Consider the following 57,671-nt stretch of genomic DNA (forward strand, 5'->3'; position numbering starts at 1 on the left):
AAATTATTTCAATTTATACTGCATAAAGAAAGCCACTAATGTTTTATTAGTGGCTTTCTTTATGCGCTCGATCTTAGTTTATCTCAAATCTCCTCATTATATTTCTGGTAATATCAGGAAGGAGAGCAGAAGGTATTGTTCCGCTTATTACTTCCCATTTATTATCAGGAGACCTGGATAAAGTTCCAAGATACATGTTATCTAAATCTACCCGGTAACTGTCTAACTGGCGAGTAACGTTCATTTCGTAAAAATCGCCCTTATCAAACAGGTCAACATAGATATTAAATGAATTTCTCTCTGATGCTTGCGTATTAACTGTCTGGCTGATCATAGTTCAATAACATAAACCGAAACAATTTTGTTCAGCAATCCAGGAAAAAACTACACAATTATTTAACCATTTCTTAATCAGGAGAACTTACTCTTAAGAGCTGCTAATTTACTTGCCATATCTGTTTCAGGGGCAGCTTTTCCTTTCTGCTGTTGATTTCGGCGATCGCCTTGTCTCTGCCTCTGAGCCCCCTGCTCTTCGTCCTTTTTCATTGACAATGAGATCCTCTTTCTGTTAACATCAACCTCTGTAACGGTCACTTCAACTTTTTGATGGACCTTAACTACCTCGTTTGCATCTTTCACGAAACGGTTGGCAAGCTGACTTAAATGAACAAGACCATCCTGATGCACACCGATATCGACAAATACACCGAAATTAGTAATATTGGTAACGATACCCGGAAGCTTCATTCCAACTCTCAAATCCGAGACTTCATTCACCCCCTCTGTAAAGGAGAAAGCCTCAAACTGCTCCCGTGGATCACGTCCGGGCTTCGCGAGCTCCTGAACAATATCTGTAAGTGTTGGCAAACCTACAGTTTCACTCACATATTTCTGCAACTGGATCCTCTTCCTTAAGCTTTCATCTTTAATAAGATCCTCAACCCTGCAATTAAGGTCCTTAGCCATTTGCTCAACAAGAGCGTAGCGCTCTGGGTGGACTGCACTCGAATCCAAAGGATGCTGAGCATTGCGTATCCTTAAAAACCCGGCGGCCTGTTCGAAAGCTTTTTCGCCTAACCGGGTAACTTTCTTAAGGTCGTGGCGACTACGAAATGCTCCGTTCTTATTTCGATATTCTACAATGTTCTGAGCAAGTTGAGGTCCCAATCCGGAGATGTAAGACAAGATCTGCTTCGATGCTGTGTTTAGCTCGACGCCAACAGCATTTACCGCGCTTATTACTGTATCATCCAAGGATGTTTGCAATTTATTTTGATCCACATCGTGCTGATATTGACCCACTCCGATAGATTTAGGGTCGATCTTCACTAATTCGGCAAGCGGATCCATGAGGCGGCGCCCAATAGACACAGCACCTCTTACAGTAATATCTTTATCAGGAAATTCTTCCCGGGCAACATCTGAAGCAGAATAAATGGAAGCTCCGCTTTCGTTCACCATAACCACCATAACTCCATTTAGATTCAATCCCCTTACAAAGGTTTCTGTTTCCCGACCAGCTGTACCATTCCCTATAGCAATTGCTTCTACACGATATTTATCAACCAGATGTGTTAAGGTTTTAGCCGCTTCGGCAACGCCTCCCGCACCATTATGAGGGTAAATATTTGTGTTCTCCAAAAGCTGTCCCTGCTCATCAAGACAAACAACTTTACAACCGGTTCTAAAACCCGGATCGATTGCCATTACACGTTTCTGTCCCATTGGTGCCGCTAGCAATAACTGCCTTGCGTTTTCAGCAAATACTTTAATCGCCTCGTCATCTGCTTTTCTTTTTGTAAGCAGACGCACTTCAGTTTCAATGGAAGGTTTTAACAGACGCTTATAAGCATCAGCAATAGCTAAACGGACCTGATCCGCCGATGCATTATTCCCTTTAACAAAAAGCCTGTCAATAATAGCTTTTGCCTCGTCTTCGGGAGGGCAAACATCAAGGGATAAAATTAATTCCTTTTCAGCCCTGCGCATCGCAAGGATCCGGTGAGAAGGAGCAGTTTTAATGGGTTCAGACCATTCGAAATAGTCTTTATATTTAATACCTTCTTCTTCTTTCCCTTCAATCACTTTTGACTCAAACTTTCCTTTCTCCAGGAACAATTCACGAATAGTACCGCGGCATTCTGCATTTTCAGTGATGAATTCAGCAATGATATCACGGGCTCCCGCCAATGCCTCTTCTTCTGAGTTAACACCTTTTTCAGCATCAATAAACTTAGCAGCTTCTGCCTGCAGGTCAATTTTGTTCTGTTCCAAAACCAGGTCGGCCAGAGGTTGCAGACCTTTTTCTCTCGCTGCCGTTGCACGCGTTTTACGCTTAGGACGATAAGGAAGATAGATATCTTCCAGTGCAGTCATTGTTTCAGCATCCTTAACCTGTTGTTCCAGGTCCGGTGTAAGTTTGCCCAGCTCGGTAAGGGATTTCAATATAGCCTCACGGCGTTTATCCAACTCACGTAATTGTTCTATCCTGTCGCGGATCCCAGCTACCTGTACCTCATCTAAACTTCCAGTCAATTCTTTACGGTAACGGGAGATAAAGGGAACTGTTGCACCTTCATCAAGTAACTCAACAGTTGTGCTTACCTGTTTTTCTGCAATTGAAAACTCTTCAGCAATTTTTTTGAAATGTGAGATCATGTCCTTCTCGTCTGTTTTCTAAAAGATTGCGAAGTTGAGGCTATAAAGTGAGAAATCAAAATCAGTTTTCTCTTTGTTATTCACATCTGGAAAGCGTTATTATGCGACCCTGAAAGAGGGGGTATACAAGATCAGAACCTGTCTATCCCAAGTTATCGGTTTGTTTATTATCTCCAACACTCTTCAAATATAGGTCTGCCGATCGGGCATTTTCTAACTTGCCATATTGCCGCTCGTGCCGGATCCCCTCATGCGGTCCAAAAGGATGTCCCCCGAAACCGTTTCGCATCATAGCAATAGCTTTTGACCACAACGGTTCCTTGTCCCTCGAAGCAAAAAGCTGCATGACAGACTGAGCTATTACAGGCACAGGTACCTCCATTCTCATAGCATCATTTACAAGCCAATTAACTTCTCCTGTATCCTCTATGTACGCTGGAATGGTATCATATCCACCTTCCCTCTTTAAAACTACCGCCATCAGTTCGATCAACCAGGACCGGATTACTGAACCGTGGTTCCAGGTCTCCAGGATTTCCAGCACATTTAATTCATCTTTATAATGATTGAGCAATTGCATGCCTTCGCCAATGGCCTGAAGCATTCCAAACTCAATTCCATTATGTACTAATTTCACGTAATGGCCCGAGCCTGGCCCACCAGCGTACACAAAACCTCCTTCAACCGAGAGGTCCTTAAGTATCGGCGTTACGACTTTTGCAGCTTCCTGCTCTCCCCCGATCATAAAACATGCTCCATGCCTTGCTCCATCCATTCCTCCACTTGTTCCGCAATCAATAAAATGAATTCCTTTTTCTTTCAAGTGTTTATGTCTCTTAATTGAATCCCCCCAATAAGAATTCCCCCCGTCTATTAAGATATCTCCTTCTTCAACAACTCCTGATAGTTGATCCAGGAGCATATCTACCACCTCACCAGCAGGTATATAGATGAAAACTATCCGTGGGGCGGGAAGTTGTCCAACGAAGTCCTCCAGAGAATTGCTGATCATTAAACCCTCTCGCTCCAAAAGATCTTTACCGGGATTTTTATCAAAACCTATAACATTATAACCTTTTTCTATCGCCTGAAGGGCAAGATTACCGCCCATTTTTCCTAATCCGATGATGCCAAAAGTAGTTTTACTCATAGATGTACGTTTGCAATAGAAATTGCGAAAAAGGAAAATGGTTTAGCTTATGTTGATTTCATACTTTCCAGTGATAAAAGATGAGGAAATAAAACGGCCGTAAGCTGAACTCACAAAAAGAGGATGAAGGCTGATTAGAGGCTCTTTGTGACTAATAAAGAAGCAGATGGATTTACACAAAAAAAGGGTCGCCTGCAAAGCAAACGACCCTTAGAGGAAAACAAATAAAAATTATTTATTGTACTCTTCCAGATTTTCTATCTTGTGATCTACCGATCACATAACCTGCGCCAGCGCCAACAAGACCGCCAATAATACCACCTCTGGCATCTTTTTTATCAACGATAACACCTGTCAGAGCTCCGGCACCTGCCCCAATTGCTGCACCTTTAGCTGCTGCACTCCATCCTTTTTTCTGAGGGGTTGTTGAATAGTAAGATTCAGAAACACCCTTAACATATGTACGTCTCGGAGCAGAATATGATGATGTACGACGGCTGCTACGTTCAGCTCTGTCTGCTGCTATAGACGCTAGCTGAGCTTGTTGTGTTGCCACTTGTGCTTGCTGAGCGGTTACTTTTTGTAAACTGTCAATTTTAAGACTATCACGCATAGCTTTTATAGTATACTCTAAAGCCTTAATCGAATCAGCCTTTCTATTTGCGTCGGCCGTCGTGTTCGTGTTGTTACTGCATGCTGCAAATACCGTTGTAGCGAATGCAAGAGCTACTGCTAATCTTCTCATAAGTGTATTGTGTTTTGTGTGTTTTCAAAAATTTCAACCTCTTAAGGCTGGATTACAATTACTAGAAAAAATAATGCCAAATTTTCTATTTCTTAATGCTTTCTTAATTAAGACTTATATATCCCCTGGGGGTTTAACGGTTTTTTTAATTTGAGCCAATAATTTGCGGAATTAATAAATCAGTTAATGGCTAACATTAATATTATGCATAAGAACATGAGATATTTCTTATGATCAAGGCAGGGAGCGAAACTCTGATAACTTATATTTGCGGTCTTTAAAATTAGAACTTATGTTAACCCACCACGTTTTATTCTGGCTTAAATCAGATATTACAGAAGAACAGAAAACTGCGTTCCGTGCAGGATTAGAGTCATTATCAAAGGTAGAAACGATTAAATCTATTTATATCGGAACACCTGCCCCTATTGAAAGACCTGTTGTTGATACTACTTATACATTCTCTTTAGTTATCGTATTTGAAGATCTGGCGGGCCATGATGTATATCAGGTTCACCCTATTCATAAGGCTTTCCTTGACGAGTTCAGGGTACTATTTGAGCGCGTAGTAATTTATGATGCTCAATAGATAAGAAATAAGGGACTGGAAAGGATATTTTATTCCTTTTTCCAGTCTCTTCTTAGTTCCATCCCATCAGCTTCATGGCACTAACGAATTCGGGATGAAGTGGAGCCTTTATATTTACTCTTTCCGAAGTGATTGGATGGTCAAATGCCTGAGACGAAGCATGTAACAACATAGTTGTCATATCCCAGGTTTCTTTAAAAAACTTGTTTTGTTTATTGCAACCATGAGTCCTGTCGCCAATTATAGGGTGAAACACATGGCTGAAATGTTTACGTAACTGGTGCATTCGTCCTGTGCGCGGACTGGCTTCTACTAATGAATACCTTGACGAAGGATGTTTTCCAAACGGAATATCTATCTCAGCTCTTTTAAGGGTAATATAAGAAGTGAACGCATCCTGAAGCGTCCCATTCTCTTTCTTTAGAGGATAATCGATCTCTTCCTGATCGGCCGTAAACCCGCGAACAATTGCCAGGTACTTCTTCTCCACTTTGTTTTCGGCAAACTGCTTTTGCATAAGGCTTTCAGCTTCCTTACTTAAGGCAAAAAGTAAAACTCCTCCCGTCTTTCTATCTATCCTATGCACCGGGTTTACCCACTTCCCTATCTGGTCCCTCAACAGTTGTAAAGCAAACTCTTCGACATCTCTTGCAATAGGAGAACGATGAACGAGAAGCCCGTGCGGTTTATTTATAGCCACGAGATACTCGTCCTGGAATACAACTTCCAACATTATTCGCTACTTTCAGGAAGAGCCTCCAATATCGTTGCAAGAAAATCAGGACGTTCCTCCAGGATCTGAAGCTGACTTTCGAGAGTTTTAACTTCTTCCTCTAATTTTTGAATATCGTCTCTTTTCGCTTTGATCTTTTGTTTGATAGATGTGATTACTATCTGAGCTCTTCCTTTTGCTTTTGCCATATATTGAATATTTTCCTGGTCAAAATTAGTTAAATTTTAACAGCCTGAAGTGGGAAATCGTAAAGTAGATTCAGCATAACAACACAACAAGTTGTGGCATTTTACTACAGCCCCTATACCTACTTCAAGGCTAATTTCTTTTCGGATGGACCGCTTAATTTCATGATAGCATACTTTATAAGTGGGAACATGCTACTAAATATAGATCTGAACACCCGCTTTCTAATCAAGTACCTTTTATACTCTCTAAAAAATGCGCCATTGCTGTTTGTTCTGTTGTTCACCAGAAAACGCTTGTCTGAAGGAAGATGCAGGAGGAAATGATTGTGATAGGCATTTATAGAATTTTGATAATGTTTGGGTTTAACGCTCCAAAAGCGGCCAATGATCATTAAAGCGCCGGCATCCAAAATTGATTCCGTCCTTTTCAATTTCTCAATAGCAATCGACGTGATCATCTCATCTCCCTGATGATGAAAACCCTGTATGTTTGCAAAATAAGCTTCTCTTATAGATGCAATCTCAGCATCCAGTTTTTTAAAGAATGAAGGTGGCCCAGCAATAAATTCCCCTCCCGCCCATAAGCCTAAAGATCTTTCCAACAGAAGCTTTTCTTTGTTTTCTATAATGTTCTTCAGCCCGTAGGCAGGTCCTACCTGACTTGTGATATCATAATATAATGGTATTCTCTTATCAATAGCCGTTCTCAGACTATAAGGGATATCGTTAACACAAACTACATCTGAATCGATCAGGCCAACGTACTCGTTATCCAGAGATGCCAGATAAGTAATCACCTCCAACTTAAAGTGGGCTGAGAAAAATTTGACCCCTGAAGGTACAACAGACTTGAATTGCAATTGGATAATGGGAAAAGGATAATCGGGCATCAGGTTTCGCAAATACTCCTCCTCGTTGGTGATCACATGTAAGTTTACACCTTGGTTTTTCAGGCCTTCAGCCAGTTGCCGGGCGCAAGACAGATAAAGTAAGATTTGTGACTTCAGGCTGGTTACAAAGTTGTTATGTATACTTTGTTCATTGCGTGACACATGAATTAAAGTAAATAATTCCATAGGAAAGCGCGACTTTACAGTTATATGAATAATCCTTGAATACTAAAAAAGCAAGCCTGGAAAAAATACCCCTAATCTTTCTAAACTTGAAAGCCTGAACTGATTCCACTCCCCCTCGTTGTTCCTGTTATAAGATGCTGGACTCAGGCCTCTAATAAGGTCTCAGACCTCTGATGTTACAACACACAATTTTTGAAGAAGTTTTTCTTCTAGTTAAATAATTATTGATTAATTGATTACCCCTTTATCCTGTAAATGTGAAATTTTGTTAAGAATCTCACGTTCATGATCTGGATAAAAATTCTAATCAATATCTTTATCCTCATTTAACCTTGCTCATGCTATACAAATATACTAAAGTTTTTTCCACCCTTCTGCTTATTTCTGCGTCCATCGTTTCTTATGCACAAAGTGATAGCATCGATCTAAACAGTATTATTGATAAGAAAGTGAAGATTTCGGCCGAAAGACCTGTCGAAAAAATCTATATGCATTTCGATAAGCCCTATTATGCAATAGGTGATACGATTTGGTTTAAAGCTTATTTAACAATGGACCAGCACGTTCCCTCAACATTAAGCAAAGTTGTGAATGTTGATTTTCTTACCGAAACGGATTCTGTTGCCAATAGTTTAAAGCTTGCTGTAAATAACAGTGTTGCTTCAGGTAGTATCATATTATCTCCACCTAATTATAAACAAGGTAATTATAGGATAAGGGCTTATACATCATGGATGTTCAACTTCAAAGACGACTATTTTTTCCATAAAAGTATAGTGGTTGGCGATGCGATCCAAAAGCAGCTTGCTACCAATATCAGTTTTTCTGAAGGGACCGAAAAAGGAGGAAAAGCAAATGCACGTATTATCTTCCGCAATGAGGATGGTAAACCTTATGCAAATAAGAAAGTAAATTGGAAAGTCAATTTAGGTTATGAAACGGTAAGCAAAGGAAGAGTTGAGACCGATGCCAATGGCTTTGCCACTATTTCTATACCTGAATACAAAAAGGGATCCCTACGTGAGGGCTCATTAGTGACCTCCATTGAAATTAATAATGCCCGGCAAATAAGTAGCACTTTCAAGCTGAATCCCGCTTACCCTAAGAACGATATACAGTTCTTGCCCGAAGGAGGACAGCTTTTAGAAGGCATTCCGAGCAGAGTTGCCTTCAAAGCAATTAAAGCAACAGGTCTGGGTATTGAGGTTAAAGGCAATGTGACCGACAATTCCGGAACTTCCATAACAGAGTTTAACTCACAACACCTGGGCATGGGAAGCCTTATTATTACCCCCGAAGCCGGTAAAACTTATACTGCTAATATTACCTATGCAGATGGATCCAGATCTTCATATCCTCTCCCTGCTGTGGTTAGTTCTGGCATCACAATCAAGCATACTCCAACACTTGATACCACCCTTAATTTTAGAATATACACCACTAGTAAGTTCCTTGATGCCAACAAGAATAAAACTTACTATGTAATTGGCCAGAATTCAGGCATTGTAATGTACGCGGCGAAATTGCGACTGATTAACCAGGTCACCTCTGTTGCAATCCCTACAAGTAAATTTGCTTCTGGTATCCTTCAGCTTTCTATCTTGTCTGCAGGTGGAGAACCATTGACAGAGCGACTGGCTTTTGTGTACCATAAGGACGAGCTCACACTAAAAATAAAAACAGATAAGCAAGTCTACGCCGGTAAACAAAAAGTAAATGCTACGATCAACACTACTGCCGATGGTAAACCGGTGGAAGGAAATCTTTCAGTATCGGTCATAGACGAAACTCGTGTCCCCATAGATGAAAGCTCAGAAACAACTATCTATAGTAGTTTATTGCTAAGTTCAGATCTTAGAGGATATATAGAGAAGCCTAATTACTACTTCAGCAACATCGATGAAAATAAGCTGGCTGACCTGGATGCGCTATTGTTGACGCAAGGATACAGGGGGTACACTTATAAAGAAGTAATCAGCAATACTATTCCAAAGGTAAACTTTCTTCCGGAGCAGGGGATCTCATTAAGCGGCACTCTAAGATATAATAATGGAATGCCCGTATCAAAAGGAAACATAAGACTTATCATCCCCGATAAAAGTTTCGGAGTCAGTGCTTTAACAACAGCAGAGGGAAGATTCAGATTTGACAATGTAGCTTTCACTGACTCATCAAAGATTACGATCAGTGCGGTGAATAATGTGAATTCAAAGAGCATGGTGATCACTATGGACGGCATACCTTATCCATCTATCGCTGCAAACATTAATGCACCAGATGGGATACTTAATATCGATAGTGCTCTGAACACCTACTTGCAGCACAGCAAAAGAGAACACTTCGATGGCAGGCTTTTGCAGGAAGTGGTGATCAAGGCGAAAGCCTACGAGAAAAAAACAAGCCATATGGATTATTCAGCTCTTGCTGGTTTAAGTATGATGCCTAACTCGCAGGTTTCCGGAGATAGATTCAAGGGTTGCAATAACTTCCTGCAATGCTTACAAGGTTCAGCTATGGGACTTACATTTATGAACAATGAATTTTACATTACCCGGGATTACAATGCGGGGAGACAAGTGCCTGTTCAAATATACGTAAGGGATATGCCTGTAGACGTGAACTTCCTTAATTCTATCAATCCGGCAGAAGTTGAGTCGGTAGAAATTTTCTATAATGATGGTGTGAGTGGCATAAACCGTAGAACCCAAACTAACGGAGTTGTGGTAGTTAACATGAAAGAAATTAAGAAAACTTCTATGTCAATCGCCCAGCTGAAAGAGCTGTTTCCAGACAGGAATACGCTGACTTATAAGCCTCAGGGCTACGCAAAAGTGAAGCAGTTCTATATTCCCAAATATGGTGTGAGTCCTTCAAGCCTTAGTAAGATGGACCTAAGAACAACTATTTATTGGAACCCTGCTGTAATTACGGATAAGGCTGGTAATGCTAATCTTGAATTTTTCAATTCTGATAACAAAGGAACATTCAAAGCTATCGTGGAAGGAATAGATAAAGACGGAAGAATTGGAAGGGCAGTTTACCGCTACACAGTCAAATAACTGGTATTTAAACACCTTAAAAAGAAGTTATATTTTCAAATTGACATGAAGGAGCCATAGGCTCCTTTTTTGTTTAGAACCACCAGCTCTTTTATCAACAGCCCCTTCTTCTTTTCGCATTTCCAATTATTTTTTTCACGCTGTGAAATTATTTTGAAATAAGTGGAACCGTAAATCGATATGAGAGTAAAAGACTTTAGCTGGAAAATCTAAAGATATAGCAGATACACCCTGTTGGTGGTAGGTAAACTCAGATCATTCTCCCAATTCCAGCCTGGGACGGTTTGTTTTGTACCTGCTGCCACAGGCCTCTGCTTATATAACCGCCCTCCTTTCTGATCTCTATTTCCTTAAAGGCTTACGAGCTTAGAAGATTGAGGGGACAGCTTTATAAAAGCGCCCCCCCAATGAGCTCCTTTAGTAGATATTACTGATGACTTGCTTTGATAGTAACAATTTTTGGTTTTGGAGGAGGAGCCATGCCAGGTCCAATATAAAAGCTGGTATGAGGTGGTTGGTTATAAGCCACATTCTGCCAGGCAATACTTAACCGATATTGCGGATCGTGCATAAAGGTATAAAAACGATTACGGGCAGGAATAGAAGTTGTGAAAATCCTTAGCTCTTTAGAATCTGCTGTCCGATAGATCACCTCCTCGCGCCAGTCCCCAAGGATATCGCCACTTAATACAGGGGTAGCTTTTGTTCCATTATTACTTAAACAATTATACTTCGAAGCATTTAGCAAGACCTCACTCTTTTGATTTTGATAATCCCACTTGCTTATGGTCGTAGAATTCAGGATCTCGCTTAAAAGATCACTGTCCCAGTAGATACCGAAATTGGCAGGAGGAGTTTCATCTGCTATTTTATTTCCTTTCGTGTCATACATGCCTGTGATTCCAGCTCCAGCTACCCACGACTCGAATCCTTTATACCTTGGATCGACATCTAATGAAAGTGCCCTTCCAGGCCCCTCACCATCCTCAGCCGCAGCAACTGAGGGTATTTTCCAGATGATCTCTCCAGTTTTAGCGTCCCTGAAGTTTGCCCCGGCATCGCCGAAACGTTCCTGAGTACCAAAAACTTCAAGGCCTGGACGGCTTGGATCAAGATCCGATACATGCAAAGCATCCGCATGCCCTATTCCTGTACTGTACAAACCTTTACCATTATCATCCAAAGTCATTTGACCATAAATTATTTCATCTTTTCCATCCCCATCCACGTCAGTAACTGTAAGATTATGATTTCCTTGCCCTCTGAAAATCCTGGTCGCTTCCGTCGCATCGCTATCAAAAACCCAGCGTTGCGTTAATTTCCCCGAACTGAAATCCCAGGCTGCCACTACAGTTCGAGTATAGTAGCCACGACACATTACAAGGCTCGGATGTACTCCATCCAGATAGGCTATCGCTGCCAAGAATCTGTCACCACGGTTTCCTCTACCATCACCCCAGATCGCCTTCATTTCCTCCGTACTGGGTTCCAATTTCGAGGGATGTCTAGCCGGTATATAGCCAACTGTATTTATCGCCGCTCCAGTGAGGCCATCGAATACAGTAAGATACTCTGGTCCTTTCAAAATATAACCCTGTTCATTCCGGTAATCTTTAGTCGAATCCCCAATTACACCTCCCTTCCCATCAATTGTTCCATCTGCAGTTTTACAGGCTATTTCAGCTCTCCCATCTCCATCAAGATCATACACCATAAATTGAGTATAATGGGCTCCCTCCCTTATATTCTTACCCAGATTTATCCTCCAGAGTAAACGGCCATCCAGCTTGTAAGCCTCTAAAATAGGAGGATCTGTTAAACCGGCATGAGAGTTATCGTGTCCACGACCGGTCTGGTGTAAAACAATCTCATACTCACCATCACCGTCCAAATCTGCTACAGAAGCATCGTTAGGCTGGTACCCGTCGGGCGTTTGTAAGGGTACAGAGAGATAAGGGCTTACTGGACCTGCCGCTTTTATTGTAAAGCCCTTACTGGTTTCAATTTCCTTTCCTTTTAAAACAGCCTTTACTAAGTAGGTTACAGCTCTAGTGCTGTCGACACTTTTATCAAGATAATCTGTTGTTACCCTAATAGGAGAGTTATTGAGTTTTTGGGCTCTTCCATTATTTAAGCTTCTATAGACATTGAAGCTAATATCAGGAGGATCAGTGGCCAGTAATCTCCACCCAACATATACATTTCCCCGACCCTGTTTAAGAGCAACCACTCCTCGACCGAGGCTTTCCATCTGCCGTTGTGCTATAGCTTTCCCAAAAATTACCGGGAGAACACTCAGCAGTAATACTTTAAAAGAAAAAAAGGATTTCATGAGTTCTAATTGGTGAGTTAAAATAAAGATCAAATCACCTTAACTCCATCCTGCCCTATCCTGACCATTTAACCCACGGGCCTTCTAAAGCTGCTCTGGCTGAGATATAGAATGATTATCTAAATTGGAGTAATGCAGTTGTTACAAAAAACTCTGTAAACAACTTATTACATTTTTAAAAAAAGCAAGAAAAAAATTGAGCCACTTGTTTAAGCAGGCTTTTTTGAAGTTGTTGCTAGGTAAGTTCAGGATGAAGTATTCCTGCTAATATACTTCCTACAATGGCCAGAACTACGTTCCACACCACCTCACTTATATTTAAGTTCAACAAAAAGTTTTTACCTGGTAAAATGCTGGATTAAATCTTATTTTGATTGCATATTTGAATAGGCTTTATGAATAGGGACAAAGAAGAATTGCGGCACCATACCTATACGATACCTCAGTTTGATATCCTTTCACTGAATGAAGTTTATATTCAGATACATAGCTCTGAAACCTTTTTAACTGGAAGGGATACTCTTAATCTTAGGCCAGAAGAAATTGACCTTGATCAGGCAACTTTCATTATTCACGAAGAATCTGAACATCCTGTAGTTGTTTCGGTAATAGTAATGCAAAAAGCTATGCAAATTTCCTGCACTTGCCCTTCCCAAGTGACAAAGCTTTGCCGGCATCAGTCCCGAGTATTGTACAACATTTGTAAACGTACTGATCTGAAGCTATTTTTCGATAAACTGGCAAGACAGGAGCGCCTTAGAAAATATGCAGAACAGTTCGGCTTAGAAAACGAGCAGGACCTCGATAAGTTCTTCGAACTGTTCTTTGAGAACGACAAAGCCCAGTTAAGGTCCAAAATAAAAGGCTTGTTGGCTGTAAACACGGACACCACGGATAAATTGCAATTGGAGTTGATGCAATCTGCAGATTCACGTAAAAAAGCGCGAATGGACAAAGAAGGACAACTTCTCGTGGTCATAAGACAACATAAATACTACAACTACCTGGTAATCCAATTGGCCCGGGCTGAATTTAATACTGTTGGAAATATTAAAAACCCCATTAAGATCCTTCGAGCGGTGGATTTTTTATGGCAGAGTGAAGACGTCCACGTGTCAAAGTTCTTTACAGCAATTCAATTGTTTGAGCATGGGCACCAGGAGGTCGATCAGGCATCGATAGAGGCACTAAAAATTGTATTAAAGAATCCTTTGGATTTGGCGATGTTCAGGCATGATCCTGCTATTTCTGATAACCTGAACATTAGGTCACTAAGTAAGATAGAACAAGTATCCACGGTAACAGATTGCCGCATATCTGTTACAAAGGAAGACCTTTTTTACAAGATCTCAGCACGGGTAATTCTAGACGATGTATCTACTCCTATCGAAGACCTCAGGATCAGATATAACTACTTCCTTGAATATGGTGAAAAATTATATTTGCCAACCAATCATAAAATCCTACAACTCATTTCTCTTTTTAGGCAATACGACTTCTGTATAAGTATAGCGGAGAGCAAGTATCAGGAATTCAGGAAAAGCTTCCTTTCAAAACTTGAAGATGAGATGGAAATTAATTACTCCTATCTTAAGCCTGCAACTCCAGCCCAATTGATAGAGAATGATCTTATAGAACCTCCTGCAAAACTTATCTATTTAACAGATTCCAATCCTTACGTGGAGATAGAACCTGTAATGAAATACGGAAAAGAAGAAATAGCTGTATTAAGCAGGAGATACATTTATAGCACTGGTTTAAAAGGCGAAGTATTTTCGGTTCAGAGGGACACAGAAGCAGAGCTTGCATTTGTTGCTGATATCGCCAAACAACATCCATTTTTCACCGAGCAGCTCGAGGACGGGCTTTCCTATTTTTACCTCCACAAGGAGCGTTTTTTAGATGAAAATTGGTTCCTGGAGGCATTTGAATCATGGAGAGAACAAGGCATTCAGATATTTGGCTTTAACAAACTTAATAATAACCTCTTAAACCCCAACAAAGCAAAGATACAGGTACAGGTTCTAAGTGGGTTAAATTGGTTCAACGTCAATTTAGAGGTGCGGTATGGGAAGAAAAAAGCTTCCCTTAAAAAAATAAAGAAGGCCATCAAAAATAAAAGCCGTTATATTGAACTGGACGACGGAAGTCTCGGAATTATTCCAGGAGAGTGGATTGAAAAGTTCAAAAGTTATTTTGAAACTGGAGAAATCATTGACGATGAATTTCAAATACCACGAACGAATTTCGCTGTTATTCGCCATCTTTTTGACAGTAATGTCCTTTCCAAAGATGTAAAGGCGGAGGTGGAGTTCCTTCAGGCCTCGTTTGCAGACTTCGAAACAATTGAAGAAGTTGAGCCTCCAAAAGAATTACAAGCCGAACTCCGGGATTATCAGAGACAGGGCTTGAACTGGCTTAATTTTCTGGACAATTTCAATTTTGGGGCCTGCCTTGCTGATGATATGGGTCTGGGTAAAACCATCCAGATCCTGGCTTTGCTGTTAATTCAGCGGCAGAAAAGAGACCATAATGTAAACCTCGTTGTTGTCCCAACGTCCCTCCTTTTCAACTGGAGCACCGAGATTGAAAAATTTGCTCCATCCCTGAGTGTTTATGTTTTGTATGGAAATAACAGAACCTATAATTTTCAGGAGTTTCTAAAGCACGAAATTATTCTTACCTCGTACGGAACTTTACTTTCAGACATCCGCTATATAAAAGATTTTGAGTTTAATTATGTGATCCTTGACGAATCACAGAACATTAAAAATCCAGAATCGCAACGTTATAAGGCATCAAGACTGCTAAGATCCAGGAACCGGGTAGCTCTAACCGGAACCCCTTTCGAAAACAACACGTATGACTTGTATGCCCAGCTCTCTTTTGCCTGCCCTGGATTGCTTGGAAGCAAGCAGTATTTCAGGGACGTATATTCAACTCCTATCGACAAGTTTAAAGATGCCAGGAGGTTACTTGAACTTCAAAACCTGATCAAACCTTTTATATTAAGAAGGACAAAAAAACAGGTAGCATCAGAACTGCCGGAAAAAACAGAAATGATTCTCTATTGCGAAATGAAAGACTCGCAACGCAGGGTTTATGAAAACTACGAACAGGAAATAAGAGATTATCTATCAGGAATCGATAGTGATGATGTATCCAAAAGTTCCATCCATGTTCTCCGCGGCCTGACGAGATTAAGGCAAATTTGTGATTCGCCTCTTCTACTTCGGGAACCAACCCTTACAGATCCGAGCTCTTCTAAGATAGACGCATTATTGGAGCAGATCGAAACCAAATCTAAAAAACACAAAATACTAGTGTTCTCGCAGTTTGTAAGCATGCTCGATCTGGTAAAGAATGAACTTGAAAAAAGACAGATAGGCTACACTTATTTAAGCGGAGCATCAAAAGACAGGCAAAAAGAAGTAAATAAGTTTCAGGAGGAAGAAGAGATCAGAGTTTTCCTGATCAGCCTTAAAGCCGGAGGAACAGGCTTGAATCTGACAAAGGCGGATTATGTTTATTTGCTTGACCCCTGGTGGAATCCTGCCACGGAAAATCAGGCTATAGATCGTATTTACAGAATAGGCCAGAAAAAAAATGTGGTTGCAGTGCGGATGATTTGCCCGAATACGGTGGAAGAAAAGATCCTTAAACTACAGGAAGGCAAGAATGACCTGGCCTCCCGGTTAATCCATTCAGACTCCTCTTTCTTCAAGTCACTTACCAAGGAAGACCTCATCGCCTTAGTCAGTTCTACTATTCCAGATAGTCTTCGCTAATTTGTATGGTGTAAAAACCCAGCTTCTGGTCTCTTAACCCTCAAGCTGGTCTCTTTAGTTTTGGCTGCCTCAGAATCCCTGATCATCTGCACTTGGACCATAACTACCTGGTATCGGAATATTTAAGAGTCTCAAAAATACTCCTAGCTGTGCCCGGTGATGTATAATTTGAGCAAGAGCCATCCGGATCACTTCATATTTCGTTGACCTGCTATACACTTGTTCACCTTCCCTCAAAACCCAAATTCCTTCAAGAGCAGGTTCATCTGCGCTTTGGAGGGCAGTATTTGCCTTTGCAAGAGAACTTTCAAAATAGTTTAATAAATCCTGGTTATTATTAATTTGTTCCTGCTTATAGGGATTGTTAGCAAAATCCAATTCCTCCGTTTTAAGGGTCATCTCTACCCATCCCGGCAATTCTGCAATGTGTGTGGCCAGACGGATAACAGTCATACTCTTCTCGTGTGGTTTCCAGCTGTACTTTTTCTCAGGAACCAGTGAGAGCATCTTCCGGGTTGTTTGAGCTTCCTGCTCTAATTCTTTAAGTAATTTCGCGATGATAGTTGACATGTTTTTCTAATTTATTAAACAAAGGTGAGGTGCTTTGATGACAGCCCTATGTCAGCAGCTATAAAAAATTCTATTTCAGGTAGTGAAAAGGATAGAGGAAAGCTACTTATTAGAAAAAGCATTAAGAGGCTAATTAAATCCCGGCTTCAATCACAGCACAACGGTATCTAACACAGCCTCTTCTTAGGTAGACCAGGGTCCGTAAACAGGCTTATGGATTAAGAATTAATTCCAATCCGAGGTACAAAGCTAACAAAATGGCTAAACACTCAAGTATTACCACAAGACTGGTAACACCGCTAACGAAAGTAGATGTTTTCATAGTATGACGTTTTAATAGTGGCGACAGATAGACGTCATAAAAATATAATAAAGTTTGCTTTTGTTTTAAATATTTTGCCGGTTGTAAAGGTATTTGAGATACCGGGAAAGATTAGCGCACTTATTAGCTACTAATACGGGCAGAAATGTATTCGGATTGATTTAGAAGATGATAAGGCGTTTTTCAAAAAAATTGGAGGCACAAATTTCAATTATTTTTGCGCCTCCGAACATTGCATATAAATACTGCTACAGAGGATATCCTAGGAAGAAAATCTTCTTCGATAACCCCACAGTACACCAAAGGTTGCAATAGCTCCAACTACAACAGCTCCGGTAATGATAAAAGGATTATTAACCCGCTTAGGGATATATTGTACACCGTTCCTATTTGCTCTTGCAGGTTCTCTCACATACCTTCCATAGTCAGGCACAGCTTCTTCTTTAAAATGCTGACTTAAGTTTTCAAGTGCCAGCTGTAAATCTTCAGCATACATAGGATAACCATGCCCGCTTGCAGCCACCTCAGGTTTTAAAGCAGCCAGCATTGTTACTGAACGTTCTGCGGCAATCCAATCGATCGTAAAATACTTGGGAGGTCCGGAAAGGACTTGCTTTTGAGTGATCACAGAAAATGCAGACTCCTGCTTAGTAGTCACAAAAGCATCAGCAGATATTAGCAGCTTATCATTTTCCCGATAAAATGCCACCTGACCAGGGGAATGCCCAGGGACATGGAGATACTTCCATTCTGTAAGTCCTGGAATTTCCTCTCCCTCAGCCAATGCATGAACTTTCCCGTCCAAATCTTTTGGTTCTTTTGGATACATCCATGACATAAGGCTCATTAGCCCTCCCCCAACCATTGGGTCTGGTGGTGGATAAGAGGATAAGCCTTTAAGGTACGGTAGCTCAAGTGTATGAGCGTATACTGGCACATCCCAAAAACCTAAAAGTTCTTCAAGAGCGCCTACATGATCAAAATGTCCATGGGTTAAAAGGATAGCGGCTGGTTTTGTGCCGGGTTCAAAAAGATGTTCTGCCAGTTTTCTGATTTTTTCTCCTGAACCTTTTAAGCCGGCATCAACAAGGTACCATACGTAATCACCCTCCACTTCTTCACAAATAATATAAATGTTAACAAACACGATCTTCATTCCCCAGACACCCGGAGCAACCTTAAAGTATTCAAGATCATCATATTTCATTTTCTTATAAGTGTGCTTTTCTGTCGTTTGCATATATCATAGTTTAGATGTTCTATTTAATTGTTGTTCTTAACAGCCTAACAGCAGCATTGTGTGCCTCAAGTTCAGGTATCGCAGCATCACAAAGCTTAATGAAATCGGGGTCCGTGTTTTTTTCCTGCGCCTTTCTGTACAAAGCAAGAAGCTTACGATGATTATCTGCAGTGAGATTGAGAAAAGACTTTTCAAAAAGAATTCCCTTCAATTTGAAAAGCTTAGCAATGTCGTCCTTATCATTATCCAACATCTCATTGCCTATAGTCAATTGCTTGCTTTCGCCTAGTTCTTTAAGTTGCTGATCAATCTTCTTATGGTATTCCAGGGATTTAATTGCAAATAGTTTAAGTTCCTGCCTTACCGGTCTGCCTTTGGCGAGCAAAGCCAATTGTAGCCCCATTTTATTTAATGCGGCAAGCTCACTTAAGTATTCAACTTGCGAAAAACCTCCTCCGGGATTAGTCAAGACTATTTGGGACGAGGCCCTAAAAACTCCTGTTGAGGAATTACCAATTTCCAAATCCCTGCTAAATCCGGAAAAGGCATAAAAAAGAAGCAGGATCGATAGGTATATATGATTGGACTTCATATGGGTGCCTGTTAGTAATTACAAGCACAATACGGGCCAATTTTTAATATTTTAACTTGAAAGATACTTCAAGATAATGATGGTATATAAAAAAGAGCCTTCTGGTGCAATAGAAGGCTCCTTTGCTGTAGTTATTTACTTTCCAGCAATTCCAGCTGCCAGACTATTTCGTCTTCCTTGATAGGATAAGGAACATCTGACCGAACATAATTGTAAACAGCATCGAACAGTCTTACATAATTACCTTTTAATGCTGTATTATATTGTGTTATAGCTGTTCCGTCAGCTTTTAATGTGCTGAGAATACCTTCCGAACCACTGGGCTCAAATCCGTAGTTTGGATCTGTAGGAAGAACTGACTTCTCCAACTGGGCTTCCTGAACATCCGTCCTTCTCTTAATAAAAGAACCTTTAGTACCATGAAGGACAAAAGCAGGAAGCGGATTAACTACCTGAAGATTTCCTGTTACAAACACATTCAAACCATTGGGATACTTTAAATGAAAATGAAAATAATCATCTACACGTGAATCTGGACGATAAATTCCTGTGGTTTTTACGAAAGATTCTGGTTTACCAAAAAGGCTGATTACCTGATCCAGCAAATGGGGCCCCAGGTCGTAACTTAATCCACTTGCAGGTAATGGTTCCTCTTTAAAGTATTTTGGACTTATTTCTTTTCTATACCGGTCGAAACGAAAATGAACTTCGATCAGTTCACCCAATCGTCCTTGTTCAATAACAGTCTTCACCGACTGAAAATCAGAATCCCACCGGCGGTTCTGGTAAACCATTATCTTTTTATCCTTCAACCTGGCCAACTCGAAGAGCTCTTTTGCTTGTTCAGAATTTGCTGCAAAAGGTTTTTCAACCAGAATATGCTTCCCTGCATTCAGTGCAAGCTTTGCATGCTCATAATGTAAATGGTTTGGAGTATTTACTATTACCAATTCAATCTCCTGGTCAGCAAGCAGGTCTTCCACTGAATCATAGCTCCTAATTCCATGGTATCTTTCTGCTGCTTTCTTTTTAGATCTTTCCGTTACGGCCCTTAATTCAAAGAGTTCACTGGTATGAACAAATGGAGCATGAAACACTCTTCCAGACATTCCATAAGATAAAATTCCGGTAACAATTGGTCTTTCCATTAAAATTGCTATTTAAAAAACAAAGGGACACTTTAGAGTATCCCTTTGCAGATGTAACGAATATGATTAATTCCTGTTTTCAGGTTATTTACAATTTTGCAGCGTATTTTATTCCACCTAATAAATGCTTAAGGAATTCAAGTTCTGTATAAGACTCTTCCGTATGTCCAAGTCCTGTATAAAAGACCCTTCCACCCTCAAAATCCTGATACCAGGCAATAGGATGCTCGGCGCCGTTCTTTCCACCTTCGTACGACTTCTCATCCAGATTGATCAATACTTTAATGCCTGAACTTATATCCTTGAAGTTATACCATTCATCTTTATGACTCCATGGATTGGGTAGTCCCTCTGTGGCTGAATGATTTCTGTTTACTATTTGAAGACTAGCTTGTTGTACCTTGGGATGCTGCGTAAAGTAAGCTCCAACCAGCTGTCCGTACCAGGGCCATTTATAAAAGCAATCTGTAGCAGCATGAATACCAACGAAGCCTCCCCCCTTATGGATATACTGTTTAAATGCTTCTTTCTGTGATTCATTCAACAAGTCTTCACCGGTAGGACTAAGGAAAATAATAGCGCTATATTTCTTTAGATTCTTTGAAGTAAACAATTCTCCACTTTCAGTAGTGTCTGCTATAAAATTATTCTCCTTTGCTAATTTCATAATTGCAGCTTTTCCGGCAGTAATACTCTTGTGCCGGAAACCTGCAGTTTTAGAAAAGACCAAAACTCTTGCCGGCTTCTTTAGTCCGCCGGCAAAAGCTATATTCTGAATAATTAGAAGAGACAGTATTAAAAGTATACGCATGATTTATGCTAAATTTCTACCTGCATTTACAATTCCGTAGACAGTACGGATGACCAGTTTACTAAGTACTGATCGCTGGTCATCAGATATTTCACCTTCATTTAGTTGCTGTAAGGCATAATGTTGAATCAAAACCAAAGGAAGCACAATTTTCTCACGTAAAGCAATAGAACGTCTTTCTACCGGATATTGCTCTAATAGCTCTGTTGTTCCGGTTAGTTCAAGAAGCAATGATTTTGTGAGATCATACTCTTCTTTCAAACGGTACCAGAAGGCTCCAAAGTCTTTATCTTTAGACAGGTGAGTAGTTATCCTGAAATCAGCCTTACTCATAGACATCATACAGTTATCCATCATCGTTTTAAACTGTCCTGATGTATTATAAAGTACTTTCACTTCTTCCCATACGCCATTCTCTTTTGCTGTTTTCAAAGCAGTACCTACTCCAAAAAAGCCCGGAATGTTTTGCTTCAACTGGCTCCATGCCGTTACAAAACTAATAGCACGAAGATCCTCCAGCTTCAACTCCCCCCCTGAATTACGTTTAACCGGGCGACTACTGATATTGATATGAGAAAGATGTTTTAATGGGCTTAGCTTCTCCAGGTATTTAAGGAACAGAGGATCCTCACGGAGATCCACGAATGCCTTATGGCTTGCAGAGGCCATAGATTCGATCAGATCTTTTTGCGATTGTGAAAATGTATTTTTATCGCTCTTATCCAATGCGTTAACTAGCCCCGCATTGATCATTTGTTCAATATTATGATGTGCTGTATCAAATGATCCATACTGACTACTGATTGTTTGCCCCTGGATAGTTAGCTGGATATTATCGTTTGCGATCTCCTTACCCATGGTAGCGTAGAAACGGTGTGTTTTACCACCACCACGAGCTGGAGGTCCACCCCGGCCGTCAAAGAACGCGAGTTGAATTCCGTATCTCCTTGCAAGAGAAGTCAGTTCTGCTTTTGCTTTGTAAATAGACCAATTAGCCATCAGGTAACCACCGTCTTTTGTACTATCGGAGAAACCAAGCATGATGATCTGCTTATTTCCTCTCTTCAGTAAATGCTCCTTGTAGAATGCGTTAGTGTACAAGGTTTCCATTACTGCTGAAGCAGAAGAAAGGTCTTGTACAGTCTCAAACAATGGCACAAAATCAATATTCAACTCATCCTTTTTCCATCCGCTCCATAGGAACAAGTTAATCAGTTGAAGAATGTCTGATGCTCGCTGGCAGTTACTTATGATAAAGCGATGGGATGCTTTTTCGCCTCCTGAATACTGCATCCGTTTCATTAAACGGATAGTTTGAAAAGTATCCTCCCCCAGACTATCATATCCCTCCGAAGGGACATCCTCCTCGTTAAATGTGATACTTTTCACCTTCTGGTCCTCATCCAACTCATCATATCCCTCTACTACAGGATTTTTAAGGAATGCACGAGCAGCCTGGTGAGCTTTACGAAGCACACGGCTATCCTGGCGAATATCCAATGAAGCAAAATAACACCCGAAGATCCGCACTTTACGGATCAGGTCATCAACATTATCAACAAAAAGGCTGTCGTGAGCACGTTGTAAAACTCCTTTAATTGCCTCCAGGTTTTCTAGTATTTCCTCCTGAAGGTCTACCGGATTTTCAACTCTGGTGAAACTGTTCTGATAGAAAAGCTCTTGAAGGCGAGCCATAAAGGATTCTACCCCTCTGAAAGTTATCCTGCGCTTTAAATCACGGAAGTCACGATAATAGCATCTGAAAATGATCTCTCTTAAAAGCTCTGATACTTCCTTGGTAATTTGGCAAGTAACGTTAGGATTTCCATCCCTGTCTCCTCCAGGCCAGAAGCCCAGCTCAATTAACTGATGCTGATTGAAAGAAATTCCTTCAAACTCATTTTCGACCTCTTTTTGTAGGGCCGAAATAACTTTATAAAATACGTTTTCTAAAAACCAAACTAAACTCGCAGCTTCATCAACTGGTGTAGGTTTACTCTTATTGAAGAACGGGGTTTTACCCAGCTGCTGCAATAATAGGTTGATTGTATTAATATCGTTCGTCTTTAAAGCGTCGGTAAGGTCTGTGATAATAGCTAAAACGCGACCTGGGTAAAACTGGGTAGGGTGCGCAGTTAAAACCAACCTTAAAGAAAACTCTTCAAGCTTCTTCTTGATCTCTGCTTTCATTTCAGGGTCTGATGCCGCTTGCTGAAGCAAAAACCCTAAGGCATTCTCCTCTGTACTATTGGTTTTGTTAAAAGCAGAGTCTTCAATCGCATCAAATAGTACAACCTGTCTTTCGATATACTGAATAAATCTGAAAAGAAGGTCTACCCTGTCTGAACTTTGTACATATTGCTCATATTGCCCAAAAAAACTTTCAATGATATCTGAAGGGGCAAGATTCTGCTTCACACCTTCTTCGCAGTGTGAAGTAAAAAATGGAAGTAAAGTTCCTGTGTGCTTTACTCTGTAAAACGGAAGTGTAAGGAACAAACTGTTGTACAGTTCAAATCTGGTTACAACTTCGCTCGCAAAAAGCGCTTCTTTCTGACTTAATTTCATTTAGTAATTGCTATGAGCTAATAGCTAACAAAAATAATAGCTTTAACGCGATACCAAAATTAATACGAAGGAAAAAGCCTCTTTTTTAAAAAATTCAGGATCACATTTTGATATTTTCTTAAAAATTAGCCTTTTTTTTGATAATACGTTCAGTCGGAATGCTTTCTGCGAGGAATAAAAATCTTTCTCTTGCTTTAGCTGCTAGTCTTTCTTGACTGCAACCTCTGGTTTTGCTGTCTCTGCGGTGAGCGGTTTATTTTCCACCGGAAGCGCCTTGGCTGGAACTTTTTCTTTCGCAAGTTCGATCTCCTTCTTCAATGCTTCATTATTCGCTAATAATGTATCTCCGGAAGACTTAAGTTCGCCAATAGTGGCATTCAATTTTTTGATCTCAGAATTCAGGCTATCAACAGAATTTGTTTTAGAAATAAGTTTAAGCGTAAGACTGTCTGACTTAGCTTCCAATCGTTTTACAAGCCCTCCGCTTACTTCCATTGAACCTTCAAGCTTAGCTACCTTTACCTCTAATTCGTGGATGTTAGCAGTCTTCCTGGCCAGGTCCTTTTGTAAGCTATCCACCTGGACAGTCATTTTCTCAATTACTTCTTTTTTGCTTTGGGCATTTGCTGTAACAGCTGTAAGTCCCAGAATAGGAAACACTAAACTTAATGCTCTTAACCTCTTCATGATCTTAACAAATTGATTTCTTATACTACCGATACGAAAAAAAATTGTTGTCAGTTTTTTTGAATATTTGTGTACTACTTCAAAGACAATCAACCACTTATCCTGCAGTGGCATGAATCTTGTCTCCTTATATGTAAAACAAGACTTATGGATTTTACAGGACACTTACTTGCCTTAGGAGAGGAAAAATTAAAAGTTGAGATTATGTATTTGCAGTTAAGGATCGAGAAGGCCCTGAAAGCAGAACTTTTTAATAAAGAAAGATTACTTAATGAGGCCAAAGAATTATTAGATGATATAAGCACAGAATATTTTACTTTTCTTGCAGCTCTCCAAATGAAACATCATTCAGCTGCTTAATAGTAAAACACTCTGTGTTTTACTATTAAGCTAAATGCTTATTCCTAAGTTTAAAAGGCTCTTTCCGGAAATAACAAAGCCGTAACAGATCAACTCCGTCACGGCTCATGTGGTATATAATACCTTGTGTTTAGCGACCTATCTCTAAACCTATTGCCTTTGCTATCATTGCCATCTTACTTAACCACGTTTTAAGCAATTGCTCTTTTCCTTTAGGATATTTGATGGTGAACAAGTACTCGCTCTTATCTCCCTTTAACGGAGTATTCAGAAAATCAAATGGGAGTGCGTTATCCAAATATTTACCAAAATTATGTTCTAATGCTAAGGACGCTCTTTTAATGTCTCCGGATTTCCAGTCTTCCTGCTCGTACATAAGCAACATTTCCTGCTCTGTACATCCAAAAATATCCGAAAAATCTGCTGCAGACAATCCTTGTGCATGAGCTACTTCTTTAACGATCTTACCAAAATGCATCACCTTTTCTTTACTTTTAAATCAACCTTTAAATTTGAGGTATTCCAATGTTGATTGAGGGATTGTACGATAATCAAGAGTAATAGTTACAATCAATTGGAATTTCAAAACTTATCATCTTACAATATTAGAAACGAAGATCTAACCTTTTAATTTTGTTACCTTATTGCGAAGAAGAATTTGATAAATATTCGACAATTGTAGCGATTTCTTTGTGAAGGGTGAGACCTACATATTAGTAAATCGGGTCCCACTGAGAAATAAAAATGCTAGGGGAATAAAAAAAAGCTTAATGTGGCTAAATAAAGGCAAAAAAGAAGCTGTCCTTACAAAGTAACAGCTTCTTTCATTTTGTAAATTACTTAATCTTTACGCGGGTCTTGTCTGACCTGTTCCCTTAATAAGCCATTTGTAACTTGTGAGCTCTTCCAGAGCCATTGGTCCCCGGGCATGTAGCTTTTGCGTACTAATCCCGATCTCAGCTCCCAATCCAAATTGGGCGCCATCTGTAAAAGCAGTAGAGGCATTTACGTATACCGCAGCAGCATCCACAGCAGCTAGAAACTTCTCTATATTTTGTTCTGTCTCAGAAATGATAGCCTCACTATGCTTTGAACTGTTCGTAGCAATATGATCCAGGGCCTCATCTAAATCCGCCACGGTTTTGATAGCCATTTTATAATCAAGGAACTCAATTCCATAATGCTCCTCGCTCGCCTGCTGTAAAAGCTCAGCAGGATAAACTTCTTTAAGAACGCCAAAAGATTGATTATCAGCAAAGATCTCCACCTTCGACTCAATCAAAGGTTTAACTATTTCTGAAAGATCTTGAAGGCGAGTTTTGTTGACCAGAAGACAGTCTAATGCATTACACACACTTACTCTACGGGTCTTGGAATTGTTTACAATAGCTCTTCCTTTCTCAAGATCACCACTTTCATCAAAATAGATATGAACAATACCCGCACCTGTTTCAATTACAGGAACCTTTGCATTTTGCCTTACAAAATTGATCAGCTGCTGGCTACCCCTCGGTATAATTACATCAACATATTGAATTGCTGTCAGCAATGCTTCGGTGGCTTTTCGATCTGGAGGTAAAAGGGTGGCTACAGATGTTTCAACCTGATGTTTCTGCAATACCTTGTGGATAACAGAAATGATCGCGTCATTGGAAAAAGAAGCATCACTACCACCTTTAAGGATCGCAACATTCCCTGTTTTCATACAAAGAGAGAAAACATCAAAAGTCACATTAGGGCGTGCTTCATAGATCACTCCAACAACGCCTAGTGGAACACTGATCTTTTTAAGATCCAAACCATTAGGTAATTCCTTCTCCGAAAGGACCTTATTTAGAGGAGATTTAAGACCGGCAATATTCTTTATATCAGTAGCAATATCAGCAATACGCTTTGCCGTCAATTTCAATCTGTCAAACTTCGGATCTTCTACACTCATGCGTTCAAGATCCTTTTGATTCTCAATCAGAAGGAAATCAGTATTTTCAATGGCAGCTTCTGCTACGTCGATTAAAATTTGATTTATTTGTTCAGTACTTAATAAAGCTAGCGTACGTGCAGCTTTCTGAGCACTCTTAAAAACTTGTTCAAGTTCCATTTTAAGCAATTTCAGGATTTAAGAATAAATAGTCGTAATGAACGATCGGTCTTTGTTTCTTCTGACCTAGTCGCTCCTGGGCTTTATCGGAGCCGTATTCAGCAACTCCCAGCCCTACCAGTTTGTCGTTTTCATCCACTAGTTTGATCACATCTCCCTTTTGGAAATCTTGTAATACCTGTACCACCCCAACGGGCAGCAGACTGGTGGCTTTAGACGAAGTCAAAGCCAGCTTCGCACCTTCATTTATTTTTACTATCCCTTTAGCATTATTCTCCGAATGTGCAATCCATCTCTTTTTGTTGGAAGCATTCTTCTGAGGTACAAACCGGGTGTTGATCACCTCTTTCTTCAACAGTTTAAGCAGTACATCCTCTGTTTTCCCATTAGCGATATGCACCGCAATTCCAAGCCGCGCCACCTTTTGAGCCATATGAGATTTTGTCATCATCCCTCCTCTGCCGAACTGGGATTTCTGAGTAGTGATAAAAGAGGAGAAGCCAGTTACCGATCCTCCTATTTCTTCGATAACCTTAGAAGAGGCATCTTTAGGATCTCCATTATAGATTCCGTTAACATTTGAAAGAATGATAAGGGCATCTGCATTAAGCATAGAGGCAATAAGTCCCGCAAGCTCATCATTATCCGTAAACATTAGCTCCGTAACAGAGATAACATCATTTTCATTAACGATCGGTATAACATTGTTCTGGAAAAGAATACTAAAACAATTCTTCATATTAAGATAATGAAGCCTGTCCCTGAAATCTTCCTTGGTAACCAAAACTTGAGCACATACCAGTTCGTGTTTCTCAAACAATTCAGAATAGGTATTAATAAGTTTTACCTGGCCAATTGCTGCAAACAGCTGGCGAGTAGCAACCGAATCAAATTTATCAGGTACCGTAAGTACACTTCGTCCTGACGCTACAGCTCCTGAGGAAACTACGATCACCTCTTTCCCTTGTTTTTTAATCGCAGAAATCTGATCCACCAGATGTGCTATTCTAGCCAGATCTGGTAGTCCGTTATCCTGTGTTAAAACATTGGAACCTATTTTAATTACTATACGTTTATAAGATAAGGACATAAAGTGGTCAAAAGTACTAAAAATGGAGCTTAAGCGCATACATTCCTTGTCATTTTCCATCGGTTAGCTAGACTAGTGGAACGGTTCTTGACCTTTAGTAGAAAAAACGGGTCATGAAAAAAGGAGAGAGAGTACACTGGAAATACGGTAAGGGAGAAGCTGAAGGTCAGATAAAAGAAAAATTTGAGAAGCCGACTGAAAAGGTTATTAAAGGTTCCACCATTAAACGTAATGCCAGCAAGGAAGAACCTGCTTACCTTATAGAACAAAAGAATGGAAGCGAAATATTAAAATCAGAAAGCGAGCTAAAAAAAGGTCCTAAAAATTAAATTTGTATTAATAATAGTTAGAAATCAAAACGATGCCCTTGCATTTCAAAGTTATGGATTACCAGCAATTAAGAGAGGATCTTGATTGGTGGATGGTCTATTATTATTCCTTTGCTCCTGAAGAAAGAGAAAGTGAATTGGTTATATTAAAATCAGTTGCCAGCGAAACAGGAATGGCATTTTCAGCTAAAGATGGAAATGTAACCAAAGGAATTGCAACGGTTCACCTCTTAAAAGATATTTCGACTATTTTCCTTGTTTATCTTGCTATCGTCCCTTCAGAAAGAGGAAAAGGTATAGGTACAGAGTTTTTCCGTTTCGTTGAAGAAAGTGCAACCCAAAAACTAGAAGCATTGGGACTAAAATCGGCAGGTATGGTTTGGGAAGTTCAGAAAGCAGGGCATTCGATAGACAGTTTAGGCTCTGCAAGTGATACGAGAAGAGCTTTCTTTGAGAGGAACGGAGGCACCGTACTTCCCTGTCGATATATTCAACCCCCGGTGGACGGGAAAAACCTGATAGATATGCATCTGATGGTCAAATCGCAAGATGGGATCAGCCTATCTCCAACTACTCTTATTAAGGCCGTGTACTATGATAAATACCACCGGGTTAACGAGATAAATAAGAAAACCCTGGACAATTTATTGGGCACCCTTAAAAAAAACGAATAAAACAGAAAGGGCCGCCACTGGCAGCCCTTTCTGTTTTATTCTGAATTAAAGGTTATTTTAAAGCTTTAATTTTCGCATCAATCTCAGCAACTTTTGCTGTGTTATTTTTGATATTATAATAAGTCCTTAAATTCCTTAAAGCCAGTTCTGAATTTGGATTTAATTGAGCAGATTTCTCTAAATAAGGGAAAGCTCTATCAAATTCGGCAGCCGATTGTTTTTTCAATGCATTGTATTCAGCAACCTTGTTTGTAGGAAGTTTGTTAGCCTTGTTATAAATATCAATTCCATTGTTCATAATTAATCCACCAAGATTAACATAAGCATCAGCATAGTTAGGATCAACAGCGATAGCTTTTTTGTAGGCCTCTTCTGCCTTTTTAGGATCACCTGCAGATGCATAAGCAATACCTAGATAGAAAGGATAAAGCCTGTTTGTAGGATTCTTTTCAACTTGAGATGAAATCTTATCAATAACCTGCTTCTGCTTTCCACTCATCAGGCTAAATTCAATTTCTCTTGTAGCAAGATCTGCACTGTTAGGGAATTTAGTAGCCCCTTCAGACAGAATTCTGATTGCTGCAGCGGTATCTTTTTGAGCAGCATACATGATTGACAAGTTAGAATAAATACTTTCCAGCTGTGAATAATTTGTCTTAAGAAGATCATTATAACGCTCAATAGCCTTCGGATAGTCCTTGCTGTACATTGCAGCTAAACCTGAAGCATAATTGGCAGTAGTGTCACCAGGATTATACACTAAAGCCTTATTAAACTCGGTATAAGCATTAGTATAGTCCTTATTGTCGAAAAGACCTTTACCCTTTTGCACCTGATAGTAGTACAATAAAGTATTTGCGTTCTTTAATTTGTCTTTATTCTCCCCTTTAACGTCAAGCGCGGTAGCTTTTTTAATAGCTTCTGTTGCCTGATTTGCAAGGTCATCTGTTTTTTTATCGTAAGCAAGTTCTGAATAGATCAACGCCTTGTAGGTCCATGCGTTTACATCCTCTTTTGTTTTCTCGTGAACAACTGCTTTATCAATAGCCTCCTGAGCTGCTTTAATTGCAGGTTCAGCTAATTTGGGCTGGGCCTTCATAGCAGTATACTTATCGTATTCTTCTTTGGCTGTAGCGATAGCCGATTTCTGTGCAGATGCAGTAATTGAGATACATGATACTGCTAAAGCCAAAATCAATGACTTTTTTTTCATACGTTCTTAATTAAATATAAATTGTTTTAGTTTGTTATTTACGCGTTGAAGTTCTATCATATTTCCCGTTTTGGAGTATAAGACAGATAAGGCCTTCAATACATTTATGGAATTCGGATTAATATCTCCGGCAAGCAGTAAATGCCTTTTGGCCTGATTTATTTTATCATCCTTATCCTTCCCCCCTTCCAGGTATAAATTAAGATATAATAAACCCAACGAATAATGACCCTGGTAACTATTTTGTTCCACTTCAATCACTTTTTTATACAACTCTTCAGCCTTCTCGGTCTTTCCTAAACTCTCAGCTGAAAAACCGGCCAGATAAATGAGATTAACATTATCCGGATCCAGTTGCAAGGCATCATCCGCCAGTTTCTGAACGGTCTGATAATCCCCATTATCCGAGTAAATGTTTATAACCTTAAAAAGGATGTCCTTGTTTCCGGGAAATACTTTTCTTCCTTCTAAAAGCACTTCTAATGACTTGCCGCTATTCCTGCTTGTTTCATAAAGATTAGAAAAAGAAAGATAGTAATCAGGCTGAGATTTATCCTTGTCTTTGATCAGTTGCTCATAATAGTGGACAGCTTGATTAATATGTCCAAGTTTTTCACATACCACAGCCAGATTATACTTCACCTGATAATTATCCTCATCCAGAGAATCAACAGCGATAAAATTACTATAGGCTTCAGGATAGTTTAAAGAAGTAACCGCCTTGTTTGCCTTTATGATATAAGCCTTTGCTAATTGTTTTTTAGCAAATGAGATCTCAGGCTCATGATCATAATTCAGACGGGGGTTCTTTAAGCAGCCAAGAGAAAGTTTAGCCTCAATGATAGGATCGTTGTTGTATTTGAACTTCCTTTGCGCATCTTCAAAAGCCAGAGAGGAGTATACCAGAGCTCTTATCAGATTATTGCGATATCCTAAAGAATCCTTTTTGGTTTTATAGGCATCGTCTATATTCTTTCGCGCCTTCTCCAGGTTCCCGATATCTTTCGTAGAAGTATAAAGGGCAAAATTATTCATAGCTTCCTTTGTTAGTGTTTGTGCTGATAAGCTTAAAGTACAAAGTGTTGCAGCTATTAATAATCCTGCCCTTAGCATCAATGATAGTTAAATGTGTATACTAGCAGGGGTAAAAATACCCCTGATTTTATTTTTCTGATATTATTCTTCTTCTAACGAATCCTCTTCGTCATTGTTGTCTTCCGGTTCAGAATCCTCTTCCGGCTCTTCCAACTCTGCTGAAGCTTCGGCTGCTGCTAATTCCTCATCGGTTACCTCAGCTACTGCATCCGTATCTATTGCTTCCTCATCATCGTGTTCAACCTTTGCAACTGAAGCAATCTCATCGTCTCCTTTAAAAGTGATCAGGCGAACACCCTGTGTTGCTCTACCCATAACTCTCAGCTGACTTACTGCAATCCTGATCACAATTCCCGAACGGTTAATGATCATCAGGTCATCTTTATCAGTTACATCTTTCAAAGCAACCAACTCACCTGTTTTATCCGTTACGTTAATTGTCTTCACTCCTTTACCGCCACGGTTAGTGATACGGTAATCTTCAAGCAGTGTACGTTTTCCATACCCTTTCTCAGATACTACGAGAATAGACGACTCCGGATTATTAACGGCGATCATACCTATCGCTTCGTCTTTGTCATGAGCAAGAGAAACACCACGAACTCCGGTAGCAGTACGACCCATTGGTCTTACCTTACCTTCGTTAAAGCGAATTGCTCTTCCAGAACGAAGTGCAATAATAATTTCGCTATTTCCATCAGTCAGGTTTGCTTCCAGAAGCTGATCACCATCATTGATGTTGATCGCATTTATACCATTTGCTCTTGGACGGGAGTAGGCCTGGAGTGAGGTTTTCTTAATAGTACCTTTACGGGTACACATTACAATAAAGTTATTTTCAAGGTATTCCTGATCGCGAAGATCCTTAACCTTGATATACGCTTTGATCTTCTCCTCTTTAGAGATGTTAACAATATTCTGTATTGCCCGTCCCTTACTTGTACGTGTACCTTCAGGAATCTCAAATACTCTCAACCAGTAACAATGCCCATTCTCTGTGAATAGCAACAGGAAGTTGTGGTTCGAGGCTACGATAATATTTTCAATAAAGTCTTTATCGCGTGAATTCGATCCTATCGCTCCTTTACCTCCGCGGGCCTGAGTACGGTACTCGGTAAGCGGAGTACGTTTTACATAGCCTTCGTGAGAAATGGTGATTACCACATCTTCATCCACGATGAAGTCTTCCATACGCATATCTTCAGCAGAATGTGTAATGGAGGTCTTCCGGCCATCACCGTATTTATCTTTTATTTCAAGAAGTTCGTCTTTGATGATCTTCATTCGAAGACCTTCATCTGCAAGTACAGACTTTAAGTAATCGATCGTCTTCATCAACTCGGCATACTCTTCTTTAATCTTATCACGCTCCAGACCCGTTAAACGACGAAGCGTCATATCAAGAATAGCACGAGCCTGAATGTCTGATAAACCAAAGGTTTCGATCAAACCAGTTCTCGCATCTTCAGGAGTAGCAGAATTTCTGATCAAACGAATAACCTCGTCAAGATGATCCAAAGCAATCAGCAATCCCTCGAGGATATGGGCACGTTTTTCTGCTTCGGCTAGTTCGAAACGGGTACGGCGAATAACCACTTCATGACGGTGATCAACAAAGTGTTTGATCAGGTCTTTCAAATTCAACAACATCGGCCGACCGTGAACCAGTGCAATGTTATTTATACTGAATGAAGTTTGAAGTGCTGTATATTTATATAGATTATTCAGTACGATGGAAGCATTGGCGTCGCGTTTGATCTCGTAAACAATACGCATCCCATCCCTGTCAGATTCATCCCTGATCTCAGAGATGCCTTCCAGCTTCTTCTCATTTACCAACTCTGCCGTACGCTCGATCATCATCGCCTTGTTCACCTGGTAAGGGATCTCATTAACAATGATACGCTCACGGTCATTTCCAAAGCTCTCAATTTCAGCCTTTGCACGCATTACTACACGGCCCCGCCCAGTCTCATAAGCCTCCTTTACACCGTTATAGCCGTAAATGATACCTCCTGTAGGAAAGTCAGGTGCCTTAACGTGCTGCATCAGGCCTGCAACTTCAATATCTCTGTCGTCTATAAAAGCTACTGTTGCATCAATAACCTCATTAAGGTTATGTGGCGCCATGTTAGTGGCCATACCAACAGCAATACCAGAAGCTCCGTTAACAAGAAGGTTAGGTATCTTAGAAGGAAGAACCGTAGGCTCTTCAATAGAATCGTCAAAGTTTAACTGATAATCAATGGTATCTTTATTGATATCAGCAAGCATCTCCTCAGCAATCTTTTTCAGTCTTGCCTCCGTATAACGCATTGCCGCCGGACTATCTCCGTCGATGGATCCAAAGTTTCCCTGGCCATCAACTAACGGATAACGTAAACTCCAATCCTGGGCCATACGCACCATTGTATCGTAAACGGATGAGTCACCATGCGGGTGATATTTTCCAAGTACGTCTCCTACAATACGTGCTGATTTCTTATATGGTTTACCACTTGTTACCCCTAAATCGAGCATACCATAGAGTACCCGGCGGTGAACTGGTTTCAAACCATCGCGTACATCAGGTAAAGCACGGGAAACAATTACCGACATCGAATAATCGATGTAAGCGGCTTTCATCTCCTCTTCAATATTTATTGGTATAATGCGGTCGTTGGTTGGTTCTAAATTACCGTTTTCTGTTTCTTCGGCCATTGTTTGATCGCTCCTTTTTGAATTATTCTGTGCGCTTTAATGCGACCTGCGAAGATAAGAAAATATGCGAATACAGATTGGATGTGGAAAAGTTTTGAAAGAACAATGAGCTGATATAGCCATATGCTTAATCAAAACATTTACCAGATAACGTAACTTTACCTTTAAATTTTGTTCGTATGAAATTATCAAGGATCGGATTACTTGGATTAGGATTAATAATTGGATCCTGCTCGCTGAACAAACAAGCACAGACAGCCAACTCCTCCTCCACTCTGGTGGTGGACGGGAAACTTTGGGCCGCTTTATGGCAACAACGATCGGCAGAATATCGGGCACTTTGCTTCCAGGCTTATAATATGGCAAAACTGCGACTTGATGCAAGCCTTCAGAAAAATTATGCTAAACCGCTTGCCATTGTAACTGATATTGATGAAACAGTTCTGGACAATAGTCCTAATACCGTAAGTCAGGGTTTAAAAGGGAAAGATTACGAACCCGAGTCATGGTATAAATGGACAGCAAAAGCAACCGCTGATACTGTACCCGGAGCTGCAGCTTTTTTAAAATATGCAGGCTCTAAACCTGTAACCATCTTCTATATTACCAACCGTGAAGAAAGAGAAAGGGCAGTAACAATCAATAACCTGAAAAAATATGATCTGCCAAATGCAGACAATGCTCATCTCCTCCTAAAGCAAGGAACATCAGGAAAAGAAGCCAGAAGAATGGAGGTGCTGAAGAATTACGAAATCATTCTCTTATTGGGAGATAACTTATCTGACTTCACAAATCTCTTCGACAAGCAGCCTGAATCAAATCGTCGCAGCGCAGTTGACCTGCTTTCCGGAAGTTTTGGAAACAGATTTATTGTACTGCCAAACTCGATGTATGGCGACTGGGAAAGCTCATTATACCAATTTAATTATCAGCTTGACCCGAAGCAGAGAGAGGACTTAATAAAGAAAACCTTAAAATCAGAATAAATAAGAATTAATGTATTACTACAGTCCCTGATTTTTGCAAATCCAGTGCAGCTCCACTCTGTGCTATCTTTTTCCTGCCGATCGTTAATACCAATAAAGCCAATAGTGCTGAAGTCGCCATCACCCCTACCATTGGTACCGCCGTATGATCATTAAAGATGCTTATAGCAATTGATGACAACGATCCAATAGCCATTTGTAAAGCACCCATTAAAGCTGATGCACTACCTGCATTTTTTGAAAAAGGTGCCAGGGAAAGCGCTGAAGCATTGGGAAAAGAAAAGCCCAGACAACATAAAAACAGAAATAACATGATAATGGTAGCGGTTAAACCAAACCAACCAGCCACCGTTCCTAAAAGGAAGACTATTCCGATCACACTCTGTACCACCAATGCTACCAGCACAACTTCATCACTTCTCATCCGTTTTAGTACCAGATTATTCACCTGACTAGCACCAATAAATCCCACAGATAATAAGGCAAATATCCATCCGTAAACCTTCTCGTTAACCTGGAATATTTCCATAAAAACAATCGGAGATCCGGATACGTAAGCGAACAAACCGGCAAAGCCTATAGCTCCGGTTAAGGCATAGGTAACAAATTGGGGCTCCTTTAATACCGCCATGAAGTTCTTTAGTATAGGTTTAGGCTTTAAAGAAAAATCCGGATCAGGCTTCACACTTTCGGGAAGCTTAAAGTATACTGCAGCAAGGATAAAAGCAGATATAATGGTCAGAATAAAGAACACCGTTTGCCAGCCGAACGCGGCTGTAACATATCCCCCAACTGTAGGAGCAACCATTGGAGAAACTCCAACCACCAACATTAGCAAGGAAAACACCCGCGCACTATCCTCCACTGGAAAAAGATCTCTCACCATAGCTATAGACGCAACCCCTGCGGCGCAACTCCCTATCGCCTGTACAAATCGAAGATAAATTAGCGCTTCAATAGAATTAGAAAAAGCACATGCTAATGAAGCAATTACATATAATGAAAGTCCAAAATACAAAGGCTTTTTTCTACCATACCTGTCAAGCAAAGGACCATAAAGAAGTTGCCCGAAAGATATTCCAATAAAGAAACTTGAAAGCGACAACGAAACCTGGGCCACCGTTGTATTCAGATCCTTCGCAATAGCCGGAAAGCCAGGAAGGTACATATCTATTGAAAAAGGCCCTAAAGCCGTTAATGTACCGAGAATAAAAATGATCAGTCCCGACCCCTTCTGTTTCATAAATAGCTTAGATATTAAAATAAATCACCGGCGGCAAAAGTACTCCAAAGCATTCCCAAAAATGTCAGACGAAAAGCATTTAAGGTTATTGCTTTAAAATGGGACTTGTAAATAGGTATATTTGCCGGCTAATTTTCAAGATGTCACATCAGGTACCAGAAGACGGAACGCTACTTCCTTTAATGGAAGAATTTTATACGATACAGGGAGAGGGATTCAACACGGGAAAGGCTGCATATTTCATACGTCTAGGAGGATGTGATGTAGGTTGTCATTGGTGCGATGTAAAGGAAAGCTGGGATGCTGAACTTCATCCCTTAACTCCTGCCGACATAATTGTAGGGAATGCTGAGAAATATCCAGGCAAAGCTGTGGTGGTTACCGGCGGCGAACCCTTAATCTATAATCTGGACTACCTTACTGCCCAGCTGCAGAAAAAGGGAATAAAAACCTTTATTGAAACCTCAGGTGCTTATCCCCTTTCAGGCTCCTGGGACTGGATATGTCTTTCACCGAAAAAATTCAAGGGTCCCGTTCCTAGAATCGCCAGTGCGGCTAATGAATTAAAGGTGATCGTTTTTAACAAAAGCGATTTCGCCTGGGCAGAACAACATGCGGCTCTGGTTGGACCTGATTGTAAATTGTATCTGCAGCCAGAATGGTCTAAGTCCAAGGAGATGACCCCCTTAATTATTAATTATGTAATGGAGAATCCGAAATGGGAAATTTCTCTGCAAACCCATAAATATCTGAATATCCCGTAACTTGCTACCAAAAAATCCGTTTCATGATTACCATGAAAACTTTTTTGGCCATTGCCCTGACTTTTTGTTTTTACGGCAGTTTTGCACAGTCCCTGTCTTCTCAAAATAAGAAGGCCTTAAAATCCTACGAATTGGCAAATCAGCTATTGTCTACTAACCAGTATACTAAAGCTTTAGAGGAGTTGAAGTCGGCCATTGCTGAAGATAGTCGTTTCGCTGAGGCCTATTTCCTCTCGGGTGATATTTTAAGGCGACTTCAACGGTTTGAAGAAGCTAAGAATAATTATAAGAAAGTTGCTGAACTGAATCCTAAAATTGATCCTTCTCTGTATTTCAATCTGGGGGAAAGCGAATTGCGTACTGGCGATTATAGTACCGCCCTGCTTCACTTGAAAGAGTATAGCACTACTCCTAACCTGAGTGACAGTAGAAAAAAGCTCCTTTCTAAACATCTTGCAGATGCTGAATTTTCCATTGAAGCCACTAAAAGACCGGTCAGTTTCAACCCAAAAAATAGCGGACCTGAAGTGAACTCCGCTGCCGACGAATATCTTCCTGTAGTCACTGCAGATGAAAATACTCTCATCTTCACCAGAAAGAACAACAATAATGAAGATTTTTATCACAGCACTCGTTCTGGCAGTAATAACTGGCAAAAAGCCAGTTATTTAAGTCCTAATATTAACACAAGCCTTTTCAATGAGGGCTCACAGTGTATCTCACCTGATGGGAAATACCTCTTCTTTACTGGCTGTAACAGACCGGATGGCCTGGGCAGATGTGACATCTATGTTTGTCACCGCGAAGGAGATGAGTGGAGTAAACCTTTCAATTTGGGGTCACCTGTTAATGGCAACACCTGGGAGTCGCAACCTTCCATAAGCGCTGACGGTCGTACCCTTTATTTTGTGAGCAGCAGGCCGGGAGGATTGGGCGGCTTCGATATCTGGAAGACTATTTTACTGCAGGATGGGAATTGGGCTGCTCCAGAAAATCTTGGTCCCGAAATTAATACCCCTTATGATGAGGAATCTGCTTTCATTCACCCTGATGGAAAGACACTTTACTTCTCTTCCAAAGGCTGGCCGGGACTGGGCGGAAGAGACCTTTTCTTTAGCAAATTGGATAATAACGGGAAATGGCAAAAACCGGTAAACCTGGGCTATCCCATAAACACTTTTAAAGATGAAGGTGGTCTGACTGTAAGTACGAATGGAAGAACAGCTTATTTTTCGTCTGACAAAGAAGGTGGACTCGGGGGCATGGATCTGTATTCCTTTGAACTTGCAAAATCCCTTAGACCTGAAACAGTTACTTATGTGAAAGGCAACATCACCGATGCAGAAACAGGAGAAACCCTGGCAGCCGCTGTTAAAGTAATTGAACTGAACTCTAACACAGCAGTATACGAAGACAATGCAGAAGAAGGATCATTTATGGCAACTATGCCGGCCGGAAAACAATACGCCTTAGAAGTTGAGAAAGAAGGATACCTATTCTATTCGCACAATTTCTCCCTGGTACAATCCGCGGAAACAGATCAGCACTTTGCGATAAAAGCAAGTCTAAACAAGATTAAAGAAGGCAGCCTAGTTGTATTAAATAATATTTTCTTCGACACGAATAAATATACCTTACTTCCAGAGTCAAAAGCCGAATTAGGCCAGTTGATCAATTTCCTTTCAGCAAATCCAAAGGTAAACATTGAAATCGGTGGCCATACTGATAATGTAGGTGATGAGAAGACCAATCTTATTTTATCAGAAAACAGGGCAAAGGCAGTGTATCAGTATTTGATCTCTAACAAGGTCTCCCCTGCCCGTCTAAGCTTCAAAGGCTATGGCAAAACAAAATCTGTCGCAGATAATTCAACGGAAGCAGGAAGAAAGCAAAACAGGAGAACTGAGTTCAGAATCACGAAAATCTAAGGAGCATGAAAGAAATGAAGATCTTTCTCCCGTCATTTTAACAGTATAAACTACTAATGAGCAGACTTTTAGTCGTGCTTCGGTGAAATCAGAAGACAAATTTTCAGGAAATAAAAAGTTAAAGTTGCTGGCAAATCTTTTGCTTAAGGTCTAGCATGAATTTCAACAACTTTACAATCAAGGCACAGGAAGCGGTACAAAAGGCTTCCGAGATAGCAGTTGGCAATCAACAACAGGCTATTGAAAACGCTCATTTGCTGAAGGGATTGCTTTTGGTTGACGAAAATGTAATCAACTATCTACTAAAAAAATTAAACGTCAACGTCAACCGCCTAAATACGGTTCTTGACGCCGAAATACAAAGCTACCCAAAAGTATCTGGTAGTAATATCTACCTATCCTCTTCTGCAAACGCTGCTTTAGTTAAAGCACAGAGCTATCTGAAAGAATTCAAAGACGAGTTTGTTTCTGTAGAACACATACTCCTAGGAATTCTTAACGCTGGCGACAAGTCCAGCAATATGTTAAAGGACTCGGGGGTGACTGAAAAGGACTTGAAGAAAGCTATTACAGAGCTTCGAGGGGATAATAAGGTGACCGACCAGAATGCCGAGGCGACTTATAACGCACTTAATAAGTATGCCCGGAACTTGAATGAGTATGCCGAGTCCGGAAAACTTGATCCCGTGATCGGTCGCGATGACGAGATCAGAAGAGTGATCCAGATCCTCTCCCGTCGTACCAAAAACAATCCAATCCTGATCGGAGAACCCGGTGTTGGTAAAACTGCAATTGCAGAGGGTATTGCTTTCCGTATCATCAAGGGCGATGCTCCTGAAAACCTTAAAAGCAAGGTAGTTTACTCCCTGGATATGGGAGCCTTGGTTGCCGGAGCTAAATACAAAGGAGAGTTTGAAGAGCGACTCAAAGCTGTGGTAAAAGAGGTTACTCAAAGCGATGGGGAGATCATCCTGTTCATCGATGAGATCCATACCCTGGTTGGAGCCGGAGGTGGCGAAGGAGCTATGGATGCCGCCAATATCTTGAAACCAGCACTTGCCCGTGGAGAGCTTCGTGCAATCGGAGCAACAACATTAAACGAGTACCAGAAATATCTGGAAAAAGATAAAGCTCTTGAACGCCGTTTCCAAAAGGTGATGGTTGATGAGCCAGACACCCAGGACGCTATTTCTATCCTTCGCGGATTGAAGGAGCGCTATGAAACTCACCATAAAGTAAGGATCAAAGACGAGGCAATTATTGCAGCGGTAGAACTTTCGCAACGCTATATCTCCGACCGCTTCTTACCCGACAAGGCTATTGACCTCATGGACGAAGCTGCTTCTAAATTACGTTTAGAAATGGACTCAGTTCCTGAAGCAGTTGATGAATTGGAAAGAAAGATCATGCAGCTGGAGATCGAGCGTGAAGCCATTAAGCGTGAGAACGACGAGAGAAAAGTTGCTGAGCTGAGTGAAGAGATTGCAAACCTTTCTGCAGACCGAGACTCTTTAAGAGCTGCCTGGCAGTCTGAGAAAGATTTAGTTGATGCTACCAACCACGAAGTTGAGCAGATTGAGAATTACAAGCTGGAAGCAGAACAGGCAGAACGGGCTGGTGATTATGGGCGTGTAGCAGAACTGCGCTACGGTAAGATCAAAGAATCACAGGATAAGGTGGAGCGACTGAAGAAAGAACTTCAGGAAAAACAATCCGACGGCAACCGTATGCTGAAGGAAGAGGTAACCTCTGAAGATATCGCAGGCGTGGTTTCTCGTTGGACCAGTATTCCTGTTACTAAAATGATACAAAGCGAACGCGAAAAGTTACTTCATCTTGAAGAAGAACTTCACAAACGTGTAGCGGGACAGGAAGAGGCTATTGAAGCAATTTCTGATGCTATCCGTCGCTCACGGGCAGGCCTTCACGATAAACGTAAGCCTATCGGCTCATTCATCTTCTTAGGAACAACTGGAGTTGGTAAGACGGAGTTAGCAAAAGCACTAGCAGAATTCCTGTTCAACGATGAGCATAGCATGGTACGGATCGATATGAGTGAATATCAGGAACGCCATGCAGTATCGAGACTTATCGGTGCGCCTCCGGGATATGTTGGCTATGATGAGGGTGGTCAGTTAACAGAAGCCGTTCGTCGCAGGCCTTATAGCGTGATCCTTCTTGATGAGATTGAGAAAGCTCACCCGGATGTATTCAACATTCTGCTTCAGGTGCTGGACGATGGCCGCCTGACTGATAATAAAGGTCGCGTGGTAAACTTTAAGAACACCATCATCATCATGACTTCGAACATCGGTTCTCACCTCATCCAGGAAAACTTCAGTTCGTTGGATGAAGACAACCGTGAAGAAGTAGTTGCACGTACAAAGAATCAGTTATTCGAATTGTTGAAACAAACCATTCGTCCTGAGTTCTTAAACCGGATCGATGAGCTGATCATGTTCACCCCTCTTAATAGAAATGAGCTTAGAGACATTGTTGCTCTACAATTCCAGCACGTTAAGCAAACCCTTGCTGAAATGGGAATAGAGATCGACGCTTCCGAAGAAGCGCTCGACTGGCTTGCACAATTGGGTTACGATCCTCAGTTCGGAGCAAGACCATTGAAACGGGTGATCCAAAAACGAATCCTTAATGAATTATCGAAGGAGATTCTGGGAGGAAAGGTTGACAAAGAAAGCAGGATCCTTTTAGATGTATTTGATAAAAAGTTTGTTTTCCTGAACAAGGACAAACTAGAAGAGGCGAATGCATAGGTCATTAAGTTTTTAAATAATTCATGAGGGAGATTTAACAGGTCTCCCTCTTTTCGTTTGTACCAGGCCAATTCCTCAAGCCCAGCCTAATTAACCACAAGTTAAACCACAATTATTCCAAAACACCATTCAGATCCGATTCAAATCCGATTCAAGTCCGATTCAGAACCGTTGTTTAAACGCAATCGAAACCTATCTGAATAGAATCTAAATAGTAAAAGAATTTTCTTCATAAATAAGATTGTATTAACTTGGGAATAAACACTATATAATATGGCAAGATATACTAACAGCCATTTTGGCGAAGTCAAAGGAAAAGTAGGAAATCTGGTAGGTAGTAGTTGGAGAGGAATCCCTTACGTAAAAAGTAAAGGAAAAAAAACGTGGAAAAAACCTAGTGAGGAACTAAAATCAACACGCTCATCTTTCAAGTTTATTAACGAATGGCTAATTCCAGTTCACTCCATGGTAATGATTGGATTCAAGAATTATCATCCTCAAAAATCGGGTAGAAATTCTGCGCATTCCTATAATTCCACACGAGCATTGATAGAAACTGAGAAGGGCTTCGATATCGATTACTCCAAGTTCTTATTCAGTTATGGCAATCTTCCTGGTTGTAAAGGTGCAAGTGCTCGCATTACGGAGGATTCTAAAGTGGAGATCAGCTGGAGTACGGAAACACCCAAAAACGCACGTAAATCAGACATCATGATGTACATTGTATTCTTTCCAGATGGAAATCTAGTGTTGTGTGATGAAGATGCCGCGAGCAGGAAAGAAGGAAAAATAGAAATGCCTTTAATCCCGAGCCACAGGTCTGAAAGGATGGAGATCCATATCGCTTTTAAGTCCGCATTGTCAGATGAAGTGTCCATGAGCAAATATGTTGGAAGTCTCAATGTAAAAGAAGTAGTGCCGGAAGTAGTTGAGACCTCTAACCTCTGTAAGCCTGCTGCCTTACCGGACTTATTCTTCAGCAAGAGGCCGAAATAGAACGAAAAATGATTCAAGTTTGCTAAATTTATCCACGAGCCAAACACTTTAATTCCTATTTGATTTTATTGTTGCTCCCGTATAAATGTTCTAAAAGTATGTTCAACTTTTTCTCTTTAAATGGTAAGCAGATCGTCACTGTTACGATGATTCTCTTTGCCATTATTGACATTATAGGCTCCATTCCGGTGGTAATTGCTTTAAGGCAGAAAGCCGGGCGTATTCAATCAGGAAAGGCAACCTTAGTTTCGGGAGCCTTGATGGTGGTATTTTTATATCTCGGTGATGAGCTATTGAAACTGATCGGACTTGACGTGGCATCATTTGCCATTGCAGGTTCATTAGTGATCTTTGTTATAGCCATGGAAATGATCTTGGGTGTAACGTTTTTTAAGGAAGAACAAACAGACACTGTTTCGATTGTTCCTCTGGCCTTTCCGCTCATTGCCGGAGCAGGAACAATGACAACCTTGCTATCGCTTAAATCGGAGTACGATACTCAGAATATCCTTGTAGGGATCATCATAAATATGTGTTTCGTGTTTCTGGTACTAAAAAATACAATCCGGATTGAACACTTTCTGGGTCAGTCCGGATTGCATGTGTTGCGAAAAGCTTTCGGCATAATCCTCCTAGCTATTGCTATAAAGCTCTTTAGGTCAAATACGGGAATATAAATTATTTAGTAATACCAGTTGGTATAAGCGGAGTTGAAAGAAGTATTTGGAGAGCTTGCTCTTTTGTAAATCCTTCTTCTAACAAAGCATCAAAAAAGGCCTTGTTCAACTTGGCGAGTTCCTTCAACTTTCCAGGTTGCTTGAGATAATTTAAATAAGAATCAACGGCGGACTTATAGATGTCTTTATAAACCTCCCCTAAATTACCCATAAAATCAAATGGATTTGCAGAGGTAGCGACGGCTGCAGCTGTGTCAACGACTACTTCCTCAGGATAACGGGAAACCTGAGTATCAGATGTTCTCTTTTTTGCCAAGTCTACTCCATAGAAGTTGAAATCAAATCTGCTCCCAGACTCGACCTCTATCACGTCAAACTTTTTAACAGATTTCGGAATAGCATTAAAGTAGACTTTAAAGGTATGCTCTTTCTCATTTTCTGAAAAATTATATTGCTCAGGTGCAATAGGAATTCCTTCAGCTTTAAGAAAGCGGTACTTTTTACCATCAGGCGTGTTAATATGAATATCCGGATTTAAAGCGATCCATCCATTATTATTAAGATGACTAAAGGTAATCACCGTTTGTTCTTTGCTTAAGTCTACTTTAGAGATAAAGCAGTTTTGGTCTCCAACAGTCCCAACAAAAGGCTTTTCGTAAGTTTGAGCAAAAGTCGAACTGAACAAAAGAGAAAAGGCAAAGGTTAAAATACTTAAAATTCTCATGCTTGTTTTTTTGCCACAAGATACCTAATAAACCTTTAGATAATTTATTCTTTTTTTATAAGTCTAGCTACAAACATAGTATCCGCCTTGTGCTCATATCCTTTCAACAGCTTCTGCTCGGTCAGGGTCAATCCAAATTCCTTTTGAAGGAGCTCGACGTTCTCTTCATTTTCTTCTTTGAATGCAGAACAGGTAATATAAACAAGAGGCTTCCCTGGTTTAAGGTATTTCACTACGTTCTTAATGATAGATCGTTGCAAGTTCTGAAACGAATTGATCCTTCCCTCCCTAAATTGGCTGATCATCTCGGGACTTCTTCCCCAGGTTCCAGAACCGCTACAGGGTGCATCGAGAATGATTCCATCAAAGCTGAAATCATGAAGTACAGGATCGGGATTTTGAAGAAGATCAATCACCTTCTTCTGATACTTGAGAATGCCCGCAGTTCGGAAACGTTCATCCAAATTATCCAGGATGCTCTCCCGTACATCAGAAACAAGAAGCTTTATGGTTGGTTCCTGATCACGGATCAGCAAGGACTTCCCCCCTGAAGCAGCGCAGGCATCCCACCAGTAGTCCCATTTCTGGGGATGGAATAATTCTCCTGCTTGCTGAGATGAAAGGTCTTGAATTTCAAAGGCAGCAGTTTGTCCCGCAAAGATTTGATCCAGCTTTGTTCCGTTAGGTAAACGAACGCTGGTGTCAGATTCTTCATCGAAGACAATACCAGCATCAGCCAGTTTTGATTTAACCAACACTTCTTTACCGCGATGAATACGTATGAAAAGATCCGGCTGGATGAAAAGCGACTTTAGGAACTCTCTCCTATCTATCCCTTCAGATAAATGCTGATAAAATGGGTATACGTCTTCTAGTTTAAAACCCAAATCTGAAGACTCCAGAAATTCTATTTTCTCCTCTAACGGAAGTTCAATCCTCGAATTCAGCTCTGGCTTAAAATACTCCAGGAAAGCTGAAGCTGAGGAATTGCATAGAAACTCTGCCAGAAACAACCTTTCAGTTGGAACAAGGTTTGGAGAGGCTTTTCCCAGGCGAAAGTAATTATATAATAAACTACTAGCCACACGCCTGTCTGTACTTCCCATTTGCTTGTTCTCCCGGAAAAAGCCGGGTAGGAACTTTGTTAAAGGAAGATCTTCCGGATACTCGTCCAGGATGCGAAGAAATGTTTTTAGTTGATTTTCGTATTTAAAAGCCATAGATGCAGCGAGCTACCTACCCACCTTACAAAGTTGGATAATAATAGTTAAAAACAAATATGGTCTGTGTGTTTCACAGACCATATTTGTTAAAATAGTAAAAGCATAGTACTATCCCCCATTTGAGGAATAAAGGGAACTTACTCCCACTCAATAGTAGCCGGTGGTTTAGAACTGATGTCGTAAACCACACGATTTATACCTTTTACATTATTAATAATTTCATTAGAGATCTTCGCTAGAAGCTCGTAAGGAAGGTGACTCCAATCTGCAGTCATGCCGTCTACTGAACCTACTGCACGTAAGCAGATCACGTGCTCATAAGTACGCTCATCTCCCATTACCCCTACAGATTGAACCGGTAGGAATATGGCACCTGCCTGCCAAACTTTGTCATACCAGCCAGAAGCTTTTAAGTTATTGATGTATATAGCATCGGCTTCCTGAAGGATAGCAACTTTCTCCGGAGTTATCTCTCCCAGAATACGGATAGCTAAACCTGGTCCCGGGAACGGGTGACGCTGAAGAATGATATCGTCGATTCCTAAGGTTTTTCCTACTTTACGCACCTCATCTTTAAATAAGGTATTTAAAGGTTCAACAACTTTAAGTTTCATGAAATCAGGAAGGCCACCTACGTTATGGTGCGACTTGATCGTTGCAGAAGGACCTTTAACAGAGATCGACTCGATCACATCCGGATAGATGGTTCCTTGTCCAAGCCATTTTACATCCTGTACTTCGTGTGCTGCATCATCGAATACTTCAATAAATACGCGACCAATGATCTTACGTTTTTGTTCAGGGTCTTTTACACCGTTCAGCTGACTTAAGAACCGATCTTTGGAGTCGATACCACGAACGTTTAAGCCCATGTGTTTATAAGATTCAAGCACCTGCTCGAATTCATCTTTACGAAGTAAACCGTTATCAACAAAGATACAGTGAAGATTTGCACCGATAGCTTTATGTAACAGGATAGCAGCAACTGAAGAGTCAACTCCTCCTGACAAACCTAAAACTACTTTATCATTTCCTATCTTTTCACGAAGAGAAGCGATAGTTGTTTCAACGAACGAATCTGGGGTCCAGTCTTGTTTACATCCGCAGATGTCTACAAGGAAATTCTCAAGAAGCTGTTTACCATCAGTGCTATGAGTTACTTCAGGGTGGAACTGGATTCCATATGTTTTTGTGCCCTTAATATGGTAAGCGGCAACATGAACTGAGTCTGTACTTGCAATCACCTCAAATTCAGCAGGTATTTCTTTAATGGTATCACCATGTGACATCCACACCTGAGAATCTTTAGGAATATTTCTCATCAATGGATGAGCCGAATCTATGAAATGAAGATTTGCCCTGCCATATTCACGTATAGTTGATGGGATCACTTCCCCACCTGAAGTATGAGCAAGATACTGAGCTCCGTAACAAACACCTAAAAGCGGGTATTTATTATGAAATTCTTCAACAACGATCTGAGGAGCATCCTCTTGTCTAACAGAAAACGGGCTTCCGGAGAATATAACTCCTTTAACAGTTTCATCAAATTCAGGAAGCTTGTTGTACGGGTGGATTTCGCAGTATACGCTTAGTTCTCTTACTCTTCTGGCTATTAGCTGGGTATATTGTGAGCCGAAGTCAAGAATGATGATTTTTTCTTGCATGGGCAAAGATAGAAATTAAAATGAAACACCTAAAAGAAAAACATCATTGCTCTTCGTAAGGACGCAACAGGGTTTCTGGCCTTGGCTTCTCTTACCACACTTCTTCTGATCTTGGTCCTCATATAAGTGACCACCTTATCTTTTTGCACTTCACCCTGCTCTCTTATTCCTCCTAAAATTCTCAATGAATATAATGCCATTACTCCACCAATGATGAAGAAGAAGCTCCATCCCTTAAGATCAACTAATGGCAACACAGCGCTTGTTCCGTCCCCCTTCCATTCAAAGCTCCAAACTAGCTGGTGACTTGCAAAGAAATCGGCTAGCAGCCCCCCTACCAAAGGTGCGATAGTAGAGAAAAAGGCTACGGTCATGTTTTTTACTGAAAGGTATACGATGGCTTCTTCCTTAGGAGCAAGTTTCATCCCGATATTACCTATTCCCAGGTTAATTCCAGCGGTAGAAATACCACTGAAGATATTAATTACCACCAGCATGATCACTGTACCAAGATGCGATCCCGGCATGGTAGTAAATGCCCATGCAAGGATACAAAGTATGTAGATCGGAGCACAAATGTTGATTATCGTTTTATTGCTAAAGCGGTCTGAATATCTTCCCCATATTTTAATTGAGAATATACTGCTTAATTGTCCGATGATCCCAAAAGCAATAATATAAGACAGCTCAATTCCAAGGGTCTTCATCATGTAAACTGAGAAGAAAGGAGTGGCAAGGTTTAAAGAAAATGCCCATGAAGAATTAAAGGCAAGTAACTTACGGAAGTTCCTATCCTTCAGTGGCTTTTTAAGCAAAAGGAACAAGTTATCGTTCACCATCATAGACTTAGGCTCCGGAGTTTTTGCCAACATTAAGATGCCGAGCATTCCAAAACCTCCCCCTATTAAGAACATCACAGAATAGGCCTGAAATTCGTAAGCAGGATAATGAGCTTTAATGTAGTCAAGTGTAAAGGCAATAGATAGGCTTAGTACCACATTCAGACTCTGTGTTAATCTGCTTCTGTGAGAGAAATAGGTTCCTAATTGCTCTGTGGGAACAAGATCTCTCATCCATGAATTCCAACTTGCTCCCGCAACCGATCCAAAGTAATAATGGAAGAAGAGGAAGAAAATTAAAACAGATACACTCGTGGATGTAGAAAATATGAACGGCAGTAGGGCTATAATTATTAAGGGAAAACGCGCAAAGATATTTGCAATAACAGCTATTGCTTTCCTGTTTCTGTATTTCCGTACTAACCAAACAGATACTAATTGAAAAATGCTACTGAATGTGGGTAGGGCTGCCAAAACTCCCAACTGAAAATTCGATGCTCCCATGTGAATGGCCATTGCGACGAGGAAGGCTCCTCCTGTAAATGAAACCATAGACTCAGCAAACAAACCGTCTGCTATCACCAACTTTAATCCCGATTGCACATCCTCTTTACTGAGGTTCTCAGACGGCTTAAATCTCATAAAACTCTTTCCCTTTTCTTTAAACTCAACTCTTGTACGATACTCGTACTTAATATGTTATTGATTTTTCAAATTGGACGCCGAAGAGGGTTTAGGCTAAAAATACCCGTTTAAAGTACCTGAGAGAGGGTTAGAAGCAGGGGAATAATAAAAATATCCAACAGAAACGTGGAGTATATGGGGCAATACTCCTCGTTTCTGTGGAAATATTTTTTCATAACTAGTTGAAAACTAACTGTGCCGGTCCCGAAACTTTGCTTATATGACAGGAACATTTTCCACCCATCATATAGAAGGAGCCACGTACTGTCTTGTTTGAAACAGGATGTTTACCTGTAACAATCACCGAATCTCCAGATTCTGAAATATCGGCCAGGTTAGCATCAGATGCCACTAATGCTATTCCTTCAGCCGTAACAGTATCGGGAACAATACCTTTCAGCAAAGAATTATTAGTGCGTTTATTGATGGAGGTGTAGTTTTTTACTTTTACTGCATGTCCATTTCCATCTACAAATTTTACGCTGACAGAACGAAATTCTTCTGTGCAAATTTTTGAAGGGCAATCAGTAGCCTGTGATTTCTCTATTGTTTCGCAGGAAGCAATGCACGCAGCAAGTCCCGCCATGAAAATCAGTCTTTTCATTCGTTGAAGGTTTAATGAATTGATACGACCAATACGAAAAAATAAGAACTAACGCTACAAGGGCAATATTTGTTCAGGGACATTCTTCGCAGTATCTTCGCCCGCTGTTCACAGACCGAACTTATGCTGCTATATACGCTATTCTCCTATCAACTTGAGACCTCCGATATTCTGCTTATCCTTTTGGTGGCCTTGTTGAGTGGAATGTCAAAAACGGGAGTTCACGGTGCAGGAATGCTTTCGGTACCCCTATTGGCAGTAGTATTTGGAGGACAAAATTCAAGTGGAGTTATGCTCCCCATCCTTTTGATCGCGGATGTTATTGGAGTATGGTATTACCACAGGCACGCTTCAGTGAAGCACCTTAAAATGCTCATTCCCTTTGCCATAGCGGGAATTGCTCTTGGGACGGTAATTGGTAAAATGATCAATGATCAAACGTTCAGAGCGATAATGGCAGTTACTATTCTGGGAAGTATAGTGATCATGATCTGGCTGAAACAAGAAAAAAACAAAAAAGATATCCCCCATAACCGGGTCTTTGCAGGAACAATGGGAATTTTGGGTGGCTTTACTTCCATGGTAGGAAATCTGGCGGGCAGTGTGATGGCCGTTTACCTTCTTGCAGTCGAGTTACCGAAGAATATTTATATCGGAACCACGGCATGGTTCTTTTTGATCATTAATTGGGCGAAGGTACCCTCGCATGTTTTTATTTGGCATACCATCCATCTAAATACTGTTCTCCTGGCCTTATCTACCACTCCCGCTATTATTCTTGGAGCAGCGTTTGGCATTGCCATTGTTAAAAGGATCTCAGAAGAAAAGTATCGCTGGTTCATCATATCCATGACTGTTTTCGCAGCGGTCCTTATGTTATTTTAGTATACACTTTTATAAGCAGTTGTAGATGAAAAGCTACATCGGTTAAAAAACTTACGTCTTTGTATCTGCAAAATAAGGCTATTAAAACATCAGGAGATATAAAAACCAGCCTATTTTACTCATTTTTAGTTTTTTACAGAAAAATCAATATTTGGCAGAGTTTTTACTAGATGTTAAATACCTATGAAAAACATTTACAAGATAAAAGCCCGCATGTACAAAGTTGCCGATGGCGTTCAGCAATTGATGATGATCTATTTCAGGTTCTGATTTCTCTTTGTAATCCATCACGATTCCTTAACATCCTGCGAATTTCTAAGCTTAGCTCATAAACTCCCAGGCACTCTTGTAGGCGTCTGTTGTTTCTGTATGACTAATAAAGTTTGCGTAGAACTGGTGACGGGATAAAGTAACACTGTCTCCTATCACCACTAGTTTCTTGCGTGCCCGGGTCATGGCGACATTCATTCTTCTAATATCTGATAGGAATCCGATGGCGGATTCATCGTTGCTTCTTGTCATACTGATATACACTACATCACGCTCCTGTCCCTGGAAACTATCAATCGTATTCACGGAAATATTCCGATGGAAGGGTTCAAGTTCAGGTGATTCCGCAATCAAGTTCTTCAGCAATAGGACCTGCTCTCTGTAGGGAGAGATAATAGCAACGCTGGTGTCTTCAGTAAACTTAGCAGAAATTTCGGTCAGGTGATTTACAAGAAAAACAGCTTCCTCCGGATTATTTAAACTTACTCCTTCTTTAACCTCAGTAAAACTGCATCCTGCAGTATTGATATATGACAGTGCAGGTTCATCTTCTTTGATCACCCGGTTTGCAACTGATTCGTGTGCGACTAATTTATTTTCATAAAATACCTGAGATGAATAAGCCATAATCCGAGAGTTCATCCGGTACTGCTCTTCAAGTAAGGTAACGGCCTCAGGATGATAATGCACTAATTTTTCCAGTAGTGTATTGTTTAAGCCTTTTCTGGCAGCTTCCTCCGATTTAATTGTTGGAGGTAATTGACAATGGTCTCCTGCCAGGACAAGCTTTTTAGCCTTTAATACAGGTATCCATGTAGCTGGTTCCAAAGCCTGCCCGGCTTCGTCAATTACTACCGTTTCGTATTTCAATCCACGGACACTATAATGGTTCGCCCCAACAAGTGTGGCAGTAATAATTTGTGCCTTGCAGATAAGATCCTCGGCAATAAACTGCTCTATCTGATTAACCTCTTTCTGGATCTTGTATGCTTCGTCGAATAAAGCCTTCCTCTGTTCCCGCTCGGCTTTCCCAAAATTCCTTTTGTACTTATGAGCCATATTAACGTACTCCGCGGCCTGCTTTTTAAGCTTCTTTGCATCCCTCATGGAAGGATGCTCGCTGATCTTAGCATCAAGGGTTAGAGATACAAGCTTATCTGAAACGCGAGCCGGGTTCCCTATCCTTAATACATTGAGACCTTCCGCCGCTAGCTTTTCACTCAATAAATCTACAGCAGTATTACTGGGAGCAACTACCAGGATCTGCTTCTGATCGCGTTCTGATAGTTCTTTAATGGCCTGTATTAAAGTGGTTGTTTTTCCTGTTCCAGGAGGACCATGAATAACGGCGAGCTCATTGGCAGCAATAATTTTGCGTACAGCTTCCTGTTGTTTTTGATTAAGACTGGAGGATTTATAGTCAATATTTTCTTTAAAAGAAGCCTTCTCCTCTCCCATCAAAGTTTCGAGAAGACGGGATTTTGGCGATAGCTCCGCTAATTTAGCAGCCTGTTTCAAAGCTTGTTCCATTTCTTCATAACTATTATTGTCAAATAATAGCTCCAAACCCAATTTCCCATCCGCAGCCCAATCCGGAAGATCATCAGAACGAAGGGTGATCTTTAAACGGTTATTATTCAGATAACCAATAGTCCCTTCCACACGATAACTTTGAGAATCATGATTGGAAAATAAAACAGCTGAAGCTCCTGACCGGAATTGATGAGGGGAATCCTGATTACCACCTCGTTCTACTTCTACTGTTATATAATCTCCCCTGCCTATTTCAGTACCTCTGATGGCTATGGGATACCACACCAACCCTAAAGCGCGACGATCAGAAATACTTGTTGATTGTGTTTGCTCAAGATACTGGCGCAAATCTTCATTATACTCAATTTTTAGGAGTGCAAGTTGGTCCTGGAAATATGTGTTTGACAAAACTTCGTATTTGGATTTAAGAAACGGCTTCCAAGCTACATATATTATATATGTTTTGAAAATGGCGTTTAACCAAATCGTTCTATGGAGAAAAATCCTTACGCTTAATTCTTATCCTACATCAATGTAAGGGTTCCTGAAGCAGCGTAATTTTGAATCAACAAATCAGGAAAGACAAAAGCCTGAGCTTAACATTAAAAATAAACGCTATGGAAGATAAAATTTTAGGACTTCACCACATCACAGCTATTGCAGGTGAAGCAAGGCGAAACTTTGATTTTTACACAAGGGTTTTAGGGTTACGTCTGGTTAAGAAAACGGTAAACTTTGACGACCCTTATACTTACCATTTTTACTATGGGGATAAGGTAGGAACTCCAGGAACTATACTCACCTTCTTCCCCTGGGAAGGTATTCAAAAAGGACGCCGGGGAACACAACAGGTAACTGAAATAGGTTATTCGGTTCCCGAAAACAGCTTGGATTTTTGGTTGAAACGCTTTGAAGCAAACAAGGTAAGTTACCAAAAGGTAGCAGAGAGGTTTGGTGAACAATATCTAAGTTTCAAAGATCCTGATGGCTTGCCCTTCGGATTAATTGTACCGAAATCTGCAGATGCAAGACAGCCATGGGAAACAGCTGAGGTTGGTGCAGAATACTCAACCAGAGGTTTCCATAATATAACGGTTACCACGAATAAACTTCATCCTACTGCAGATGTACTAACTAACCTATTCGGTTACCGCCTGCTTGAGCAACATGTTAACCGCTACCGCTTCATCACCGATACTGTAGAGAATGCTGCAATTGTTGATGTGGTAGAAGCGCCGGGAGAAGTAATTGGCCAGGTAGCTGGAGGCTCTGTACACCATGTAGCTTTCCGGGTAGATAATGATGAAGTACTGTTGCGCTTCCGGGAGAAGATTCTTAACTACGGTCTGCAAATCACTGAAAAGATCGATAGAAATTACTTCTATTCCTTGTACTTCCGTGAACCTGGAGGAGTATTGTTCGAAATAGCTACAGACAATCCAGGCTTTGCAGTTGACGAAAGTGTAGAAGAATTAGGCAGTGGATTAAAACTACCTGAACAATATGAGGCTTACCGGGAAGACATTTCAAGTAAACTAGCAAAACTCGACTAACATGTATACACACGAAAAAAATATTATAAAAGCAGGTCTTCCTGCATCTGAAGCAAAAAGAGCAATTATAATGATACACGGCAGAGGGGCATCTGCTGAGAGTATCGTTTCTCTTGCGGGCCATTTAAATCTGGATGATGCCGCAATTTACGCTCCACAGGCAAGTAACCACAGCTGGTATCCTTATAGCTTCATGGCGCCTGTTAAGGAAAATCAACCCGCCCTTGATTCTGCTTTACAGTTGATTGGAAACACTGTACTGGAAATTGTGAGAGAGGGAATTTCCCTTAACAGGATCTATTTCCTGGGATTTTCGCAGGGTGCCTGTTTAAGTTTGGAGTACGTTACAAGAAATGCAGCAAAATATGGGGGTGTGATTGCTTTTACAGGTGGATTGGTGGGGCAAGAGCTTAATTTAGATAACTATAAGGGCAATTTCGAACGCACTCCTCTTCTGATCACCACCGGCGACCCTGATCCTCATGTGCCTGTTTCAAGAGTCGAAGAAAGCATCAAAGTTATTGAGGGTTTGAATGGGGCGGTAACATCAAGAGTGTACAAAGGCCGCCCTCATACTATTCAAATGGAAGAAATCAATCTTGCTAACGACTTAATCCTTAAAACTGATGGAGAATTTTAAATTAACCAGAGTTTACGCTAATGAGGCTGGTGACAGTTACTTTGAAGATGTAGAAGTGCCTTTATACTCCAAAGGCCCCATTGGATATTTGTCAGAAAACTTCGAAGTGAAAGATTTGAGTTTCCGCAAGGTATCTCCGGAATATGATTACGATTTCCATACGGCCCCTGCAAGGCAGTATATCATCCTTCTGGATGGAGAGATCGAAATAGAGACATCGCTTGGAGAAAAAAGAATTTTTGGTGCCGGAGACGTTTTATTTGTAGAAGATACTAACGGAAAAGGGCATAGAACCAAGAATCTGCAGGCCCAGGAGCGAAAGTCTATTTTTGTTACGATTTAAAAATATTGTTTTTGAAAAAACCCGCGTGCTGATTTAAGGATAAAAACTTATCTTTGCTGCCACGCGGGTAATTTATTAGAAAGGGGTCTATAAATTACATATCTATCTACGATTTAATAAGTTGTATGGCGTGCAGCTTATTGAAATAATTAATATACCTTGAAAAAAACAGCAGACTGGTTCTCCACTTTTGCTTTCTCGCAATTTATCTATGAGTTAAATACCTGTATTAACAGTTGTATCAAAAAAACCCACTTTTTTACGAATAAGTCCGTTTACATGTGCAAAAAACAATTTTCTTTGAAAAAGTGTTATACAGGCACATACACTAATATTTAAGCAATAATTAAGATCACTAATAATTCAAATTCAAAACTGTAAGGAGGCTGTAATTCCTATGAAACAATTTCTACAAGATGACAAAGCGGACCCGCTAAGTTCCACTTCAAACACAAAAAAATCAGGACTCGGAAAAAAATTAATACTTTCTTTTCTTCTCGGTGCATTTGCAACTTGCGCATTTGCCCAAAGTAATGGACCAGACAGTACGGGCAGATACAGAGCTAAGCACTTGAGAACCTGGTCGGTTGGAGCGTTTGGGGGACTTTTAACTCCACATACCCTTTTTTGGTCTAACAAGAATAATGATTACCGTACTCCAACAGAAACATTTGGATACGGCGTTTTTGTTAAGAAACAAATTATCCCGGCTTTTGGATTCCAGGTTGACTGGATGAGAGGGGAAGTTAAAGGAATCAGAGCGCAAACTCCGCTTGGGATAACTGCTGGATCATCCTATAAAACCACTTTTGGCTATGCAGCTAATTTTACGGCACATTATACTTTTGTTAACTTCAAAATGCATGATGAGTTCGGTTTAATTGGCCCATACATTAAGTCGGGTATCGGATACTCCAACTTTAAACCAGAAGCGGTAAATTCAGGAAACACCGAGCCTGGATATCGTGAGGCATTTATAATTCCAGCCGGATTAGGTTTGAAGATCGGCTTATGGAAAGGTATTAACCTCGACATGGGTTACACCATCAACTTCATGAAAACAGACCGTTTTGATAGCTACGATTATGGTAATACTTACGACAAGTGGTCATTCAGCCATGTAGGTCTGGAGATTGCTCTTGGCAAGAAAAGCAAACACCAGATGTCGTGGTATAATCCATCCGCAAGAGTTGGCAATCCATATGATGACACTGCCCTTAAAAGAGCAATTGCGAGATTGGATAGTCTGCAAAAAGAAGATCGTGCTAGATACGATCGTGAGTTGGGTGATGCTGATAATGATGGCGTGGCTAATAAATTTGACAAATGTCCAAATACGCCAGATTCGGTACGTGTGGACGGATCAGGTTGTCCGCTGCCTAAGTTTGCCGAAGATATCCTGAGAGATGCATTTAATAACCTGGAATTCGAATTTGGTAAGGCTAACATCAGAAATAGCTCCTATCCATCTTTAGATAAGTTAGCTAAACTACTTGTTGATCATGGATATACCTTGAAAATTTCAGGTCATACTGATGCCGTTGGTTCTGATAAATTCAACTTCAAATTGTCAAAAGACAGAGCAGAAGCTGTAAAATCATACCTGGTAAGCAAAGGTGCAAATGCATCAAAAATTGAAGCTACTGGTTATGGAGAATATCAGCCTATAGCTCCAAACGATACTCCTGAAGGCCGTGCGAAAAACAGGCGCGTAGAACTAACTTTATACTAGGAAATATTTCATTCCTACCGAAGCCGCCTCAACATTCTTGAGGCGGCTTTTTTCATTCAATTCCTCGTCTTTTTTCTCTCATAATTAGAGTTTATCAAATAATTTATATAGTATCGCTCCATGCTGGTTTCTTTAACAATTGTCAGATACAAGCCGCTTTTGGTTCCACTGGCCTTTATTTCCATGGCCTTGCACAGGTTACCCCTTATGCTTAACAGCAACTGTACCTTCTGGAAATTAATGGGAAGCGGAAAAAATGGCACATTTGACCTGAAGCCGGATTTCAAACAGTGGGCATTATTAGCAGCCTGGAAAGACGAGCAGTCATTTGAAAGCTTCAGAAAATCATCTTTCATATCCCTCTGGTGGCGAAAATTCTGTACCGAATCTTACACCATTTTATGCAGCCCAATTAGCAGTCACGGGAATTGGGATAATCAGAATCCCTTTGCAAACTTTGAAAACGTTCAATATCAAGGTCCCGTAGCTGTGCTTACCAGGGCCACAATCCGATTAAATCGATTAAAGAACTTTTGGCAAAACGTAGATAGGGTAGCAAGCATCATGACCCGTGCAAAAGGCTATATTACCTCTTTCGGGATTGGAGAAGCTCCATTTTTCCGCCAAGCTACTTTTTCCATATGGGAAAGTTTAGATGATGTTAAAGCCTTTGCTTATCGCTCCGCTGAACACAGGGAGGTTATTCAGAAAACCAGGGACGAGAACTGGTACAGTGAAGAACTATTTGCAAGATTTAAACCTCTTGCTACCTTTGGAACTTTGAACGGAAAAGATCCCTTAGCTGGAAAAATATAATTATGAGAGTTGTTGCTGAATTACCGCGTCCTGATTGCAAGATTACTATTTTCTCTATGAACATGAAGTACGTGATCAAATTTGAACAGGGGGTTTTGGAACAAACTTATAAGTTATCTGAAATGGATGTAACGGGAGGATTAGATGGAGTATTTCAATTACTTGATGAAGAGTTTATTGCCCAGGTTGTTGAACGTTTCAAAGGTATGAATCATGATTTCCATGATGCCTATCAGCGGCATGAAGCCTAACTACTAAAAGTAAATAAAGACGCAGCAATTATTCTGCTGAAATTCTATCTTTGCGTTTCAAATGAAGCATATTCGTAACTTTTGCATTATTGCACACATCGATCACGGAAAGAGTACTTTAGCTGATCGGTTGCTGGAATATACCAATACAATCACACAACGTGAGGCTCAGGCACAATTGCTTGACGACATGGATCTTGAGCGTGAACGTGGAATTACCATTAAGAGCCACGCCATCCAGATGAATTACAAACAAGATGGTGAAGACTATGTGCTTAACCTCATTGATACTCCCGGACACGTTGACTTTTCTTATGAAGTTTCACGCTCAATAGCAGCCTGTGAAGGAGCTTTGCTTATCGTAGATGCTGCACAAGGAATTCAAGCTCAAACCATTTCCAACCTATATCTCGCATTGGAGCATGATCTGGAGATCATCCCAATTCTGAATAAAATGGATCTTCCGGGCGCTATGCCAGAGGAAGTGAAAGACCAGATCATCGATTTGATTGGATGTAAACGTGAGGATATTATTCCTGCTTCCGGTAAGACGGGAATGGGAGTTTATGATATCCTTAGAGCAATCGTTGAAAGGGTTCCGGCACCTGTAGGCGATCCTAATGGTGAACTTCAGGCTTTGATCTTCGACTCTGTATTCAACTCTTTCCGTGGTATTATCGCTTACTTTAAAGTAGTAAACGGAGAGATCAGAAAGGGTGATAAA

Annotated in this window: 48 protein-coding genes (1 of these 48 cut by a window edge); 20 read left to right on the plus strand and 28 right to left on the minus strand. The window is 40.6% G+C overall.

The features are described from left to right. Nucleotides 1-73: 73 nt before the first annotated feature. The 4 genes from J4N24_RS08805 to J4N24_RS08820 all read right to left on the minus strand — a co-directional run bounded on the left by J4N24_RS08805 (nt 74) and on the right by J4N24_RS08820 (nt 4,553). Nucleotides 74-334 (minus strand): hypothetical protein, encoded by a 261-nt coding sequence (locus J4N24_RS08805; protein WP_207533302.1) that lies wholly within the window; start codon nt 332-334, stop codon nt 74-76. A gap of 77 nt (nt 335-411) precedes the next feature. Then, complete coding sequence (locus tag J4N24_RS08810; protein ID WP_207533303.1) at nt 412-2,658, minus strand: Tex family protein; 2,247 nt, start codon at nt 2,656-2,658, stop codon at nt 412-414. A 142-nt stretch (nt 2,659-2,800) separates the two neighbouring features. Further along, on the minus strand, nt 2,801-3,808 hold the full coding sequence (gene gnd / locus J4N24_RS08815) for a phosphogluconate dehydrogenase (NAD(+)-dependent, decarboxylating) (protein ID WP_207533304.1): 1,008 nt from the start codon (nt 3,806-3,808) through the stop codon (nt 2,801-2,803). Nucleotides 3,809-4,043: 235 nt separating this feature from the next. Further along, nucleotides 4,044-4,553 carry a YMGG-like glycine zipper-containing protein gene (locus J4N24_RS08820; RefSeq protein ID WP_242691569.1) on the minus strand — a complete coding sequence of 170 codons (510 nt, stop codon included), beginning with the start codon at nt 4,551-4,553 and terminating at the stop codon, nt 4,044-4,046. A gap of 292 nt (nt 4,554-4,845) precedes the next feature. Between J4N24_RS08820 and J4N24_RS08825 the strand changes: the two genes are divergently transcribed. Next, complete coding sequence (locus J4N24_RS08825; RefSeq protein ID WP_207533305.1) at nt 4,846-5,142, plus strand: Dabb family protein; 297 nt, start codon at nt 4,846-4,848, stop codon at nt 5,140-5,142. A 52-nt stretch (nt 5,143-5,194) separates the two neighbouring features. Here J4N24_RS08825 and J4N24_RS08830 read toward each other — a convergent pair whose 3' ends face one another. The 3 genes from J4N24_RS08830 to J4N24_RS08840 form a co-directional block, all read right to left on the minus strand. Further along, nucleotides 5,195-5,875 carry a pseudouridine synthase gene (locus tag J4N24_RS08830; protein ID WP_207533306.1) on the minus strand — a complete coding sequence of 227 codons (681 nt, stop codon included), beginning with the start codon at nt 5,873-5,875 and terminating at the stop codon, nt 5,195-5,197. Then, on the minus strand, nt 5,875-6,063 hold the full coding sequence (locus tag J4N24_RS08835) for a hypothetical protein (RefSeq protein WP_207533307.1): 189 nt from the start codon (nt 6,061-6,063) through the stop codon (nt 5,875-5,877). The genes J4N24_RS08830 and J4N24_RS08835 overlap by 1 nt, the downstream gene beginning before the upstream one ends. Before the next feature lie 119 nt (nt 6,064-6,182). Further along, the gene (locus J4N24_RS08840) at nt 6,183-7,139 is read right to left on the minus strand and encodes a hypothetical protein (protein WP_207533308.1); all 957 of its coding nucleotides are present in this window, start codon (nt 7,137-7,139) and stop codon (nt 6,183-6,185) included. A gap of 338 nt (nt 7,140-7,477) precedes the next feature. Between J4N24_RS08840 and J4N24_RS08845 the strand changes: the two genes are divergently transcribed. Then, nucleotides 7,478-10,198, plus strand: a complete 2,721-nt coding sequence (locus tag J4N24_RS08845; protein ID WP_207533309.1) for a carboxypeptidase-like regulatory domain-containing protein — start codon at nt 7,478-7,480, stop codon at nt 10,196-10,198. A 427-nt stretch (nt 10,199-10,625) separates the two neighbouring features. Here J4N24_RS08845 and J4N24_RS08850 read toward each other — a convergent pair whose 3' ends face one another. Then, nucleotides 10,626-12,530: a rhamnogalacturonan lyase gene (locus J4N24_RS08850; RefSeq protein ID WP_207533310.1), complete on the minus strand. Its 1,905-nt coding sequence runs from the start codon at nt 12,528-12,530 to the stop codon at nt 10,626-10,628. A gap of 395 nt (nt 12,531-12,925) precedes the next feature. Here J4N24_RS08850 and J4N24_RS08855 point away from each other — a divergent pair, with 395 nt between their 5' ends. Further along, on the plus strand, nt 12,926-16,318 hold the full coding sequence (locus J4N24_RS08855; RefSeq protein ID WP_207533311.1) for a DEAD/DEAH box helicase: 3,393 nt from the start codon (nt 12,926-12,928) through the stop codon (nt 16,316-16,318). Between the two features lie 69 nt (nt 16,319-16,387). On the opposite strand, the gene J4N24_RS08860 is transcribed toward J4N24_RS08855, so the two are convergent. The 7 genes from J4N24_RS08860 to J4N24_RS08890 all read right to left on the minus strand — a co-directional run bounded on the left by J4N24_RS08860 (nt 16,388) and on the right by J4N24_RS08890 (nt 24,256). Further along, nucleotides 16,388-16,888, minus strand: coding sequence for a DinB family protein (locus tag J4N24_RS08860; RefSeq protein ID WP_207533312.1), 501 nt, complete (start codon nt 16,886-16,888; stop codon nt 16,388-16,390). A 584-nt stretch (nt 16,889-17,472) separates the two neighbouring features. Then, nucleotides 17,473-18,450 carry an MBL fold metallo-hydrolase gene (locus tag J4N24_RS08865; protein ID WP_207533313.1) on the minus strand — a complete coding sequence of 326 codons (978 nt, stop codon included), beginning with the start codon at nt 18,448-18,450 and terminating at the stop codon, nt 17,473-17,475. Nucleotides 18,451-18,469: 19 nt separating this feature from the next. Beyond that, a complete protein-coding gene (locus J4N24_RS08870; RefSeq protein ID WP_207533314.1) occupies nt 18,470-19,042 on the minus strand; it encodes a DUF4142 domain-containing protein in 573 nt (190 codons plus the stop codon). Nucleotides 19,043-19,173: 131 nt separating this feature from the next. Further along, nucleotides 19,174-20,190 (minus strand): Gfo/Idh/MocA family oxidoreductase, encoded by a 1,017-nt coding sequence (locus J4N24_RS08875; RefSeq protein WP_207533315.1) that lies wholly within the window; start codon nt 20,188-20,190, stop codon nt 19,174-19,176. An 88-nt stretch (nt 20,191-20,278) separates the two neighbouring features. After that, nucleotides 20,279-21,001, minus strand: coding sequence for a ThuA domain-containing protein (locus J4N24_RS08880; protein WP_207533316.1), 723 nt, complete (start codon nt 20,999-21,001; stop codon nt 20,279-20,281). Nucleotides 21,002-21,004: 3 nt separating this feature from the next. Beyond that, a complete protein-coding gene (locus tag J4N24_RS08885) occupies nt 21,005-23,569 on the minus strand; it encodes a phosphoenolpyruvate carboxylase (RefSeq protein WP_207533317.1) in 2,565 nt (854 codons plus the stop codon). A 201-nt stretch (nt 23,570-23,770) separates the two neighbouring features. Continuing rightward, a complete protein-coding gene (locus J4N24_RS08890) occupies nt 23,771-24,256 on the minus strand; it encodes a coiled-coil domain-containing protein (RefSeq protein WP_207533318.1) in 486 nt (161 codons plus the stop codon). 147 nt (nt 24,257-24,403) lie between these two features. Here J4N24_RS08890 and J4N24_RS08895 point away from each other — a divergent pair, with 147 nt between their 5' ends. Further along, on the plus strand, nt 24,404-24,616 hold the full coding sequence (locus J4N24_RS08895; RefSeq protein ID WP_207533319.1) for a hypothetical protein: 213 nt from the start codon (nt 24,404-24,406) through the stop codon (nt 24,614-24,616). Between the two features lie 130 nt (nt 24,617-24,746). On the opposite strand, the gene J4N24_RS08900 is transcribed toward J4N24_RS08895, so the two are convergent. The 3 genes from J4N24_RS08900 to proB form a co-directional block, all read right to left on the minus strand. Next, nucleotides 24,747-25,094 (minus strand): hypothetical protein, encoded by a 348-nt coding sequence (locus tag J4N24_RS08900; RefSeq protein ID WP_207533320.1) that lies wholly within the window; start codon nt 25,092-25,094, stop codon nt 24,747-24,749. Between the two features lie 369 nt (nt 25,095-25,463). Beyond that, a complete protein-coding gene (locus J4N24_RS08905) occupies nt 25,464-26,714 on the minus strand; it encodes a glutamate-5-semialdehyde dehydrogenase (protein ID WP_207533321.1) in 1,251 nt (416 codons plus the stop codon). Nucleotide 26,715: 1 nt separating this feature from the next. Then, nucleotides 26,716-27,864, minus strand: coding sequence for a glutamate 5-kinase (proB, locus tag J4N24_RS08910; protein ID WP_242691570.1), 1,149 nt, complete (start codon nt 27,862-27,864; stop codon nt 26,716-26,718). Between the two features lie 53 nt (nt 27,865-27,917). Here proB and J4N24_RS08915 point away from each other — a divergent pair, with 53 nt between their 5' ends. Next, entirely contained in the window at nt 27,918-28,133 is a 216-nt protein-coding gene (locus tag J4N24_RS08915) for a hypervirulence associated TUDOR domain-containing protein (RefSeq protein ID WP_207533322.1), read from the plus strand. A gap of 53 nt (nt 28,134-28,186) precedes the next feature. Beyond that, the gene (locus tag J4N24_RS08920) at nt 28,187-28,807 is read left to right on the plus strand and encodes a GNAT family N-acetyltransferase (RefSeq protein WP_207533323.1); all 621 of its coding nucleotides are present in this window, start codon (nt 28,187-28,189) and stop codon (nt 28,805-28,807) included. A 52-nt stretch (nt 28,808-28,859) separates the two neighbouring features. Here the strand turns inward: J4N24_RS08920 and J4N24_RS08925 are convergent, their stop codons facing one another. From J4N24_RS08925 to gyrA, 3 genes are all read right to left on the minus strand, one after another. Continuing rightward, nucleotides 28,860-30,020: a tetratricopeptide repeat protein gene (locus J4N24_RS08925; protein WP_207533324.1), complete on the minus strand. Its 1,161-nt coding sequence runs from the start codon at nt 30,018-30,020 to the stop codon at nt 28,860-28,862. 6 nt (nt 30,021-30,026) lie between these two features. Further along, a complete protein-coding gene (locus J4N24_RS08930) occupies nt 30,027-31,055 on the minus strand; it encodes a tetratricopeptide repeat protein (RefSeq protein WP_207533325.1) in 1,029 nt (342 codons plus the stop codon). Nucleotides 31,056-31,196: 141 nt separating this feature from the next. After that, entirely contained in the window at nt 31,197-33,815 is a 2,619-nt protein-coding gene (gyrA, locus tag J4N24_RS08935) for a DNA gyrase subunit A (protein ID WP_207533326.1), read from the minus strand. A 179-nt stretch (nt 33,816-33,994) separates the two neighbouring features. Here gyrA and J4N24_RS08940 point away from each other — a divergent pair, with 179 nt between their 5' ends. Then, on the plus strand, nt 33,995-34,801 hold the full coding sequence (locus J4N24_RS08940; protein ID WP_207533327.1) for a 5'-nucleotidase, lipoprotein e(P4) family: 807 nt from the start codon (nt 33,995-33,997) through the stop codon (nt 34,799-34,801). Between the two features lie 7 nt (nt 34,802-34,808). On the opposite strand, the gene J4N24_RS08945 is transcribed toward J4N24_RS08940, so the two are convergent. Continuing rightward, nucleotides 34,809-36,044 (minus strand): multidrug effflux MFS transporter, encoded by a 1,236-nt coding sequence (locus J4N24_RS08945; RefSeq protein ID WP_207533328.1) that lies wholly within the window; start codon nt 36,042-36,044, stop codon nt 34,809-34,811. Nucleotides 36,045-36,184: 140 nt separating this feature from the next. Between J4N24_RS08945 and J4N24_RS08950 the strand changes: the two genes are divergently transcribed. The 5 genes from J4N24_RS08950 to J4N24_RS08970 all read left to right on the plus strand — a co-directional run bounded on the left by J4N24_RS08950 (nt 36,185) and on the right by J4N24_RS08970 (nt 43,183). Further along, complete coding sequence (locus J4N24_RS08950; RefSeq protein WP_207533329.1) at nt 36,185-36,808, plus strand: 7-carboxy-7-deazaguanine synthase QueE; 624 nt, start codon at nt 36,185-36,187, stop codon at nt 36,806-36,808. Nucleotides 36,809-36,840: 32 nt separating this feature from the next. Continuing rightward, nucleotides 36,841-38,736 carry an OmpA family protein gene (locus J4N24_RS08955; RefSeq protein ID WP_207533330.1) on the plus strand — a complete coding sequence of 632 codons (1,896 nt, stop codon included), beginning with the start codon at nt 36,841-36,843 and terminating at the stop codon, nt 38,734-38,736. Nucleotides 38,737-38,891: 155 nt separating this feature from the next. After that, complete coding sequence (clpB, locus tag J4N24_RS08960) at nt 38,892-41,510, plus strand: ATP-dependent chaperone ClpB (RefSeq protein WP_207533331.1); 2,619 nt, start codon at nt 38,892-38,894, stop codon at nt 41,508-41,510. 273 nt (nt 41,511-41,783) lie between these two features. Continuing rightward, the gene (locus J4N24_RS08965) at nt 41,784-42,506 is read left to right on the plus strand and encodes a DUF6266 family protein (RefSeq protein WP_207533332.1); all 723 of its coding nucleotides are present in this window, start codon (nt 41,784-41,786) and stop codon (nt 42,504-42,506) included. 98 nt (nt 42,507-42,604) lie between these two features. After that, a complete protein-coding gene (locus J4N24_RS08970; RefSeq protein ID WP_207533333.1) occupies nt 42,605-43,183 on the plus strand; it encodes a MarC family protein in 579 nt (192 codons plus the stop codon). Nucleotide 43,184: 1 nt separating this feature from the next. Here the strand turns inward: J4N24_RS08970 and J4N24_RS08975 are convergent, their stop codons facing one another. The 5 genes from J4N24_RS08975 to J4N24_RS08995 all read right to left on the minus strand — a co-directional run bounded on the left by J4N24_RS08975 (nt 43,185) and on the right by J4N24_RS08995 (nt 48,924). Further along, the gene (locus tag J4N24_RS08975; RefSeq protein ID WP_207533334.1) at nt 43,185-43,907 is read right to left on the minus strand and encodes a hypothetical protein; all 723 of its coding nucleotides are present in this window, start codon (nt 43,905-43,907) and stop codon (nt 43,185-43,187) included. Between the two features lie 44 nt (nt 43,908-43,951). Continuing rightward, on the minus strand, nt 43,952-45,127 hold the full coding sequence (locus tag J4N24_RS08980) for an RsmB/NOP family class I SAM-dependent RNA methyltransferase (protein ID WP_207533335.1): 1,176 nt from the start codon (nt 45,125-45,127) through the stop codon (nt 43,952-43,954). A gap of 140 nt (nt 45,128-45,267) precedes the next feature. Next, nucleotides 45,268-46,797, minus strand: coding sequence for a glutamine-hydrolyzing GMP synthase (gene guaA / locus J4N24_RS08985; protein WP_207533336.1), 1,530 nt, complete (start codon nt 46,795-46,797; stop codon nt 45,268-45,270). A gap of 29 nt (nt 46,798-46,826) precedes the next feature. Continuing rightward, on the minus strand, nt 46,827-48,278 hold the full coding sequence (locus tag J4N24_RS08990; protein ID WP_207533337.1) for an MFS transporter: 1,452 nt from the start codon (nt 48,276-48,278) through the stop codon (nt 46,827-46,829). Between the two features lie 220 nt (nt 48,279-48,498). After that, on the minus strand, nt 48,499-48,924 hold the full coding sequence (locus J4N24_RS08995) for a hypothetical protein (RefSeq protein ID WP_207533338.1): 426 nt from the start codon (nt 48,922-48,924) through the stop codon (nt 48,499-48,501). A gap of 123 nt (nt 48,925-49,047) precedes the next feature. On the opposite strand from J4N24_RS08995, the gene J4N24_RS09000 reads away from it, so the two are divergent. Continuing rightward, nucleotides 49,048-49,809 carry a sulfite exporter TauE/SafE family protein gene (locus tag J4N24_RS09000; RefSeq protein WP_207533339.1) on the plus strand — a complete coding sequence of 254 codons (762 nt, stop codon included), beginning with the start codon at nt 49,048-49,050 and terminating at the stop codon, nt 49,807-49,809. A gap of 321 nt (nt 49,810-50,130) precedes the next feature. Here J4N24_RS09000 and J4N24_RS09005 read toward each other — a convergent pair whose 3' ends face one another. Continuing rightward, entirely contained in the window at nt 50,131-52,020 is a 1,890-nt protein-coding gene (locus tag J4N24_RS09005) for an AAA domain-containing protein (protein ID WP_207533340.1), read from the minus strand. A 209-nt stretch (nt 52,021-52,229) separates the two neighbouring features. Here J4N24_RS09005 and J4N24_RS09010 point away from each other — a divergent pair, with 209 nt between their 5' ends. The 7 genes from J4N24_RS09010 to lepA form a co-directional block, all read left to right on the plus strand. Continuing rightward, entirely contained in the window at nt 52,230-53,165 is a 936-nt protein-coding gene (locus tag J4N24_RS09010) for a ring-cleaving dioxygenase (protein ID WP_207533341.1), read from the plus strand. Nucleotide 53,166: 1 nt separating this feature from the next. Continuing rightward, nucleotides 53,167-53,805, plus strand: coding sequence for an alpha/beta hydrolase (locus J4N24_RS09015; RefSeq protein ID WP_207533342.1), 639 nt, complete (start codon nt 53,167-53,169; stop codon nt 53,803-53,805). After that, nucleotides 53,792-54,148 (plus strand): cupin domain-containing protein, encoded by a 357-nt coding sequence (locus J4N24_RS09020; RefSeq protein ID WP_207533343.1) that lies wholly within the window; start codon nt 53,792-53,794, stop codon nt 54,146-54,148. The genes J4N24_RS09015 and J4N24_RS09020 overlap by 14 nt, the downstream gene beginning before the upstream one ends. A gap of 397 nt (nt 54,149-54,545) precedes the next feature. Then, on the plus strand, nt 54,546-55,880 hold the full coding sequence (locus tag J4N24_RS09025) for a DUF6089 family protein (protein WP_207533344.1): 1,335 nt from the start codon (nt 54,546-54,548) through the stop codon (nt 55,878-55,880). Between the two features lie 240 nt (nt 55,881-56,120). After that, entirely contained in the window at nt 56,121-56,696 is a 576-nt protein-coding gene (locus J4N24_RS09030; RefSeq protein WP_242691571.1) for a DUF3291 domain-containing protein, read from the plus strand. A gap of 2 nt (nt 56,697-56,698) precedes the next feature. Then, on the plus strand, nt 56,699-56,947 hold the full coding sequence (locus J4N24_RS09035) for a hypothetical protein (protein ID WP_207533346.1): 249 nt from the start codon (nt 56,699-56,701) through the stop codon (nt 56,945-56,947). Between the two features lie 61 nt (nt 56,948-57,008). Then, nucleotides 57,009-57,671, plus strand: partial view of a translation elongation factor 4 gene (gene lepA, locus J4N24_RS09040; protein ID WP_207533347.1) — the start only. 1,125 nt of this gene lie beyond the right edge of the window; 663 of the gene's 1,788 nt are visible here — the first part of the coding sequence; it begins with the start codon at nt 57,009-57,011; the stop codon falls past the right edge of the window.

The sequence above is a fragment of the Desertivirga arenae genome, from assembly GCF_017355785.1.
Lineage (GTDB): Bacteria > Bacteroidota > Bacteroidia > Sphingobacteriales > Sphingobacteriaceae > Desertivirga > Desertivirga arenae.

Coding starts and splice junctions, on each gene's coding strand:
- J4N24_RS08940 (WP_207533327.1), top strand. CDS start 33,995: ATGAAATTATCAAGGATCGGATTACTTGGATTAGGATTAATAATTGGA.
- J4N24_RS08980 (WP_207533335.1), bottom strand. CDS start 45,127: ATGGCTTTTAAATACGAAAATCAACTAAAAACATTTCTTCGCATCCTG.
- J4N24_RS08860 (WP_207533312.1), bottom strand. CDS start 16,888: ATGTCAACTATCATCGCGAAATTACTTAAAGAATTAGAGCAGGAAGCT.
- J4N24_RS08820 (WP_242691569.1), bottom strand. CDS start 4,553: ATGAGAAGATTAGCAGTAGCTCTTGCATTCGCTACAACGGTATTTGCA.
- J4N24_RS08905 (WP_207533321.1), bottom strand. CDS start 26,714: ATGGAACTTGAACAAGTTTTTAAGAGTGCTCAGAAAGCTGCACGTACG.
- J4N24_RS08865 (WP_207533313.1), bottom strand. CDS start 18,450: ATGCAAACGACAGAAAAGCACACTTATAAGAAAATGAAATATGATGAT.
- J4N24_RS08900 (WP_207533320.1), bottom strand. CDS start 25,094: ATGCATTTTGGTAAGATCGTTAAAGAAGTAGCTCATGCACAAGGATTG.
- J4N24_RS08890 (WP_207533318.1), bottom strand. CDS start 24,256: ATGAAGAGGTTAAGAGCATTAAGTTTAGTGTTTCCTATTCTGGGACTT.
- J4N24_RS08970 (WP_207533333.1), top strand. CDS start 42,605: ATGTTCAACTTTTTCTCTTTAAATGGTAAGCAGATCGTCACTGTTACG.
- J4N24_RS08895 (WP_207533319.1), top strand. CDS start 24,404: ATGGATTTTACAGGACACTTACTTGCCTTAGGAGAGGAAAAATTAAAA.
- J4N24_RS09025 (WP_207533344.1), top strand. CDS start 54,546: ATGAAACAATTTCTACAAGATGACAAAGCGGACCCGCTAAGTTCCACT.
- proB (WP_242691570.1), bottom strand. CDS start 27,864: ATGGAAAATGACAAGGAATGTATGCGCTTAAGCTCCATTTTTAGTACT.
- J4N24_RS08975 (WP_207533334.1), bottom strand. CDS start 43,907: ATGAGAATTTTAAGTATTTTAACCTTTGCCTTTTCTCTTTTGTTCAGT.
- clpB (WP_207533331.1), top strand. CDS start 38,892: ATGAATTTCAACAACTTTACAATCAAGGCACAGGAAGCGGTACAAAAG.
- J4N24_RS08950 (WP_207533329.1), top strand. CDS start 36,185: ATGTCACATCAGGTACCAGAAGACGGAACGCTACTTCCTTTAATGGAA.
- J4N24_RS08880 (WP_207533316.1), bottom strand. CDS start 21,001: ATGCGTATACTTTTAATACTGTCTCTTCTAATTATTCAGAATATAGCT.
- J4N24_RS08840 (WP_207533308.1), bottom strand. CDS start 7,139: ATGGAATTATTTACTTTAATTCATGTGTCACGCAATGAACAAAGTATA.
- guaA (WP_207533336.1), bottom strand. CDS start 46,797: ATGCAAGAAAAAATCATCATTCTTGACTTCGGCTCACAATATACCCAG.
- J4N24_RS08835 (WP_207533307.1), bottom strand. CDS start 6,063: ATGGCAAAAGCAAAAGGAAGAGCTCAGATAGTAATCACATCTATCAAA.
- J4N24_RS08855 (WP_207533311.1), top strand. CDS start 12,926: ATGAATAGGGACAAAGAAGAATTGCGGCACCATACCTATACGATACCT.
- J4N24_RS08990 (WP_207533337.1), bottom strand. CDS start 48,278: ATGAGATTTAAGCCGTCTGAGAACCTCAGTAAAGAGGATGTGCAATCG.
- J4N24_RS08995 (WP_207533338.1), bottom strand. CDS start 48,924: ATGAAAAGACTGATTTTCATGGCGGGACTTGCTGCGTGCATTGCTTCC.
- J4N24_RS08875 (WP_207533315.1), bottom strand. CDS start 20,190: ATGGAAAGACCAATTGTTACCGGAATTTTATCTTATGGAATGTCTGGA.
- J4N24_RS08955 (WP_207533330.1), top strand. CDS start 36,841: ATGAAAACTTTTTTGGCCATTGCCCTGACTTTTTGTTTTTACGGCAGT.
- J4N24_RS09030 (WP_242691571.1), top strand. CDS start 56,121: ATGGGAAGCGGAAAAAATGGCACATTTGACCTGAAGCCGGATTTCAAA.
- J4N24_RS08920 (WP_207533323.1), top strand. CDS start 28,187: ATGGATTACCAGCAATTAAGAGAGGATCTTGATTGGTGGATGGTCTAT.
- J4N24_RS08810 (WP_207533303.1), bottom strand. CDS start 2,658: ATGATCTCACATTTCAAAAAAATTGCTGAAGAGTTTTCAATTGCAGAA.
- J4N24_RS09010 (WP_207533341.1), top strand. CDS start 52,230: ATGGAAGATAAAATTTTAGGACTTCACCACATCACAGCTATTGCAGGT.
- J4N24_RS08845 (WP_207533309.1), top strand. CDS start 7,478: ATGCTATACAAATATACTAAAGTTTTTTCCACCCTTCTGCTTATTTCT.
- J4N24_RS08945 (WP_207533328.1), bottom strand. CDS start 36,044: ATGAAACAGAAGGGGTCGGGACTGATCATTTTTATTCTCGGTACATTA.
- J4N24_RS08915 (WP_207533322.1), top strand. CDS start 27,918: ATGAAAAAAGGAGAGAGAGTACACTGGAAATACGGTAAGGGAGAAGCT.
- gnd (WP_207533304.1), bottom strand. CDS start 3,808: ATGAGTAAAACTACTTTTGGCATCATCGGATTAGGAAAAATGGGCGGT.
- gyrA (WP_207533326.1), bottom strand. CDS start 33,815: ATGGCCGAAGAAACAGAAAACGGTAATTTAGAACCAACCAACGACCGC.
- J4N24_RS09000 (WP_207533339.1), top strand. CDS start 49,048: ATGCTGCTATATACGCTATTCTCCTATCAACTTGAGACCTCCGATATT.
- J4N24_RS08930 (WP_207533325.1), bottom strand. CDS start 31,055: ATGAATAATTTTGCCCTTTATACTTCTACGAAAGATATCGGGAACCTG.
- J4N24_RS09020 (WP_207533343.1), top strand. CDS start 53,792: ATGGAGAATTTTAAATTAACCAGAGTTTACGCTAATGAGGCTGGTGAC.
- J4N24_RS08830 (WP_207533306.1), bottom strand. CDS start 5,875: ATGTTGGAAGTTGTATTCCAGGACGAGTATCTCGTGGCTATAAATAAA.
- J4N24_RS08885 (WP_207533317.1), bottom strand. CDS start 23,569: ATGAAATTAAGTCAGAAAGAAGCGCTTTTTGCGAGCGAAGTTGTAACC.
- J4N24_RS08805 (WP_207533302.1), bottom strand. CDS start 334: ATGATCAGCCAGACAGTTAATACGCAAGCATCAGAGAGAAATTCATTT.
- J4N24_RS08825 (WP_207533305.1), top strand. CDS start 4,846: ATGTTAACCCACCACGTTTTATTCTGGCTTAAATCAGATATTACAGAA.
- J4N24_RS08870 (WP_207533314.1), bottom strand. CDS start 19,042: ATGAAGTCCAATCATATATACCTATCGATCCTGCTTCTTTTTTATGCC.
- J4N24_RS08850 (WP_207533310.1), bottom strand. CDS start 12,530: ATGAAATCCTTTTTTTCTTTTAAAGTATTACTGCTGAGTGTTCTCCCG.
- J4N24_RS08925 (WP_207533324.1), bottom strand. CDS start 30,020: ATGAAAAAAAAGTCATTGATTTTGGCTTTAGCAGTATCATGTATCTCA.
- J4N24_RS09015 (WP_207533342.1), top strand. CDS start 53,167: ATGTATACACACGAAAAAAATATTATAAAAGCAGGTCTTCCTGCATCT.
- J4N24_RS08965 (WP_207533332.1), top strand. CDS start 41,784: ATGGCAAGATATACTAACAGCCATTTTGGCGAAGTCAAAGGAAAAGTA.
- J4N24_RS09035 (WP_207533346.1), top strand. CDS start 56,699: ATGAGAGTTGTTGCTGAATTACCGCGTCCTGATTGCAAGATTACTATT.